Raw genomic sequence first — 50,779 nt, 5'->3', positions numbered from 1 at the left:
GCTCGCCGAGCGATGCGAGCGGCAGCAGGGTGATCGTGACGGCGAGCTGGTACGCATTGACGATCCAGATCGATGCGGCGTCGGACGCGTGCAGGTCGCGCGCGATCGTCGGCAGCGCAACGTTAGCGATCGCGCCGTCGAGTACGGCGAGCGTGATGCCCAGTGCGACGCAGACGATCGCCCAGTAGCGTTGCGGAAGCGGCAGGCCGATATCGGCGTTCATGACGGGAGCGAAAGTGGGGTTGTCCGCGCGCCCGGATGCCGGTTGCGTGCGCAACCATGCCCACGGGTGGAGGCGGCGGTGAATGGCCAGGCCGGCACGGTAACTGCGCCGAAGCGGGACCGATCGAGTGTATCACCGGCTCGCATCGGCCGCCGTCGACGCGCGCTCAGCCTTCGAAGTCGAGGCCGCCGAGCCGCACCAGCGGGTCGGCCTGCGTGCGCGATGCCAGATCGATGTCGCGTGCGCCTTCCCATGCGCTCAGCTTCCTCGGCAGCGCGCCCAGGTAGTGCTCGAAGCGTGCGGGCCCGTCGGGCTCCATCAGCCGTTCGATCTCGTCGCCGTCCCAGGTCAGCTCGAGGTTCAGCGGATGCACATAGCCGCTCACATGCTCGTGCGGTGCGCTGCGGATTCGTACGCGCGTCGGTTGCCCGTGTCCGCCGTACGGGATGACGTCGGCCTGGACGTGATCGGCGAAGAAAGCGGCGATTGCCTGCGCGATGCGCGGTGCGAATTCGGTATCGAAACGGCGGGCGGTTTCGGGCTGCATGAAGGCGTCTCCTGTATGCCGAAAATCGTAGCACGGCGGTGCCGCGTTTCGGCGTGCGTGATACCCGTAATGGCGCGTTACCACTTGCTGCATCTATTACGGCCGGGTGCCGCCACAATGCATCGCATCCAGTACCACTTCGCGTGGGAGTCCATCATGAAAAAAATTGCCGCAGTATGTGTCCTCGCCGGTTCGCTCGTCGCGGCGGGTCCGGCGTCCGCACACGGCCGCGATGGCGGCGCCGTCATCGGCGCGCTGATCGGCGGCGCGGTGCTCGGCGCGATCGTGACGTCCGCGATCAATCCGCCCGTCGCGTACCAGGCGCCCGTGTATCAGGCGCCGGCCTATCAGCCGCCGACCTACTACCAGGCACCGGCGTATCAGCAGCCGGACTATCCGACCTATCAGCAGGCGCAGTATCAGGGCGACGGCCCGAACTATTGCTACGACCGCTATCAGCGTGCGTACGTGTGCGGTGCGCCCGTATCGGGTGGCTATGCACAGCCGGCCGGCTGGTAAGCGGGAGGATGGCCGGATTCGGCGCGGCGTGGTACGCGCCGATCGAGCCGCCGGTACGCAGGACGACAAAAAGCAAGGCCCTCGCATGATGCGGGGGCCTTTGTCATTTCGCGAATACAGATTCTCGTGCGCTACACGGCACGCCGCGCGAGGCGGCGTGCGGATACAAACGGTTGCAATTGGACCGCCTGGCTCAGTGGCGATGACCGCCGCCGTCGCCATGACCGCGCCCGCCACCGCCTTCGTTCCAGTCGCTGCGACGTCCGCCGCCGTGACCCCAGCCGCCTCGATGGTAGTCGCGACGTCCGCGGTCCCAGTCGCGTCCGCCGCCGCCACCGCCCCAGATATTGACTGTGCCGTAGACCGGTGACGGGCCGTACGCATAGCCGGGATCGGAATAGTAGGGCTGTCCGTAGCCGTATCCGGCCTCCGGACCGACGACGCAGCCGGCCAGCAACGTGGCGACGCCGGCGGCAGCAATGAGCTTCAGCATGATGTTCTCCCTTGGTTCCCCTATAAGTACCGCGCGCGGAGATTGCCGGCTGTTTGCAATTGTGTCGTCAAATTACAGATTCGTAAGCCGTTGCGACGAAAGTGTTAGCATCCGGGGCCTATTTTGTTTATGAGGAGCATATCGATGAAATTCGCGATCCGGGCTGTCCTGGCCGCCATTTGCGTCACGACCGCCGCCGCGTGCGCGGCCGGGCCCGCATCGGCGCCCGCCGTGTCGGCCGAGTCGATCAAGATGTTCCCGCAGCCGGCGGCCGGGCAGCAGCGTGCAGTGATCGCGCTGCCCGCGCTCGAGAACGAGGGCGACGCTCGCGTCGAGCTGATGATCGGCAAGACGCTGCAGACCGACTGCAACCAGCAATGGTTCGGCGGCGAGCTGACCGCCGAGGACGTGAAGGGCTGGGGCTATACGTACTATCGGCTGACCGACGTGAAGGGGCCGGCATCGACGCTGATGGCGTGCCCGGGCCAGGCGCCGCAGCAGCGGTTCGTCCAGGTGCGCGGCGACGGCCAGCTGCTGCGCTACAACAGCCGTCTGCCGCTCGTCGTGTACGTGCCGGACGGTTTCGACGTGCGCTACCGCGTGTGGCATGCGTCGAAGGACGTGCAGCATGCAGTGACGCAGTAAAGCGGTATTGGCGCGGCCGCGCGGGGCGCCTGTCGCCGCGTGGCTGCGTGCGGTTTGCACGATATTTCCCGATCACGACGGCTTGCGCCGTCGCCTGCCTGAATCCATATCGCCAGTTCGACTGTCACGTAGACGCGCGAGCGCATGTCGCATGTCGTCGTGATGACGCTGCGATGAATGACAGAGGATACCGAACGGTTGATGCGAAGCACGCCAGATTATTTATTTACAAAGTAGCCTGGCGTACTTACGATGAGGCCACCTTGGGCTAGTGGAACATCGTATGCGTACAGTCGATCGGGCAACGCTTGCCGCGCTCTGTCTTGGTCTTGCCGCATGCGGTGGCGGCGACGACAACGCGGGGCCCGCACCGCAGACAGTTGCGAGCACATCGACATCGCCGGCCGAACCTGCCGGCGCGGCATCCGGCGCTTCGGCTTCATCGGCCACATCCACTTCATCGACGAATTCCGGCAGTGCTGTGCCGACGGCCGGTTCGTCCAGCACGGCCGGCGCGACACTTCAGCCCGTCAACGGCGCCAAGCCGGTTGTCATCGCGGACATGACGATCGCTCCGGCCACGGACGGCAGCGATCAGGCCGACGCACTGCAGAAGGCAATCGACAGCCTGCAGGCCGGCCAGCGCCTGATCATCGCACCGGGGCGTTACGTCGTCGGGCATTCGCTCGCGGTGACGGTGCCGCAGGCGGTGATTTCCGGATACGGCGCGACGCTGGCCGCCACGAATCCGGCCGACCAGACGATCGTGATGAGCGGCACCGGTTCGACGCTCGTCGGCGTGACGCTGGCCGGCACCGGCACGACGCGCCTCACGACGCCCGAGTCGACCAAGGTCGAGGTGACGGGCACGGACGTTCAGGTGCTCGGCGTGACGATCCAGGGCGGTGCAAGCGCCGGGATCTTCGTGTTCGGCGGCAGCGGCGTCGCGATCGTGGACAACACCGTGCGGGCGACGCTCGCCGACGGCATCCATACGACCTACGGTTCGACCAACGTGCTGGTGCAGAACAACACGGTGACCGGCACCGGCGACGATCTGATCGCCGTGGTCAGCTATATCGGCGACGGCCGTCTGAGCAGCAACGTGCTGATCGACCATAACGCGGTGTCGGGCAACGCTTGGGGGCGCGGCATTTCAGTCGTCGGCGGGCAGGGCGTGACGATCTCGAACAACACGGTCGACGGCGTTCAGAAGGCGGCGGGCATCCTCGTCGCGCAGGAAGACAGCTGGCAGACATACGGGGCGTCGAATGTCGTCATCAAGGGCAATACCGTCACCAACATCCAGAACTCGACCGTGAACAACGGGCTTCAGCCGACGCAGCAGGCTGCGATCGAACTGGATACGTGGTCGGGGACGGTGTCGGACGTCGCGGTGACCGATAACCGGGTGTCGGGAGTCGGGTATTCGGGGTTTCGGGCGTACGGGAACGTGTGCTCGTTCAGCGTGACGGGGAATACGTTCGCTTCGATCGTCGGCTCGCCGGTGCAGTTGCTGACGAACGGCTGCGCGGCGAGCCAGATCGTCGTCGATGCGAACCAGCTTGGCGATGGCACCGTGCTGGCGCTGCCGGCCGGGGCGTCGTTGGCGGGGGCGTTGACGGTGGCCGGGGCGAGCGCGAGCTTGATGCCGCAGGTCAGGACGGGGTTGATGCAGTGAGGAGCGCCGGACGGTGCCTTTGTACAAGCCCGTTTGCCGCACTGCCTTCATAAACCGAACGGATACAGCTCCACCGAGCGCCGGGTTGCGACTGTCGACAGCGGGTTGATCAGGGCCGCTACGTCTACCGCACCGGGGGCGACAACAGCCGTCGAAGACGCCGGGCATTCTGCGCTTACCGATCTGGCGGCAATCGTCGGGGCGAATGAGAAAAGCCCGCTTGCTGACGCAGAGCGGGCTTCGAAATTGGTTGCGGGGATAGGATTTGAACCTATGACCTTCGGGTTATGAGCCCGACGAGCTGCCAGACTGCTCCACCCCGCGGCGCGAAGTGTACGCGGAGTGCTACCTCCGTGTCAAACGAATGGGGCAATCTCTTTACGATGCGCGCCCGGTATTGCTGGCCGGCCCTGTCTCTGGCGCTGCGAAGGGGCTTGGCCATTGTCTCTCCAGCCTTCCCGGCGAAGCATCACGTACACGCGCGGCGCACCGTCATGCACTCGCACTTCCGTGATCTCCTTGATGCGCATTTCCAGTGCACTTTGATCCCGCGCGACCGACTCGTAACGGTAGACCGTGCGGGACAGTTGCAACAACGCGCAGGTGTGCCGCTGGCTTGCGCCGAAGTTAACCTGTTCTCGAGCAACGCCGAGCCGATCGAAACGAAGACAGGCCTGGCGCACTACGCGCTTAAGCCGTTTTCGCTCAAAACAGCGGTTACGACGGAAGTTTGGTCGGTTGACCAGGTGCGCGTAACGACCGCCGAAGGCACCGCGATTCTGCCGCCGTTCGAGTCGTTCCAGCACGCGCTTGGGGCCGCGCCTGAACTGTACTGGATGATTTGGCGCGACGAGTCCCGACGTGCGCCGAAGGCGGCCACCGAACCGCCCAAGCCAGGTCAGGAGGCGCCGCACGAACGGGCAGTCGCGGTGAACCGAGAGGTGCTCCGCGGCTTGGAGTTCGCCCTTGTGGGCGCCAACGGTCAACCCGTCGATCCCGCCGCGCGGCGCCAACTCGACGTTACCTTGTCTTGCACGAATGGCAATCTGGTTGGCATGCGCGAGCGGAAGCTGGCGCTACGGGATGGGGACTCCGCTGACGAGATTGTGCTGCTGGCTCCGCCGAGTGCAAGCCCCGCGCCGGTTTTTCGTCGGGGGGAGCTTTGGGAGCTGCTGTTTTGGCTGGTTCCACAGGCGATACGGCTGAATGCCGATGGCCTCGCTCAATTCAAGCGGCTGTGTACCCGTTTTGCGATGTTTGCGCCCGACGCCGGGCGCCGCTTCGATGCCCTGGTGTCTCTGTCAAACGCTCGCATACGTCGTTGGATGCCCGGCAAGCCCGCTTCTGCTTTTGTACAAGGGCTGGAGATTCGGCTCGTGATCGACGAGCAGCGCTTTCTGCGGTTCAGTCTTGATGGGCTGGGTCGCGCGATGGAGCGATTTTTTACGCCCTATGTGCCGGTTACCAGCTTCGTGCAAGTTGTGTTGTTTTCGGCCGATACGGGCGCGGTGCTGCGACGCGGTGAACCCTGCCCGGGAAGCCAGCCACTTGCCTGATAGACGACCTGGGCGAATGCGAGAGAAAGGAAATTGCAAAGGAGTATTTCAGACATCTTTCGTTCGCAAACGTTTTGTCCTACATTAGCGGGGCCTCGCGCTGGTAAGCCAGTTGGGGACAGAACCTGAGACGAAAATAAAGGGTATTCAAATGAGTTTCGCCCCGAATGGCGGTGTTCCGGTCGGTTCCGGCGGGAATCTGTTGGGCTCGCTGAGCGCGCTTGGCGGCCTTGCCGGGCCGGTTGCGTCCACGGTGGCAGGCCAGATTGGCCCGCTCGCCGGCGTCGCCGGTCATCTCGACACCGTGCAGCGTGCTGTCCAGCTTGCGCAGACCGGCTTCTCATTGATGAACAAGACGCCCGCCGCTATTGCGGACGCGCTTAACAATGCTACAGGTGGCGTCGCTCGCCTGACGCAGCTGAACCGATACGTGACGATCGACTCGCCGCTTGGTCCGGACGTGCTGCTGGTCAGCACCGCGGTTATCGATGAACACGTGAACCGGCTGCCGGAGATCCACCTCGATTTGCTGTCGCACCAGCATGATCTGACACCCGACCACCTGATCGGTCAACCGATCAAGATCCGACTCGACCAGAGCGCGCGGCAGTCGACGCTGCAACGCATCGTTTCGTCAGGTGCTGCCGATAGCATTCGCTACTTCGACGGCTACGTCACGTCGTTCGACCGGGCCGGCAACCCGGGCAAGGTGACGCAATATCAAATGACGGTGGCGCCGTGGTTCTGGTTTCTGACGCGTTCGACCGACTGCCGGATTTTCCAGAACAAGACCGCTCAGGACATCCTCACCGAGATTTTCCAGGATCACGGGTTCACCGATTTCGAGTTCGACATCCGGACCGCGCAGAAGCCGCTCGAATACATCGTGATGTACCAGGAGTCGTATTACAACTTCTGTGCGCGTCTGATGGAGCAGGAAGGCCTGATCTGGACGCACCGGTACGAGAAGGAAAAGCACTTCCTTGTCATCGGCGATACGAATTTCGTTTTCCGCCCAATCGCTGGGTTGGCCAATTTGCCGTATGCCGCCACCGCGGCGAGTGAAGACAACGGTATCGACCAGTTGCATGAAGGTCGACGTTTCGGCGTCGGCAAGATCGCCTTTCGCGACTTCAATCACCAGAATCCGTCGTCGCCGCTGATGCTGGCGCAGGCCGAGCCGGAGAATCTCCGGCATGCGGGGCTCGAGACAACGGAGCGTTTCGAACATCAGTCATTGTTCGACTACGGCGATGACGGCGACCGTTACGCACGCATTGCGATGCAAGCGGAAGAAGCAAGCGCGCATCGCTATACGGGCGGCGGCTATGCGTGGCGGATGACGTCTGCAGGCAGCGTGACGGTGACGAACCATCCCGTCATGGCGAACAATCAGGAATACGCCATTCTGCACGTGCGTCACGAGGCGGTGAACGACTACACGGAACACAACGCAAATCTGCCGTACCGCAATACATTTTCTCTGCTCCCAAAGAAGTTTCCATATCGTTCGCCCAGAAATACCCCGAAGCCCGTCATTCACGGCACGCAGTCGGCAATTGTGGTCGGCCCGAAGGGCGAAGAAATCCACACCAACGGGAGTGCCGTGAAGGTGCACTTCCTGTGGGATCGCCGCGGCAAGATGGATGGCTCGGATTCGATGTGGATCCGTGTGTCACAGCCGTGGGCGGGCGACGGGTGGGGCGCGGCCGCGATCCCACGGATCAACCAAGAGGTCTTGGTCGCGTTTAATCAGGGGGATCCCGACAATCCGGTCATCGTGGGGCGCGTGTACAACGGCGAGCAGGGCAATCCATACCACGGCGCCGCAGGGCAAACGATGGGGATCAAGAGCCAGACGCACAAAGGCGCGGGCTCTAACGAGCTGCGGTTTTCCGACGTGAACGGTGCGCAAGAAGTCTTTCTGCACGCGCAGAAGGATATGAACACGGTCATCAAGGATTCGGAAACGCACACGGTCGAGGCCGGCGCACGTACCATTTCTCTGCTCAAGGGCAGCGAGACGAAGCAGATCGCGCAAGGCGGGTTGAAGGAAACCATCGCGCTGACTCGCGACACCACGGCGAACGTCATCAACACGAAGGCCATCGCGAGCAAAGCCGGGCCCGGCATGCAGAGCCATCAGGCAAGCGACGGTATCGAGCATCGCGTCGGAGAAGGCGTCGTCACGATGACGCCGGACAGCATCAAGCTGACCTTCGGTCCCTCGACGATTGTCATCAACGCGAACGGCATCTATCTCGACGGACCGGTCATCCATCTGAATCGGGGCAGCGCGCAGTCAGCTGAACAAGCCCTCGCGCTTGAGTGGGCGGCCGAGCAAGCAACCATCGCGAAGGGGCTGGCGAGTCCCGACCCCGCGACTCGCGCGGCCGCAGCCAAGCTGGCGAGTTCGCTGAAAGCACAGCAATTGGCGAAACTCGCCGATCACGTCTATCACCCGAACGATCCGCCGCCGACCGGATGGAAGATGGCCAGCAACGATCCGGAAGCGCTCAAGGCATTCGGACTGAAGCCGAGCGATTTCGAGAAAACCGGCAGCAATTTCGGTTCGCAAATGTATATCCCCGATCCGAAAGTCTTCGGCGACAGCATGAAGCCGACGGTCGCGTTCAAGGGGACGCAGCAGCTCTTCGGCGAAGACATGTCCAACAACATGGCGCAAGGGCTCGGCGCGGATGCGCCGTACTACCGCAATGCTGTCACGATCGGCAAGGACCTCGAATCCGCCGGTGCGTCGTCCGGCGTCGATTTCACCGGGCACTCGCTGGGTGGGGGGCTGGCGTCCGCAGCAGCCCAGGCCAGCGGCGGTTCAGCCGTGACCTTCAATGCAGCGGGTCTCAATCCGGAGACGGTTGCGCAATACGGCGGGACTGCTCAGGCGGCCAACATCACGGCCTACCGGGTCGATGGCGACATCCTGACGGGGCTGCAGGAAGGTCGACTCGGTCCGATCAGCGACGGTACGGCGGCGCTGATGCCCAAAGCGGTCGGCAGCCCCGTCACACTCGACGGTGAGAGCGTGACCACGGTCGGACGTCACCTGATGGGTGACGTAACGAACGGGATCAACCAGCAGGTCGCGAAGGATCAACTCGACCTCGTCTCCCAACTGAATTCATCTCACTGATGCGATACAAGAAAGCAATAGCCGCCGGCGCGATTGCCGCACTCGTTGGAGTGACCTCGCCGCTCTGGTGGCCCACTCAAGCCCAAGGGACGAACATGACTGGCTTCAAACGTTACGCACCGGAAGATTTCTTTTCGGGGCAGCAACTCACGTTGGCTCAGGCCATTCATGACGGCGATCTCAGCCGCGTTCAGCAGCTCGCGCCGAAGACCGATCTGAATGCGCCGGGCGCGAAGAATACGACGCTGCTGTCGTATGCAGTGCAGGAAATCGTCCCGGTCAAGAACGATGCGTCGAATCCGCGCTACCAGATCATTTCGGTGCTCCTGAAGAACGGGGCGGATCCCAAGGCGCCGGTGGGCGCCAGCGGCGGCTCGGTGGCCGATGTCGCGTTGCGGGCCGATACGCCGAATCTCCTTCGCGTGCTGCTGAACGGCGGGCTCGATCCCAACTGGCTATACAACGGCGACACGCCAATGATTTTCGCGGTGGCCGAGAACAGGCTGTTGCCCCAACTGAAGCTGCTGATCGAGCACAAGGCGAACGTGAATGCCCGAGATTCGCTTGGTAAGACGGCGATCTTCGAGGCGACGATGATTCAACAGTGGGACGTCGTTGACTATCTGCTTGCGCACGGCGCGGATCCCAAGGTCGCCAGCCAGCTTGGCGTTTCGTACGGGTGGGTGCTGCAGAACGAGTTGAAGAACCACACAACTGCGGATTCTCCCGCGCGGACGCGCATCGAAGAGATCCGTCGCAAGATTGTCACGGCCGGCGCGCCCTGGCCGCCGCTGGATCCTAAGGCACAACGCGCAGCGATGCGCGCGCGCGGTGAGAAAGTCGTGACGCCGGCCGGCCAAACGGATTGAACGCGCACTCCGGAAATGATGAGCGCTTTTGATTCGGCGCCGCGTGTCAGGCGAGAGGCAGTCCTTGGAGTGTCCGGGGCGCTGTACATATTCTCCCTGATGCTGCCTGCGATGTATTTCGAGAAGGAAGCGCCGCTTAGCGGGATGTCGGTTCTCGTTCAGGGCTGGTGGGGCCTGCTCATGCTCAATCCCGCATGGCTCGCCAATCCGCTCTATCTAGTTGCGATCGTTCAGCTCGCCCGGAACCGATATGCCCGCGCCAGCCTGTTTTCGGCTGCGGCGCTCGCCTGCGCACTGTGTTCGCTGCTCACGTCGAAGTGGTATTTCAACGAAGCAGGCGCGACACCGATTTCCAGCTTCGGGATCGCGTTTTACGCGTGGTTCATCGCGCAACTCACATTGCTGTTGGGCAGCGTGCGCTTGCGTCGTGAAACCACCGCTGCGCTGCCGGGCGAATGAGTTTGGGCGGGTGCGGACGCTGATATCGACAACTTCCAATTTCCAAATATTTCGAGAGAACCAGCATGACGGATTCCGAAAACCGTATCCGGATTCACGAAGGCAGCATCGTTCTGCCGGACGGTTTCGAGGATCGCACGACCAATCTCTTCGTGCCGGCCGATACGGCCGCACAGCCGAACCTCAGTGTCGCACGCGACTGGCTCAAGGACGGAGAGACCCTTGCGCCGTATATCGATCGTCAGATCGCGCTGCTCAAATCGCGGTTGCAGGGACACCGGGTGCTTTCGCGTCAGTCTGAACGGCTTGGACCTGAAACGGATGGAGTGCCTGGGGAGCGCATTGACGCTGCCTATCGGAACGGTCCGAAGACCGTTTTTCAACGGCAAGGTGCGTTCATTGTTGCCCCGGGGCGCGTGCTGATCTTTACCGCATCGAGCGCGAAGAGCTTCGGCGAAACGCTCGACGCATTGTGGCGCAACTGGCTCGACGGCTACCGTCCGGCAGAACAAGAGTCGGTATAACAACAGCAAAGGACAATCATCGTGTACGAAGCCGCACGAGTCACTGATCCGATCGATCACACCAGCGCGCTTGCGGGCTTTCTGGTCGGAGCCGTGCTGGGCATCGCCCTGATCGCCGCAGTCGCTTTCGCCACATTCACATGCGGCTTCGGCGTGGCGTTGCTGGCGGGCATGATGGCCGGTATCGGAGCGCAGGCTCTCCTATCAATAGGGGAGTCGATCGGGAAGATGTTCAGTTCGCAATCCGGCAACATCATTGCTGGTTCACCGGACGTCTACGTCAACTCCTTGTCGGCGGCCTATGCGACGCTGAGCGGCGTGGCTTGCAGCAAGCACAATCCCATTCCGCTTGTCGCGCAAGGCTCGACGAACATTTTCATCAATGGGCGTCCCGCGGCGCGAAAGGACGACAAGATTACCTGCGGCGCGACGGTCGGCGACGGTTCGCACGACACGTTTTTTCACGGCGGCACCCAGACTTACCTGCCGGTTGATGACGAAGTGCCGCCTTGGCTACGTACCGCGACGGAATGGGCGTTCGTGCTGGCGGGTCTGGTCGGCGGGTTGGGCGGACTGTTGAAGCAGGCCGGTGGCTTGTCGCGCGCCGTAATGCCGTGTGCAACGAAGTTTATCGGCGGCTACGTGCTCGGCGAAGCTGTGGGTCGCTACGTCGCTGGGCCCGCGATCAATAAGGCGATCGGCGGGTTGTTCGGCAACCCGGTCGACGTGACGACCGGGCGGAAGATTCTGCTGGCCGACTCGGAAACCGACTACGTGATCCAGAGTCCAATGCCGGTCGCGATCAAGCGGTTCTATTCGAGCGGCATTGAGTACGCGGGAACGCTCGGCCGCGGTTGGGTGCTGCCGTGGGAGCTTCGTTTGCACGCCCGCGACGGGCGCCTCTGGTACACCGACGCGCAAGGGCGCGAGAGTGGATTTCCTTTGCTGCGTGCCGGACAAGCGGCGTTCAGCGAGGCCGAGCAACGGTACCTGACCTGTACGCCTGACGGGCGCTACATTCTGCACGACCTCGGCGAGCGGTATTACGATTTCGGTCGATATGATCCGGACTCGGGGCGCATCGCTTGGGTACGCCGTATTGAGGATCAGGCGGGGCAGTGGTACCAGTTCGAGCGCGACAGCCGTGGGCGCGTCAGTGAGATTCTGACGTGCGGCGGGCTGCAAGCTGTGCTCGATTATGAGCAGGAACACGGGCGCCTTAGCGCGATTACGCTCGTTCATGGCGATGAGCGCAGGCTGGCCGTCGCTTACGGATACGACGAGAACGGCCAGCTAGCGTTGGTGACGGACGCGAACGGGTCGGTTGTGCGGCAATTTGCGTATGTCAACGGCCTGATGGCGAGCCACACAAACGCGCTGGGCTTCACGTCGAGCTACGCATGGTCGACGATCGAAGGCCAGCCGCGCGTCGTCGCGACGCGCACCAGCGAGGGCGAGGACTGGGTGTTCGAATACGACGTCGAAGGTCGGCAGACCCATGTTCGGCACGCCGATGGTCGCACCGCACACTGGCGCTTCGACGCGCAATTCCAGATTGTCGAGTACACCGAACTCGACGGCGGCTTTTACAGGATCAAGTACAACGACGCAGGTATGCCTGTGATGCTGATGCTGCCGGGTGAACGCACCGCAGCATTCGAGTACGACGACGCGGGTCGGATCGTCGCCGAGACGGATCCACTTGGGCGCACGACTCGAACTCGCTATGACGGTAACAGCATGCGGCCCGTGGAGGTTGTCGGGGCTGACGGTGGCACCTGGCGTGCCGAATACGATCCACAAGGTCGACTGCTGTTGAGTCAGGATCCGCTTGGTCGCGAAAACCGCTACGAGTATCCGAAGGGACTGACCTCGCTGCCGATCGCGCACATTGATGCACTCGGGGGACGTAAGACTCTGGAGTGGAATCGGCTCGGCGAGCTCGTTGCGCGCACTGACTGCTCTGGTAAAACCACGCGAACCCGTTTTGATCTGTTTGGCCTGCCACTTCTGCGAGAGAACGCGCTTGGTCAACGCATCACGTACGATGTGCGTCCGACCGGCGAGCCGCGCCGCATTACCTATCCCGATGGAAGTTCGGAGACCTTTGAATATGATGCGGCTGGGTTTATGGTTCGGCACGTTGGCCTTGGTGGACGAGTCCAACAGTCGCTGCGCAATGCTCGCGGGCAACTCGTCGAGGCGATCAATCCCGCAGGGCGACGGACCCGTTATCGGTACGATGCCGAGGGCCGGCTTCGCGAGCTTCAGCAGGACCACGCGCGCTATACGTTCACGTACAGTGCCGGCGGCCGACTCTTGACCGAAACGCGACCTGACGGTGTGCAGCGGCGGTTCGAGTATGGGGACGCTGGCGAATTGCTTGCTCTTGACATCGTAGGGGCGCCGATCAGCGACGCAACGACGATTCGCCCGATTCGCACTATTCGCTTTGAGCGCGACCGGATGGGCAATCTGAAGGTCCAGCATACACCGACCGAGGTGACCCGCTTTGAGCGCGACAAGGGTGACCGGACGGTGAAGGTTGAGCGTACGCCAACTCCAGCAGGTATTGCACTTGGCATCACGCCGGACGTCGTGAGCTTCGAATACGACAAAGCGGGTCGTCTTGTTGCCGAGCACGGTGTGAATGGCACAGTCGAATATGCGCTCGATGCGCTTGACAACGTGACAACGCTCGCGCTGCCTCACGATCAGACCTTGCAGATGCTGCGTTACGGCTCCGGTCATGTGCACCAGATTCGTTGTGGCGATCAGGTGGTGAGCGACTTCGAGCGCGACGATCTGCATCGTGAGGTGATGCGCACACAGGGGCGGTTGACTCAGCGTTCCGCATACGATCCGCTCGGTCGGAAGGTTTGGCAGTCGGCTGGATTCCAACCCGAAGTGTTGGGCCGTGGGCGCGGTCAATTGTGGCGCAACTACGGGTACGACGCTGCTGGCGAGCTGATCGAGATGAGTGACGGCATGCGTGGCAGTACACAGTACAACTACGATCCCGCAGGACAGCTGACCCGTCGGGTGAACACGATGGACCGGCAGGTTGAAGAATTCACGTGGGACGCCGCCGGCAACCTGCTCGACGATGCGCAGCGCAGGAGCCGCGGGTACGTCGAAGGCAACCGCCTGCTCATGTGGCAAGACCTGCGCTTCGAGTACGATCCGTTCGGCAATCTGGTGACGAAGCTGCGCGGAGCGAACCAGACGCAGCGCTTCACTTACGACGGGCAGAATCGGCTGATCGCAGTCCGAACGCAGAACGTGCGCGGTGCAGTCGAAACCCGTTTCGAATACGACCCGATTGGGCGGCGTATTGCGAAGACGGATACCAGTTTCGATGTGCGTGGCGTGAAACTGCGCAGCGAGACGAAGCGGTTTGTGTGGGAGGGGTTACGGCTCGCGCAGGAAGTGCGCGAGACTGGGGTAAGCAGCTATGTGTACAGCCCAGATGCGTCCTACTCTCCAGCGGCACGCGTCGATGCAGTTATCGCAGAGGCACTGGCGGCGGCAGCGATCGACACGGCGAAGCGAGCGTCGCGGATATACCACTTCCATACGGATCTGGTTGGCGCACCGCTGGAAGTGACCGACGAGGCTGGAGATCTGGCGTGGGCAGGGCAATATACGGCGTGGGGCAAGGTCGAGCCGAGCAGTCGACAACTGACTGCGGCACGCACGGATCAGCCGCTCCGCTACGCGGGACAGTATGCCGATGAAAATACGGGCCTTCACTACAATACTTTCCGGTTCTATGATCCGGATGTAGGTCGGTTCATCAACCACGATCCGATCGGGTTGATGGGTGGTGATAATCTGTATGCATATGCGCCCAATCCGACCGGATGGGTCGATCCGTGGGGCTGGTTCGGGGAGAAGCCTCTGAATTCGCCAGATGTGACGAAATGGCTCGATAAAGGTGGGACCGTCCACGTCGAGGTAGAGTCGGGGACGTGGGTATATACCAACGCAAAGGGTACTGTTGTCCGATATCCAAATGGCTATCCTGATTTCAGCCCGTACGCGGTTAGATCTGTGGATGTCGAGGGGTTGCAAGGGAATCATAGTAAGGCGCCAACAGGGGATTTTGGAAAGGCCGATGCTAAGGCTGGAAGTGTGGCGGATTACAAAAACAATACTTGGCACCACCACGAGAACATGGTAACTATGCAGGAAGTCCCGAAAGATATTCACGGTGAGTTCACCCATCGAGGTGGCGTCTCTAATCTGAAGAGCCAACCGTCGTGTTGAGGAGGTAATGTGCCAGTTCTGTATGGAGTAAAGCCTGCGGAGCCGCTTTTCGCTAAATTGGAATCGCAGATTGGATTCGGTATTCCGGTGGAATATGCGAATTTATTGCGAAAGTGGAATGGTTTATTTATCGATGGCGCTGATTATCTAGATCTCGACTTTTCAGGTGTCGATAATGGGATTATTTCATTTTCATCGCTATTTGGACTCGGTGCAAGCAATGGTAATTTTGATTTGGTGGAGCAAAATGAACGAGTCAGAGATGAGGTTGGATTCCTGAATGAGTTCTTTGTGATCGGAGATGATCCGGGAGGTAATTACTACGCACTTGCGAAGTTCGGTGACGCTCGCAAAGTTCTTTATTGGGATAGAACGCATCTGCATGCGGACGACACTGCTAAGCCGGATATCGCAGAGGTGGCCGAATGTGGCAATCTCTACTATGTAGCAGATGGATTCTCAGAATTTCTGGATACGATCGTCGATGGAACAAAGCAGATGCAGTTCATCCCTCTCGATGACTGGCCCGGCTAAAAGACGAATGTCGCGGCTTCCTGGAGATCGTGGCTACGAGAGCGCCGCATAGGGCGGCGCCCGGTTCGGCGGGAGTCATGCGCGGCTACGGTTTTGAGCCAAGTGTTGATTGTGCCGTGTCGTACGGTCGATTCGAATTTTCACTGATTGATTTGGCAGTGCCATTTTTGCAGTTGGGTATGCGAGAGCAATCACGCGGAGCTGCAACGTTGTCGGTCGATCAGCTGAAACGAATGCGCCAGGCACTTCGCCCATATGGACTGAAGTTGCTGGAGCCAGAATAGAAAAGGTTGGCACGCGCAGTATCGATTTCGATGTCGTCAGGGACACGAATCGAGCCGATGCAGATCCTATCTGTTCGATACGATGGTCGAGTGCCCAGCGTGTCGCGATAACGAGGCTCTTCGTCAGATTCGTCAACTCGCGCGCCAAGCCGGCTTGACTGGTCTCCCCGACAGAATCCATGCTGGTCCGCCGGCTATGGGAATAGCCGGCAACCTTTGAAGAAATACCCCCAAAAATACCCCCAGGGGGTGATCTGTAGAGGGCTCGCGCAGGACGATGCTCGGCACATTCTGCCGCTGGCCCAAACCCGCCTCGTCGCGACGCAAGATGCCGCGGGCATATTGCGGCCCAAATCTGCTCATCTGTCGACATGCTATTCATTGCCGGTCCCGACCGAGACGCACAGGAGTGGGCTGCCGTGGGCGGGAGCGTCGGGTGGTTCAAGTCGCAGTAGAAAGTCGAAGTACCGTCCGGTGAGCTTCCCGAGTTGTTCCTGTACTGCGCCGAGTCGGATCAGGCATTGGGCGTCCCAGTTCATGCCCACGACGAGCTCGCTCGTTTCGCAGTTCCACTCGCTCAGTAGAATCGCAGCGGCGCGGGCGTTTTCTTCGGCGAACCGCTCGATGCGCTGCTCGATGTAGCGCATGTCGTCACGCATCAGCGTGCCGGAGATGCGCAGTGAGACGGCGTGTGCCACCTCGTCGTGCCTCAGGTACACCGAGGCAATGCCGCCTAGATGTCGGGACACCCGATCAAGCTGTTCGTCTTCCAAATCGTCATGGACGGGCAGCGCACCCGACAAGACGTAGCGTGCTGGTTCTTCCATCGTATCCTCAGCTGATTCGGTTATCCTAGGTCTGCAGTCGGTAATGGCGTATCAAGTCGCGCGTGTCAGGGCGCTGGCTGCCGGAACCTGTCCAGAATCTGCGCTTGGCGCCGCAGGAAGGCCTCCAGTTGCAGATGCTCGTAGGCGAGTTCCTCAAGCAGCTCGACGTGTTCGGCGAGGCCGACGGGAACGAACGACGGCTCTCCATACCGCACGCGTTTGAAGATGGCGCCGGTCCGCGCCCATTTTTGGGAGAATTCTTCCAGTGTGTCTTCGACTGACTCCGCTTCGTCGTCGGTGAGCGCACCGCGAATACGGGTCATGAAGGAGTGCGTGACGGCATCGGTCGCGAAATAGACATCGGCCGGGTTCGCGATACTCTCGGCGAACTGTTGGGCATGACTGTGCCGAAAATTGTCGAGAACGGACAAGGTGCCGCAGATTTCGTAGGTGAATGACATAGCATCTACTCCAGCAAAGGACTGCTGTTTTTCGGGGCGTATGCAGTCGAATTTTCCTGCACGCGATAACGTCGAAGCTCGATCGTGTACTTATCACGCTAGTCAACAAAAACGTATATGTCAACTGCGAATCCACGTTTGGATAACTTTGCGCTGCGTCTGAAGCAGGAGCGGCGGCGCCTGCGTATGACGCAGGACGAATTGGGCAACTCTGGTGGCGTTCGAAAACAGGCGCAGTCCAACTATGAGAAGGGTTTGCGGTACCCGGACGCCAACTACCTGGTTGGAATTGCAGAGGCCGGGGTTGATGTTCAGTATCTGCTGACTGGTCAAACGTCAAATCCTGCGACGCTCCGGCTTGCCGATGAGGAGGAGCGACTTCTCGCAGGCTTCAGAGAATTGAAGAGTCGGGAGAAGAGGGGCGTGCTAGCGCTGGTCGACGCGATTAACGGACCCGTGTCGGGGGAGTCGGACGGCACCGAGGACAATTGATCGCAACGTGATGATGTAACTGGCCGAGGCGGGCGAATATGGGGACACCTCCCTGACTGCAACTTGTCGGCGGTTGAACCGCACACACCGTTCGCTGCCGGTTCGGCGCGACTTCGTGCCGCAGCCACCGCTACACCGGCGCAATCAACATGGACGTGGGACCCAGACGCTCTCAGTTGCCGTCATGGTGAGTCGGCGGCGTACATGCTGCCCATACCGATAATTGAGCCTCACTGCTTCGACCTATCAATGGTGCGCGTAGAGTTCCATGTGCATGGCGCCCAAAACCGGCGCAAGCCTATCCTGCACTACTTCGCTTTTCATATTTTTCTTGGCGTTAACGTGATTTTTACGCGCGCGATGTGCAGATCGTGTGCAATGAAAACTCGCGTCCTCTGCAATCGCAATGTGTCGCAGTGTGAGGCTGGCAGCGCAAGAAAGTTAGCCCGGCATGCATAGGCGATCGATCCCAAGTGCGATAGCTGTAGATGAGTGGACGGTAGCGTGTTAGACCGCATCGTCGGTATGGTGTGCTCGACGAATCGCACCGTGTCGTCAGACTGCGAATCGCAACTGATCTAAGGTCGCTTGGCTGCGACCATCTACGCAAGGTAGCGGCAACTGTATCGCGAAGGCGTCGCAAATTGCAGGGAGCTAGTGGTGCATGTTGCGTCCGTGCGCTGGTACGATCGAATGCATTCTCGGTGTTCTTGGGGGTGACGTGCCAAGCGTATGATGGTCGCCGAGATTTACGTGCGTGTGCACGAATGAGAGGGCGGGTGTGCTTCCGCGCGTGTCGAATGGGACATGGACGACAAGATAAAAATATTTTGCATTCCGAGACATTCCTCTGGTTTCTGATGCGTTCTTTTCATCTGAAAACCGCATTCAACCAGTGTTGACGTTGAGTTGATGCCTGCGCAAGATGCTATCAACGGTATATGTCGGAGCGAGTCATGTCGGTATCCAGACGTTTCACGCGAGCGCAGTGGGAAGCGTTTGGTCGCAGACTTGACGCACTGCCGGAAAAACCCAAAGACGAGCAGTCGGTCAAGGTCGGGGATGGCGTCAAGTCGATTCGAAAGCAAATCAGCGCAGCGCGTGAAAAGGGTTACACGCTGCTGGAACTGGTTGAACAAGCAGCACAAGACGGCATCGGTGTGAGCCTCAATTCTCTGAGATATGCGATGCGTCGTGCGGATGGAAAGGGACGAGCTCGGCACGGCGGACGGGAAGCGGAACGGTGTCAACCGGTGCCAGGTCCGAACACGAAGTCGACGCAAAGCGGTATGGCCAGCATTGACTCGAAACGCCCCCGATCCCAAGCGAATAGCGTGAGAGAAGCGACTAAGCCGAGGCAAGGGGTTCAGGGCTTCCTCGGATTCCCGATCAGCCCGGATAGCGAAGACTTGTAGAGGCGCGACATGGCAGGCGAAGAGCTGACCATCGCTGCAACGATTTGTGACCGCCGGGGCGGTGTTTTCGTACTTGCTGGGTTGCCGTGCCAGCCTGCAGCCTGGGGATGATGTTGATGACGGATGGGGCCGAGCATCGATCTAGATCGGCGGGACGCGGACGGTTGGATGTGACGGGCAGCAACCACCAGTTGGATACGCATTGCTTCTTTGAGCGACGTGACCCTTCGAGAGACGGACAGCGGCTTGCAAGAAGCTATGTCTATGGAAGGGACGCGCTTTGGGTGCTCTTCTTCGCATAGATTTCAATTGGCACGATTAGCGAAGCAATTGACAATCTTTCTGCCATGAAAGGTTCGGTACATTTGCGTGCCAGCCTGTCAATTTTGGTTAAATGAGGCCTATGTACATGCAGGTGCTGCGCCAATCTCCTGCTCTCGTCTGTAGATTTGGTATCCTGTAATGTACGAAATGGTGATTCGCTCGTCCCGGTATGTGGGTTGATCGCCTAAATCAATACGAAATCGAAAAAAAAATCGAGAGGGCGGCTGTGTCACTATCCGAAACCATAAGTAGCTTTGCCGCGGGGGCGGTTGACTGGAATAGGCGTCCTGTAGCGCTGAACTTTGGTCGGTTGCAAAGTACCTTAGGGCATTTGCTTGCGCTTCAGCACGCAAACGTTCGCGAGGGGTTAATGGCCGGCATCCACGGACACCTCACCTGCGTATCAGCTCGCCATGATCTTTCACCGAAGCTGTTCATCGGCGTGCCTGTCTCGGTGCGGCTTGTCACTGACCGTGGTCAGCTTCATTTGATCAACGCGATCGTCCAGGACGTACAGATTGGCCAGAGCGACGGCGAACTCTGTGTGTACCAGCTCACAGTCTGCGACGCTCTATCCCTGATGGACAAGCGCACCAATTCTCGAGTGTTTCGCAAGCTGAGTGTTGTTGACATCCTGGGTACGCTGTTCAACGAATGGCGGCAGCGCAGTCCTGCTCTTGCTCGTGCGTTTGAGTTCGACCTGTCCGGTCTGAGCCGGGATCGCTATCCGGCTCGCGAATTAACTCGACAGGTAAACGAATCAGACGCGAAATTCGTACGTCGCCTGTTGCGTCGTGAAGGGATCACGGTTTTCGCCAAAGCCGGGACGGCTCAGAGCGAGCGCACTACCCATGACGACACACCGACTCATACACTGGTGTGTTGCGATGATCCCGGGTCGCTACCTCAAGCGCCAGCCGGTACGGTGCGCCTGCACCCTCGTGATGCCGGCACGGAGGAGCGCGATACGGTCACGTTGTTTGCGCTGCATGCGCGGCTGGTGCCGGGCATGATCAGCCGCCCATCGTGGGACTACAAGAAGGCTCGAATCGACGAATCGACTGTGGCGGGCAGCGTTGATCAGGGCGAGGCCGGCAATGATCTTGCGAAGCTCTTGACCGACGTGGCGATCGACGTCCCGCATGCGGGTGACTCGTGGGACGATCATGAACGGCTCACGCGCGCGCGGATGCTGGCGCATCAATTCGAGGCTGAGCAGTACGACGGAGCAAGCGGCGTACGCGATCTTGCCGTTGGCACATGGATCACCCTGGCCGGCGATCCAGACTTGGATATGCAGCCGATCGACAAGAGACAGTTCGTCCTTACATCGATCGATCACGAGGTCTGGAACAATCTTCCAAAGGGATTGACCGAACGCGTGCAGGCACTGTTCGCTGCAAGCCACAATCTTGCGTTCCAATCACGACCGCGGCCGTCTGCGTCGGCGGAGGAGGCGGACACGCGTTACGAAAATACATTCACCTGCGTGCGCCGTGGTGTGCCGCTCACACCGGCCTACGATCCGAAAATCGATTTACCGCCGGTGCACCTGATGACTGGTGTGATAGTGACGCGTGATGGCGAGGAAGTCGTCTGCGACGAACTCGGCCGAGTTTACGTGCGAATCCAAGGGCTCGATCCGGCGGATCACACCCACGCGCAAGGCGCTGGCACTAACGACAACGTTGGTGATAGTGCTCCGATACGCGTTGCATCGAGCCTAGCGGGCGCACAGTTCGGGGCTTCGTTCCTGCCTCGCGCCGGAATGGAGGTTTTGCTGGGCAGCATCGGAGGCGATCCCGACCGGTTGGTGATCATTTCGGTGCTGGGGAACGGCGTGAATCAGCCGGCTACATTTACCCATACCGGCTCATTGCCGGGAAACCGTTATGTGTCCGGGATCAAGACAAAGGAAATTAAGGGCAAGCGGTATAACCAGCTCAGGCTGGACGATACACCGGGGCAAATTTCCAGCCAGTTGGCGAGTGAGCATGCGCATACCCAATTGAACCTTGGCTACCTGACCCAACCACGTGACAACGGTGTGGGGCAGGATCGTGGCGAAGGCGCGGAACTGCGCACCGATGCAGCGGCCGCCTTACGGGCGGCGCAAGGCATTCTTCTGACGACCTATGCGCGGTCGCAGGCGAGCGGCGGGCAACTCGACCGCGACGAATTACTTCAACTGCTTGGTGAATGTACTGAGCTATTTAAGTCGCTCGGTGATTACGCCGGGCAGCACGGCGGCCAAGCTGCTGATACGGCAGGGCAGGCCGCTGTTTCGCAAGCTTTCAAGAGCTGGGCACCAAGCAGCGGTACGTCGGAGTCCGGATCTGGGCCGGCAGCAACTTCGCAGGCATTGATGGCGTTAGGCGCGCAGGCTGGGTCGGTCAATGTCACTCCAAAGACGCATGTTACCTACGCGGGTGAGAACATCGATCAGGTCGCGCAGCAGCATCTCCAACTGATGAGCGGCCAGCGTTTTAACGCAACTGCGGGTCAGGGCATGCAGTTGTTTGCGCGTGGCACGGGTGTGCAAGCCGTCGCAGGCGAAGGTCCGATGTTGCTGCAGGCTCAGGCTGATTCGCTAACGGCGAATGCGCAGAAGGGGGTTAAGATCGCGACCAACGAAAACGAGGTGTTGGTGACCGCACCAACGATTCGGCTAGTCGCTGAGGATGGCAGCTATATCAAGATCGGCGATGGTGTGACGCTCGGCACGAACGGCGATATCAAGCTGCTATCAGCTTCGCATCAATGGGGCGGGCCATCAACGCAACAAGCTTCGAAGACTTCATTCGCCAACCAACCAACCGATCAGCGTTTCCGATTGCATTTTCCGGGACAAGACGGCGACACGCCGGTTGCCGCGAACCGCGCATATCGAATGACGCTGGATGATGGGCGCGTCGTCGAAGGCAAGAGTGGCCCCGACGGATTGACAGATCTCGTATCGGACGATGCGATGCGGATCGTCAAGATCGATATCCTGAAAAATCCGCTCGCTTGAGCTAGCTACGACGATGACCAATACCTCGCAACCGACCGTTGTTTCGCAGGGCATGGCTGTGACGATGTCCAATCGTCCCGGCCCGCGAAACGTCCAGATTCCGGCCGATCGGCCAGGCGTTGTAATTTTCCTGCATGGCGTTAATGATCCGGGCGCCAACTATGATCACATCGAGCAGGGGTTATGCGAAGGGTTGAACGAACGCCTCAGTCGCAGCGATCTGAAGCCGGGTGTGTATGGTGCACTCTTTAACAAGGCCGTGAAGTATAAGAGTGAAAATCCCAACTTTGATCAGTGGAAGGACATCAAGTACGATCCGGACACCTATCTTTATCAGCGAACCGAAATCACTGAAGGTCAGGACAAGACTCATAGTATGTTTATCCCGTTTTATTGGGGATATCGAGCGTCGGACGGTGAGATCAAAGGCGGGGAAAAAAATCCGTCGACGTTTCGTGGTCAGTATCAGGACGGCAACGGAAACCGCTTGGGCAAGAAGTTCGCGAAAGGCGGTGGGATGTTCAACAATGCAACCACGAATATTCCGGCAATGTACGATGCTGGCTGGATGGACAACGCTGCCAACTGGGGTGCTGGTCTATTCATGAGCGACTACCAGTACAGTTCGTCAAGCCCGAAGCGGCACTACTACGTTCTGGCCGCGGTACGTCTCGCAATGTTGATTCGCGAGATCCGGAGAGTTGACCCGAACGAAACGGTGACGGTAATGGCCCATAGTCAAGGGACCGTTATTACGCTGCTTGCGCAGGCGATGCTTGCGGAGAGTAACGAGGACGGCTCGCGATGTGCTGACTGTGTGATCTTGGCCGACAGTCCGTATAGCCTGACCGAGCCTGCGATGGCCCAGATTGCTCAACCGAGTGCGACTCCTTATACGCTTCGCGGCAAGCTCAATACTCTCATCAACATTGTCCAGGCAATCACCGCACATCCACACGCGGAGCCGCCGCTATCGCAACTCGTCTGTAAGGACGATAACCCAGATCATCAGGGGCGTACCGGACGCGGATGGAGTCCCGTGCAGGCAAGCCGAAAAGACAAGGATGGAAAGGCCTATCCGTTCACGGAACGGGACAACCGAGGAAAAGTGTACTTGTACTTCTGTACTGAGGACACCACGGTGGATCTCGTCACGGTCAAAGGTATTGGCACACATGGCGTGCCTGACACTGTTGATGAAGTGTGGCAGGGAACACGCAAGGTGTTGGGGATGCCGATGAAATCTACAACGACGCTAAAAGCAATGGACGTGCTGAAGGCTCATCGGTTCTACCAGCGACTCTGGTCGAAGGTTCCTACCGATTTATACGGTCGGCCTCGTTTTGTCGGGAAAAAACCCGAATACTATGACGGGCAATACCTTGGGGATGACCACAAGTTCGAGAAGCGCTTGATCAACGCAGATGAGTTGTTTCCGCCGTATCAGCCAAATCTCTATGGTGATGAAGCAATTCGCGGCACGGAGCGCAAGGCGGGTAAGGATAAGCCGGACTACGTGGCGCGTGACACGCTTCTCGGTAATCCAAAAGCTAAGGTGAAGTTTATTCCATTGGCGGACTTGCCCGAAGATGTACGTAAGCAAGGTAGCCCGGCGATCATGAAGTGGTATAACAGCAAGATTGCGGACCCCGAGGATCAAACAAACGTCGTTCGTGCGGCCGACGGGTATGGAATAAATTGGGAGCGTGAGGAATCGCCCAACGAGACACGCGCGCGACTGGAGACGGATAGTGGTAAATGGGACGATAATTCATACCATTCCGCGATTTATCGAGATTCGAATAACATGCGACGTGTTGCGGCTATGGATGTTGCGATTGGTCAAGCACGCAGTCTCGATGATCCAGATATGAGGAAGCTGTTGGTGGCGATTGCTGACTGGAAATTGGATTCAACAAAGCTTAAAGAAGTTCAGAATAACAAGTGTTATGGAAGTTTGCTTGGTTCGTCTCAAGTGATAATTGAAAAAAGTTCTAAGTATTATTCTCGGGGGGAGTTTCCGTTCGACATTGTTCCTAAAACACCACCAAAGATGGTGGACGGGGAGACATTTGCTCAACGCGAGAAACGCCAATGAATGTAAGCTTGTCACCTTTGTCGCGCCCCCGGTTGCGCGGGTACGTGTTGATACTTTTCGCGCTGGCGTTGGCTTGGACGGCTGTTACGCTGGTGCGGTCATATCACTACTGGGAAAACACTGGCATCGAGGATCCGCATATGGGCAGTACGATACGCAACGGTTTTTTGGTAATTGTAGGCTTGGTTGCCGCTGCATATGCTGGGCAGTGGATCTGGCGAGCGTCGCATGGCGAAGGTCGGGCAGCAACGGTGCAGCCTGTTGCGGCGGCCGCTGAAGTGGCCACGCCGCAGACGAACTCCGAGAGCGCTAAAATTTTGGCAGGGACGGGGGCCAAATACGCATTGGAGATTCGTGCGGTTGGGCTGGCGGTAACAGGGCGACACCAAGACACGATCTGGAAGCAAATTGTCGCAAAATCGAATAATTACGAGACGGTTCTTTCCTCCGACCCGAAGGATTACGGGGAAAATCCGGATGAACGTAGGATCTTTGCAGAAGTGGCTGCTGGTGCCTCATTTAAATATGCCGCTGGCGAAGCTGTTGATCACTGGCCAGTTCCTGTGATTATTTATGGGCCGCCCAAAGGGGCTGACAGCCACTATCGAGCGGCATATGAAATTTCCGATGTGCGCCAAAAGGCCGGGCTTGGCGTTACTCAATTTCTTTGGTTGGATGACGCCAATGCCAGCAGCGCGGCACCTGCTATCGACAAGCTTTTTAAATTTTTCGATGAGCATCCTGATGTTCCGGCTGCACTAGTGATGAGTCAAGATGGTATGGTTAATCGTTGGGGGCTAAATACACCCGGAGCAGCTAAAGAGCCGCAGGGCGCGTTTATTCCACCTGTCGTCGATAGCATGAGCGCATTGCTTGTCGCAAGAACGGATCGGGTTAATAAACTTGTTCGCCCGTATCAGGTCGACATGCCAGGTGATATTGATAGCACAAAAACACAATACGACGTCGTCAAGCTGTGGAACTTCTACTGGAAGGAGGATAGTGCTTTTTCCGAGAAGGTAGAGGCCGAAGCCGGAGGGCACTTTTATGGTCCTCCGACAATGCGCTCCGACTGGTGGATATCGAAATTGCCCGAGTTGTGGAAAGAGGTGACCAACAAGGGACCAGGAGAATTCAAGTCTAGTCCGTACCTACCGGTCCGCTGGGCCAACTGGCAAGTCGAGGAGTTCGATGAGGCGCCTCTGTTGGGCTACCTTCATCGCCCTGTCGACATCAAGTTGACCGATGACAACGGGAAGCTGTTGAAGCGAGCGGAACAAGTGAAGCAGTTGCAGGAGGGCTGGAAGCAAGCAGTGGCGACGCTACCGGATGGTGCAAAGCCCACGCGAGTGTTTTATGACACAACTCAAGATCGCGAGTGGACGATCCCACTTACGCAAGCGTTGCACGGGAACACGGAAGGTATCGACCTCGGTAACGTCAAGGAGGGCTACGATGTCGGTCGGCGCATCGGTAATACTGGCGTTAGTTCGGCGCTCGTCCAATTGTCGCTCGCGACTATCGCGAACTATGAGGACGGCGGAAGTAGTGCGACGATCAATCTGATGGACGATGGTCGAGCGAGCATAGTGATGGTCAGTCCCCCGGACGAGGCAACCAAGGCCAAGAATTCGGAGCATCGTGGCCCGAATCCCTTCCGATATCGGATGCCGCATTAACCAGTTTGGGAGGCGCGTATGCGCGGGGTAATACGTGTCGGTGACTCGACTTCGCATGGTGGGCGTGTTCAAACTGGCCGCGAGAATTCAACGGTGATGGGGCGCTCCGTCGCATGTGTCGGGGACCGTTGCACTTGCCCCATGTCTGGTCACGACCATTGCGAAATCGTGGAAGGCGACGAAAACGTCCGTATTGATGGTCGCGCGGTTGCTTTTGACGGTCACAAGACATCGTGTGGCGCTGCGCTGATCTCGTCGATTCCGACATCGGGACGTGCGTAGCTTTTCGACGTTTGGCGGGGCCGTGATCGCTGCCGGAACTACTCGTCGCCGCTTCGTTCATCACGCCCGACACGGCCCAGGCCGCTCGTTCGCTCGCTGAAAACATGCTCCTATCGAACGTGTGCGTGCAGGCTCAGCCGCGACGCGGTGCGGCAGATGATGGAAGAGCGGCAGACCGAGCAAGCACGCCAGGGGGCGGCGAAGGTCGAGGCACAGCGCCAGGCCGAGGCCAAGCCGGTGCAGCAGGCCGAGGTCAAAATGCGGGAGCAGGAGAGGGCGGCAGCCAAACGCCCGGTCCCGCAGCGGGACACCGGGCGCGGCATCAGCATGTAAAGAAAAACGGGGCTGTGAGGCCCCGTTGTCTTACGTCGGCTGGAAGCCGTCAGGTGCGCCGGCACCGGACGGCGTCGTTGCTGGCGCTGCACTCTTGTTCCGCGCCTTGCTTTGCGCCTTGGTATAGACGGGGCGGCTGCGGTTGGCATCGAAGAATCGAGCAACCACGCGGGCATCATCCGCCGTGAACGTTGCTGGAGAATCCGGGTTGTTACGTCGCGAACTTTCGTTCATGTCCCTGGCGATTGCTTCGTAATCGCCGGTTTTCTTGCCATCCGCAGCAATGCGTTTGGCGGAATGCCCGGTACGGTCGATCTGGTCGCTGAACAAACGGTTAACGACTGATTCGGCTATTTCGGCAGCTTTCTTCGCGCCCATGGAGTGACTCCTTTATGTTCCGCTCATTGGTCGAGCAGGGGCAAACCCACCTGGCAAGGCGGCGGAACACCAGCGTTGCCGGGGCTTCATTTTGATTTTAACCGAACGCAGAAACCTGTGTGAGCGGATGCGATGGGGCGGGTCACTGCACCGAGTTGGCGGTTGTCCAGATCGCCGTCAACCGGGTATGGCCTTGGGTTCTGGCCTGGCCTGCTGCAGCCAAGGCATTGTGCAGCGTGGGGAGCACGGCGTTGTACGCAGACACGGCTCGCGTTAGCCCTTTGCATGAACCCATGTCGGGAATAACGTCGGCGGCTTTGACCGCAGCAGCACCGTCGAGGCATGTTCCGCGCCACTGGTCGATCCGGGCGTTGAGCCCGTTTTCCGCTGCCGCTGCTTCGTTGCGCACCCGGTCCAGTTCGTCGTCAACGATCGAAATCTGGGCCTTGTCCACCCCCATCTGACCGACGATGACCCCCGCCTGGCCCTGCGCGACCTCGTTGCCGATAGCTTGCAGACGTTGCGCGCGTTTGAGCTTCGCCTGCTCGAACGTCACGGCGTGATCATAGTAAGCCTTCGCGCGCGGCAGCCGGTCGATGTGGTGCTTTGCGTTGTCGACGAAGCGATTCAGACTGTCGGTGAGGGCGTTGACTTGGCGGTTCATCTGGTCGGCGCGCTGACCGTGCTGCCGCGCCGCGATGATCGCTTGGCCCATCTTGTCCAGTTTTGCGACCGCCTCGTCGAAGTCAGAGGGCTGGCCTTTCGTGAAGTGTTGTACGCCCGTTTGAGCACCGTCCGGCACCGTGAGGTCTATCCCACTCCTCGTTGCCATGCCGGCAAAGTTTTGCCCGATAGGGAGCGGCGTGGCGAGGACCGTGAGGGTGATGTTGGTCCCGTCGACCGATCCGCTCACGTTGCTAGTGCTGGACGATAGCGTGCCGTCGCTGGTCAGCGCCGCGTGGCGCAGTGTGCCCGTGAAGCGGTGATCGGGGGTTTCGGTGACTTGAAGCAGATCGGCCTGGTTGCCGTTGTGCGATACGTACGACCCGGACACGGAGCGATCGCCGCACCCGCTGAGAAGCAGCGCGCTCCCGACGATCGCCGCCAGGTAGCCCGCAAAACTCATGCGTCGTTGGTTCATCATCCCCGCCCCCGTTCTCGAGTGCTCTTTCATTGTTGGCACGGTATATCCAGGGAGCGGAGCGGTGAATCAGCGGTTTGTCGTCGGCTAAGTCGCGTCGACGCAGAGCGTCAGCGGGCGAAACCTGTAAAGAACAACCGGGCCGAACGGCCCCATTGTTCCTACGATCGACGATCGCGCTCGTCAATATTGCCCCAACAACTTCGCCCCCCAACGCCAAACCTGGATGATTTGCTCGTGGTAGTTCCACGTGCCGGCCCGCGTGATCGGTGCCCTGGAGTCTACGATTCAGGCCACCGTGTTCGCCACACCAAATGCCGCCGACCGTCTGGCCGGGCACGTCGAGACGAGTGCCCGCGAGGCCGAGCGCGCGGTGCAGAACGCGGCGAAAGTCGCCAAAAACGCAGCGGCCAGCCGCGACGCCGTGCGTCAGGTGATGGAAAAGCGGCAGGCCGACCAGGCACGCCAGGCGGCTGCGAAGGTTGAGGCACAGCTCCAGGCCGAGGCCAAGGCGGTGCAGCAGGCCGAGGTCAAAACGCGGGAGCAGGAGTGGGCGGCAGCCAAACGCCCGGTCCCGCAACGGGACACCGGGCGCGGCATCAGCCTGTAAAGAACAACGGGGCCGAAAGGCCCCGTTTCTCTCGCGACGCGTGGACAGTCATAGCCGATGACCGATCGTCGCCAGCAATGCGCCCAGCGAAAACCACCATACCCAGCCCAAGCGCTTGTTCAGCGCCTGGATGGCCGCACCGACCTGTTGAAGTCCAAGACCTGTGTTCGATTCGGTCAACGTTTCGAGCACCCGATGCACGTCGCCCCTGGTGGCAGGCAAATCCAGATCGTCAAGATCGCTGGGCGCCACGTCGCTGAACCACGACGGGTGTTCGCGCTCCATACGTTCCCACATCGCCGTGAACAGGTTGTGCGGCAGCAGATCGGAGTGCGGATCGGCGTTGACGACCGCCCACGATGCCTCGCGCAGTGCGTCGCGATGCTTGTACCCGCGCCACAACTGCGCGTTGCGCACCATCTCGCCAAACGCCATGACACCGTCACGCTCCACGGCCGCGGCGATTTGGTCCGTATTCAACGACCGCGATGCGTAGACCGCCGCGCGCAGCGCGGGATCGTCGCTTGCCAAGAAGTCGTCTGTCCGGTTGGCGCTCTTCGCCAAGGCAAGGCGCGCCAGCCCCTTGCGGACGTTTTGGAACGGTGAGAGCGCCCCATGTTTAATGCCCTCGTCATCGTCGGGCGTCCATCGGGCCGCAGAGGCTAGAGGGTCGTCGATACCATGACCGATGGGAAGCAAAACATCGAACAGCCAGCCGAGCGCGAAGGCCCACGCTTTGGTGTTCGGCACGGTCGCTGCCATGTTCCAAGCGGCTTCGAACACCTTGTTGTGCGAGAACTCGGCGTAGCCGTCAGCGAACGATCGATCGTACGGCGTGCTCATGCGCGGATTGCCTGTTACAGCACGCAGCGCGGTCAGACGCCGCGGCTCCGAGAGGCAGGCCCAGGCCGGCCCGCCGTTGAAAAATGCTTCAAAAAACTCGTTGCTCAGGGATGGATTCTTGAAGAAAGCAGTCAGCTCCTCATCCGTAGTAGACGCGAACCAGTCCATCGGACTGTCGCCGAAGAAGGCCGTTGGGCCATTGCTCATAAAGCTCGCACCGGCGGTAACGTTCGAGAGAAGGGACAGACGGATGGCAAGGGCGTGTGTGCTATCGCCAGGGTTGGCGGCAAGTAAGGCCTGCCCCGTCGGAACGTGACAGCACCATCGAGCAAGGGTGAGGTCAATCAGGGGATCATGCCGTTCTAGCAGCGCCCGTTCGAACTGCTCGTCAGCTGTATCGCTGAACGGCTGCTTTGCGACCTGCGCGCCGCGGTCTTCAAGGTATCTGACCACTGTCTCGGCCGGACTCACGACCAGCCGTGCTTCGTCCACCACGCTGTTGAAACTTCGCACGTTCATCCCCCGTTCTTTTGTCGGGGAATGTAGCACGCCGATCAGGACGAGGGATCATTCACATCCATGTGCCCGGTCGACGGTGGGCATTGCTTCGTGTCGCGTGGACGCCTACGGAGCAGCAGGAGCAGCAGGAGCAGCAGGGACTGCAGCCGCTGCAGTGCTTTTGGCCTTCCATTCGCCAATGATCTTGTCCATCACTTCGAAGCACAGACATTCGTCGTGTCCGACGCCCATGTAAGCGCCGCGTTGGGCCATCCCGGCGACGCGCAATCGGTCGTCCGTAAACGGTCCACCGCTGTTGCCTGGTCGGATGCTGCCTGCGTTTGCGATGGTGAAACTGATCATGTTGGCGTTCGGCAACGTACGGTTGAGCACTTTCTGCGGGTTGATGTCCGGCAAGTTCCAGTTTTGGTAGGCGGGAAAGCCGATGAGAACACCGTCCGCGTGAGGCTCAATCGGCGCGTCCATGGCTGAGAAAAACCGATGATGAGGTGGCGGCTCGTCGAACTGAAGGATCGCAAAATCGAACTGCTTGTTGCGATAGACGACACGAGCGGCCCACGATTCATGGGTTTCGGGACGCACGACCGTCAGCATTTTATTAACGACTTCGGGCGCGTCGAAATCTGCGGGAACCTCCATGCCTGCGAACTCGGCTTTTCCCACGAGGACGTGGTCGCACGTGACGAGCAAGTTGAGTTCTCGATACGCAAAGGCGGTCCCTTGCGCTTCGATCGGGCACTCATGATGACCAGGCGAGCTATGGTAGTCGGCCAGCCACTCAACGACGAACACGGCCTCACGCGCTGTCTTGTAGTCGCGCACGACCGGCTGTACTGGCAGTTCTCGCGCTGAGAACGGACCCGTGGCCATCTCCTTGAGAACGGCCGCGTTGTAGCGCTCTGCCAACCTGGTGTAGATCAGATCGTCGTCCCCTCGAACCATCTTCAAGTACAACAGCTTGCCCCACAGGACATTTTTGAGCGTTGGAGCGCCACCGCTGCGCGTCTGGCGCTTCCAGGGTTTTTTCTCATGCGGACCGGTGGCCGCTTTTTCAATGCGCTCTCGCCATCCCTTTTCGGCCGTGTCGTATCCGTTGCGCTCCCAGGCGTTCAACGCGCCGCGGATACGGTCGATGAAAATCCGAGGCACGTTGGGAAACTTGTTGATCGTGAGTCCGGTGACTTCCATGCGACGTCCGCGATCGCTCAACCGTGTTTTGGCAGCGTTGATGGCGAAATGGTGCTTGTTGGTGATCAGGTCATGCAGTTCGGCCCCAAGCGTGATTCCGCCGTCTTCGTCCACAACACACACGGCGGCCGGCAGGTTCGACGTTTTTTTCAAGGGGAATGAGAACGTCAGGTCGTCGGCGTAGCGCGTGTAACGTGCGAGATTGCGACGTGCGAGATCGGTCAAATCACGATCCATCGACCGGCACACCAGATTGGAAAGGAACGGTGATGTTGGTGCGCCTTGCGGCAACGTGCCATCCAGCGTGCAGATGTGTGCGATGACCGTTGCAACGTGATGGGACAGGTTAAACGGATGCTTGCGCAATACCCCACGTACCCGATAGAACGTGATGCTCGGGAAGAAATCCTGAAGATCGAGGTTCAGAATGTGGTGGTTCTTTGGCGAACAGTGCACTCGCGCGTTGGTGAGGATGCTTCGCTTGGGTACGAATCCGTGGACGGCGGGCTTCAACGGGCCCGAGCGGGGTTCAAGGAAGGCAAGGACCCGCTCCTGGATGATTTTCAGGCGCTTACGCGGTTCCGAAATGACCCGAGGGCTGCCGTTGCGCTTCATGATAGTGAAGTGCTTATACGGTGGCCGCGGGTAAATCATCCGCTTCAGTTTTTCGTAATCGACGCCCAGCGCATTGCGGGTGAACCATGTCACGTGGTTGCGCAGCATGGCTTCTGCCAGTTCGTCGGCACTCGGAATCGCGACCATGTTTCCCCGTGAGTGAGTGCCGCCCCTTATCCGTCTTTCTCCTGTAAACACATCGCGCAAATCGGACGAACGATCATGTACGGTACGCTCGGGGATACCTCGTGGAAAGTCTGCGTTAAACGCGGACCTGGTTAAGCTTCGTTCAGGGGCGGCGTCCCGATTGTAAGCTGTAGTTTTGGTTCACGGCAATGCGCTGGCGACAGCAAGGGGCCGACCATGCGGGCGGACACGCATGGCCAGGACGTCGGTCGAGTCGCTGGCATCCTGCCATTCGAGCATGAACGCAGGTTCCGGGTCCTCCGAGTATGGCGGCACAAACGGCTCTTCCTTGTTCTCGATCTTGATTCGACGATTGACGAAGGGCGCCGACGAACTGGCGTAAAGCTGCCGGATGAAATCCAGGCGGCGGTTCAGAAACCAGGCCACGTCCATGACGCCCCATTGGGTGTGTTCGAAACGTTCCGCCGGGCGCCTTGACGGCACCGGCCCCGTGTTCGCTTACTCGGTTGCGCGCGCCTTCTTTTTCTTGACGTATTTATCAACAAAAGCCTTGATGCCCTCGCTTCGTGGGAAAGCCTTCTTCGCCTCGGCGGGCGCGACGATGCCCGCTTCGAGGAGACTGGCCAGCCCATCCTTCCACCGTGTGAGGAGTTTGTCGTTCAGGAACTGTTCGATCTGCTCGAACGTGGCCACGTTGTCGATCGGTGCGCCGGTCGACACGTACAAATCGGCGACCACCTTGTTCCCATCATTGGACGGGAAGGATGTGGTGGCTGCAATGGCGATGATGCGGGCCAGCAGGTCCGCCTCCATGTCCGTCCCGCCACCCGCGCGCATCGTGCTCATGAACACGTTCATAACGTCCGCGCCATACGTGCCGCAAATCAGCAGCGAGTCCTCGCTGTACTTCAACAACAGTTCGGGCTCTGTGTAGCTGGAGTGGTAGATCAGGCGGCGATAACCCTGGGCATAGGCGCTTTCGATCGACGGCAAGAAGGGCAGTTGCTGGATCGCTTCCGGCACGTTCCAATCCTTCGATGGCGTCGAGCGGTGCCGCGCCATGATGCGGGCGGCCGGACCGGCGTGCTCGGTCAGCGTCAACGAGGCTGCCACGAGGTCCATCGCGGAATGTTCGGCGATGACGGCGGACCCGAACAGCAACAAGCCGTTCGTACGTTCAGCGAGCACATCACGCAGAGGTCCCATGAGCGGCGTCGGCAAAGCGTCGGCGGTTCCCGCCGGCGTGACCGGTTTTATCGTCGGCCATGCTCCGGAGAACGGCACGCGCGCTTGCAATTCGCCCTCGTCGGTGACGACGCCGATCAGCGCCGTTTCTTCGTCCACGTGCCCGTCCCTGGACTTGACCATGAGCCGGACGTCCTCGTGGAGCATCTCGGGCATCGGGGAGTCGAGCAGCACCGCGACACGGTGCCCTGAGTCCAGCGCATACCTGCAAGCCGTTTCCAGACGGCTCGCGGTTCCGTCCCAGGATTGCTGATCGAGTTCGAGAGGGCCTACCACCAGCAACGTGCCGCTGGGCACGCGATCCAGGCCGGACGACCAGAGGCCGTATTCACCCAGATCGATGGCGCTGGGACAACCATTGCCGGCGCGTTCGGCGTAGAGCAACGCGCCGTCGGTGGCGTCCTCATACACATCCAGCAGGGCGTCGATCGCCTTCTGGGTGGTCGCGATGTAGACGCCGGGAACGGGACCTGACGGCCAGGTCTGCGGGGCCCCGCGGGCGACGACCGCGCCGGGCGGAGACAGGGCAACGAGCAACTCCTGGGGCGACATGTCGACCGCGTAGCGCTTCTTCAGGCGGAACGCCAAGCGACCGGTCGAGGTGGTATCCAGCTCGGCGGCGGCGACGCGTTCGGGGAACGCCATCACCTCGGGCCAGTTACGAAGCCCGGGCAGCGCTGCGATCAGATCGAGCGCCTGGCCATGACCAAGGGAGGGGTGCGTGGGCTGCAAAAGGCCGCGGACGAGCCCGGCCTGCAGCTTCAACTGCTGCGTATCCATTGCTTTCTCCTGGGCGGCAAATCCGGTGCACGCTTTGCGGACCGCCCATCGAAAACAAGGACCATGGAATGGGGTAGGTGCGGTGACACATCGTCTTCGTCATGCCCCGAAGGGCGCGTGCGGCAGGCGACGACAGCCTGGGCACACTATAGCAGGAACCCTGGCCCCTTCGAAGTGCCATAATCGGAAGCCATAGGCCCAACCGATGGGCGGGGCGGCCTGCTGGAGAAACGGAGGCGCGGTGATCCGAGGCTATACTGAAGACGAGTTTGGAACGAAGCTAGGTGCTGTCTTATCGGCATCGCGACCGATCCACAGCATCGAGTATCTGAAGGGGCGCGACAAGGAGCTTGAAACGATCAAGCAGAGCTTGTATGCACCGGGTCGCCATGTCTTCATCTACGGCGACCGGGGCGTGGGCAAGAGTTCTGTCGGGCAAACGGCCGCGGTTCAATACCAGAGCGCCAGCGCCGCGCCCGTGTTTGTGTCGGGATCGCCGGACGACACGTTCAGTACCGTGATCGCCAACATCGTGACCCAGGCCCTTCGGCAACCTCGAACAGAGGCCGTCAAGACGACCCGCTCGGCCTCCATCGACATGGCCAGGGTGAGGATGTCCGCCGGCACGGAGACCAGTGCGGTGGACATTGCCGACCGGATCCGGTCCATTGGCGATGCCGTCGCGCTGCTGGAAGAGGTCGCCGAGAAACGCGGGGGCAACACGGCGGTCGTGATCGACGAGTTTGACGCGATCCTGGATGCTGGCGAACGTAACAAGTTTGCCGCCCTGCTTAAACAGATGGGCGATCGGTCCGTCAACATCAAGTTTATTTTCACTGGGATCGGAAAGTCCCTCGACGAGCTGCTCGGCGCGCATCAGTCTTCCTACCGCCAGTTGGAGCAGGTCGAGTTGCCGCGCCTGGGCTGGGATGCTCGCCGCGAGATCGTTCAGGCTGCCGCCGATGCATTCGAGATCGAACTCGACAACGACGTCAACTGGCGTATCGCCATGGTGAGCGACGGCTTCCCATACTACGTTCACCTGATCACTGAAAAGATCTTATGGAGCGCCTTTGCGTCCCACAATGACGTCTCACAGATCGACTCAGACCTCTTTCTCCATGGGCTCGGGGAAGCGATTCTCTCGACCGCTGGTGAGTTGAAACGCCCCTATGAAAAGGCTGTTGTTCACCATCCTGAGATGGAGGATCTCGTCTGGGCGACGGCCGACCACGAGGACTTGATCCGATCGCTGGACGGGATTTTCCAGTCTTACCAAGTCGTGATCGGAAAGCGTGCTGATGGACGCCAGGCGCTCGAGCGCAGCCGTTTTGCCTCGCAGCTTCGGAAGCTGAAGGGCACGGCGTACGGCGCGGTGTTGACCCAGCCGGAAGGGCGGCAAGGCCTCTACACCTATACCGAAAAGATGTTGCGTGGCTACGTCCGCATGCAGGCAGAAGCGAACGGCATCGCACTGAGCGGCGAGCGGCCCGCGCCCAGGCAGGCAATGCACGTTGGGAACGCGCGCAGCGGCTATCGCGGTCCGAGCATTCCGCGTGGCGTGCGCACGGACAAGGAGGTCGCCGAATGGGACGATTCGAAGCAGTGATGATGTCCGCCTGACTATGCGATTGTGGCCACCGCGCATGCGAGCCACCAGTGGGGTGTGTGGTGGGCGGATGGGCGCTCCTGCGGTACGCGCCTTTCGGTTACGATGATCGGTTCCCATTTCCAGCTCTGACCATGCTGAAACGCCTTCTTTTGGCCATCGCCATTTGCGCATCCTTCTTGGCGACGACCGCCCAGGCAAGCGATAGCGCGAACCTTCAACCTAACCATGCCGCGGCGTTCGCCGAGGGGCTCTATGCCAAGCCAGGATTGACAGCTTCCGGGGTGAGCGTTCCTCCGCTGTTGGCGGCCAGCGATTCTGCACCCAGGAGTGCGTCAACGGAAAGCAGTGCTGCAGCCGTGGAATCCAGGGCACCGGAACCGGTGACGATTGCTCCTCGCGCGGTTGAGAACGGTGAGCGTTCAACGAGCGGCGCAACCGTCGATCGGTTGGCCAAACCGGAGGAGGGCGTCAAGTGGAGCGACATCCTCCTGGCAGTTGCGACTTTGCTGCTCGCTGCGTTCACGGCGTTCCTCTGGCTGTCGACGCGCGGTCTCCTGATCGAAGCCAAGAGAGCAGGTGTGGTGGCGGAGAACTCGGCAAAAGCGGCACAGTCCAGTGCCGAAGCAGCGGCAAATGCCGTCAAAGCGATCGTTGCGCGGGAGCAGCCGCGGTGGCTAGTCGCGGAAATGGAGATGACGCTACAGCCGATCGTGCTGGAAAATCCGGCGTGGTATGGCGTCGCGACGGTTACGCTTTAGAATGTCGGGCGGACGATTGCCGAGGTGACCGAGGCGGTGATCGGCGTTGGGTTCGGCTACCCACCATCCATACCGGACTATACGGGGTGTCGCAAAACTCAATCGGGATTCGGTAGCACCGTTATGCCCGACGCCACGAAACAGATTGCACTGGCCATTCCGGCGAATGTCCGCTTGGACGCTGCAAAGGTTCAAGCTGTCAATGGCGGTGAGCCGATATGGCTTTACGGTTACGTCCTCTACCGCGATTACCTTGACAGAGAATGGATCAAGGGATTTATAGGCTTTCCATCATCGAACATGGTCTGGTATCCGTGGGCAGGAAGTCAGGACGCGGACCGAGGAGGCGGTACGTTCAATCCCCCGGGTTACGGTGTCGGTCTCGATGCATACACGTACACCCGACTTGTATCTACTCAAGGTTGATGAGATCGACGAAGAGATCAAATGTCCACTCTGACCTCACGCGATCGCCGCTGCCTCGAACCGTTCCTTAACATGGGCAGCGGTTACGTTTTGAACTTCTCCGATCGAACGATGGCCGAGTTTTTTCAAGAACAGCTTGGTCTCGACATCCACGATGAGAAATACCAGTTCAAAGGCCCGTCCAAGGCCAAGCGGATGCGCGCCTTCTGGGAGCTGGAGTCCGACCATACGGTCGCTCGAGCGCTCGACGCGCTGATCGAATGGGGTGAGGAGTTCCGATGCTTGCCGGACGACTCGCAGCAGCGCGGCGCAGTCGACGCGATCATTGCACGGCTGAAACTTAGCAGTCCGGTCCCCGAGGTCGACGCGTTTACGGCGAGTGTCAACGCGCTGGATTTCACCGCTGCGGCGAAGCACATTCGGGCCGCGATCGAGGCCAACGAGCCCGCGACGGCTTTGGACCGCGTGCACGTCTTCATGATGAAGTTCTTGCGCACGCTCTGCGAGCGGCGCGGCATTGCGGTCACGCGCGAGAAACCGTTGCACAGCCTGATGGGTGAGTATGTGAAGAACTTGCGTGGTGCTGGCCACATCGAAAGCGAGATGACCGAGCGAATCCTCAAGACCAGCATATCAAACCTTGAAGCGATGAACGCCGTGCGCAACGACCAAAGCCTGGCGCACGACAACCCCATGCTGAATCACGACGAGGCTGTGCTGATCGTCAGCCACATCGGTGGCCTGGTTCATTTCCTCAAAACCATCGAAGCGAAGGCCCAGGCCAGCCAGTCATGACCACCCAGAAGACATCCAAACGCGGCGAGTTCAACCCCAACTGGCCCGTGCCTGATGAATACCTGCTCGAACTGGGGCGCATGGTGAGCGTGTGGGGTTCCCTCGAATCGACGACTGCGGTCGCGATCTCGAAACTGGCCGGCTACGAGTCTCCGACCGACATCCGCGCGTTGGCGATGGTGGCGCACAGCAACTTCCAGCAGCGGGTGGACATCGTAAGCTCCCTGTGCGGACAGCTCGTGGATCAGGTGCCTCACTTAAAGGATTACGAGGTCGTCATCAAGAAGGTCAGGGCGGCCCAGGCGGGACGCAACAAGTACGCGCACAACGCGCTTTCTCTGGACGAGGATGGTCTGGTTCACATCGCATACATGTCGGCCCGCGGTGCATTCAAGACCAACGTTGAGATCGTGCGGGTCGCGGACATAAAAGAGGTCACCGCCAAGATCCATGAAGCGGCCGTGGCGCTCCATGGATTGATCACCAATACCGCAACCAAACCCATGTGGGAGCGCTGAGACTCAGCAACGTGTTCGCCGCTGTCCGCGAAGACGCTCCATTTCGACGTGGATCTGATTGTGCTTCGTTTCGATGCTGTGCAGTCGGATGTATTCCACGTCCTCCCAAAACCCAGTGATCGCGGTGGCGAACCGATCGAGCAGCTCGCGGGGCAACAGGGCCCGCTCGAACGACGGCGGGGGCGGCGGGCCCACGGGCGGGTTGTCGTCGGACCAGGGGAACGGGGCCGACGACCAGTTGGGCCACAGCTCCTGGTTGCTGCGGAACAGGGCAATGGCGGACCGCCCGTCTCCGTGGCGGCACGCGTTGCCGACCCGTTGCAACAGGTCGAGGTCCGCGTAGCTGGGGAATGCGGTGAGGGCGATGCCTCGGAGTTCGAGCAGAAGACCACTCAACTCGGACAGGCTTCCATCGCGCGCCGTTCGGCGTTGGCGCATGCTCTGGGGCGCGGGCACGATGCAGGAGTTCAGCCAGTTGCGGAGTTGGCGTTCCCATAGCGACTGAATGGAGAGGCAGAACGCCTGGACCGTCGCCTGCAACAGGGCTTGCCCGTCGGCGACGGCGTACATCCAGCCGCTCTCTTGGATGGTGGCTCAGCGCTCGATGTCAGCGTCAATCGCGGCGAGGGCCGGGTGCACCACGCCGTTTAGGAACGCGCGAACCCGCGGGCGGTGCAGGGCGAGCTGGACGTCCTCGAACTCGAAGCGAGTGTCCCAGCGGTGGGTATCGACCGTGATCATAGGCGTTTGCTCAAGCGGAGCGGTCGAAGGGAGCGCACCGATGAAACATCAGGGTGTGTTGGGATGGGGTCACCTTGTGGCTCGGTCAGTGAGGCAGGCGCGGGTCGTTGCGAACCAGTTTGAGTTTGTCGAGATGATCGGCCCAATGTTGCATCATCCCGCGCCGTTCGGGTAAGTACTCGGCATGAACGTACGCAGCAGTAACCTGGTTGCGTTCCGCGTGAGCCAACTGGCGGTCTACAACGTCTCGGCTGTATCCGAGTTCACGTAACATTGTGGCGGCGAGCCCGCGGAAGCCATGCCCTGTCATCCGGGACTTGTAGCCCATGCGATAAAGCGCGAATAGCATAGTGTTGTTCGAAATCGGTGCTCGACCATGTACGCTATAGAACACGTGTGGCCGGTCGCCATTGATTTGCCGGAGCTGCTTTAACACGGCCAGTGATTGCCGTGACAGCGGGACAATATGTGGGTCTCGCATCTTCATTCTCTCGGGCGGGATCCGCCACTCTGCCGCAGTCTCGTCGAACTCTGCCCATTGAGCGCGAATCATTTCCTTCGTCCGGACGAAGGTAAGGGCCATCAATTCTAGCGCCAGTCGGGTAACTGGCTCACCGGGATACGCGGCGATGTCGCGCATGAGCTGCGGGATCTCCAACGGCTTCACTCTGGCCATGTGCTGTACGCCCGGCCCCTTTTTTAAGATCGTTTCCGCATCGATGTCAGCGGACGGGTTACGGGTGCAACGGCCAGTCATGATGGCGTACTGGAATACGGCGCGCGAACGCTGCAACAGTCGCTTGGCGGTTTCCCGGACACCTCGTGCTTCGATTGCGCGGATGATCTCCAGCATTTCCGGCGCTTCGATGTTGGCGATGGGCCGTGAGCCGATCTTCGGGAATGCATCGATCTCCAGCGAGTGGATGACTTTCTCAGCGTAGGTCTCGGTCCATCCTGCGCGCTGATTGTCGAACCACTCGCGCGCAACCGCCTCGAACGAACTAGCGGCTGCGATGCGCGCCGTTCGTTTGACTTCTCTCTTTGCTTCATTGGGATCGATACCCGCCGCAAGCTTTTCCCGCGCCTCGTCACGCTTTTTGCGTGCGACTGCTAGTGAAACGTCAGGGTACACGCCGAGTGCCAGCAACTTTTCCTTGCCGTTGACGCGATATTTGAGTCGCCAGTAGCGCTGACCGGCCGGGGTAACGAGCAGGAACATTCCGCCGCCGTCGAATAACTTCACAGGCTTGTCGCCCGCTTTCGCGTTTTTGACGGCTTTGTCGGTCAAGGGCATGGGGGTATCCCTCCAAGGGGTATCTTGGATACCCCGAGAGATACCCCCAAATACCCCCGGCTGTCGCAGTACGTCCCGGGACGTATACGGAATTGAAAAAACCCGCGAAGCCTTATGTTATCACGGGTTGCCGGAATTCTGGGGATCGCACGAGATGGAAGATTGGTCCCCCCGACAGGAATCGAACCTGTATCTAGCGCTTAGGAGGCGCTTGTTCTATCCATTGAACTACGGGGAGAGCCATGTCCGCGGTATCGTGTGTTGAACACGCGATACGGGACGGCTGTGTGGACAGCGCGCAGAGTATAGCAAACGCGCGGCGCATCGGCGCACGGAATGCGTGCCGATGCGCGGCTGGCGCGTTAAAACGTGGTCGGGAATCGAGAATCGGGAATCAGAAATCGACGACGACGAAATCTTCCTTGCCCACGTCGCACAGCGGGCAGCGCCAGTCGGCGGGAATGTCGGCGAAACGGGTGCCGGCGGGGATGCCTTCATCGGGCAGACCTTCCGCTTCGTTGTAGACCCACCCGCAAATCAGGCAGACCCAGCTCTGGTATTCGGTTACTTCGCTCATGTGGCGCTCGGGATGATGAAAGTCGGTGATGCCGCTTGCGGCACGGCCGGCGGATGAAAGGCGCAATGGTACCGGAATTTCGCCGAACGCCTCGGCAACGTCGTTTTAAACGTACGCATCGCGAACAACCGCCGTCGTCGCGCGGGTCGGGCACGCAGTGTATGCTTCGTGAGCCTTTCAATCTGAAGGAGGAAACGATGCTCAACAAGAAATGGATCGCGGGCGCGGTTTGTGTCGCGGCATTGGCCATGTCGACGCTCGCGCGTGCCGAGGCGCGCGTGTTCTTCGTCGAGCCGAAGGACGGCGCGACGGTATCGAGCCCCGTGCACGTGAAATTCGGCCTCGAAGGGATGGAACTCAAGCCGGCCGGCGACATGACGCCGGACACGGGCCACCATCACCTGCTGATCGACGGCAAGCCGGTGCCGAAGGGCGACGTGATCCCGGCCACCGACCATTCGCTGCACTTCGGCAAGGGCCAGACCGAAACCGACTTGAAGCTGCCGCCTGGCCAGCACACGCTGACGCTGCAATTCGGCGACGGCGCACACCGTTCGTACGGTCCGGAAATGAGCTCGACGATCACGATCAACGTGCAGTAAAACGCGCCGCCCGCAGCGGACGCCCGGCCGGGAACTGCGGCCGGATGTCCGCCGCAGGCCTTGCGCAACGCCAAGGCATCGCATGCGGGCCCCTCCACCGGGCACACGCCGTCACGCACCCGCAGCGTAAAAAGAAGCGCACATCGGCCTAGTCCGTTCGGCCATCCCGGCGCGGACGTCCGCCACCGGTACAATGGGCGCTTCCGATTTCTCTCTTCGCCGTCTCCCCATGTCGCTCTATTCCATTACCGGCGCGCAACTCGCGTTCGGTCACGTCGCGTTGCTGGACCACGCGGACTTCTCGCTGGAGGCCGGCGAGCGCGTCGGCCTGATCGGTCGCAACGGCGCGGGCAAGTCGTCGCTGCTGAAGATCGTTGCAGGGCTGGCGAAGCCCGACGACGGGCTGATCACGCGCCAGCAGGAGCTCGTGACCGTCTACGTGCCGCAGGAGCCCGAATTCGAGCCCGGCGCGACGGTGTTCGACGCGGTGGCGTCGGGGCTTACGCATACGCGCGAAGTCCTCGAAGAATACGACTCGATCGCGCACCGTCTTGCGGAGACGCCGGAAGGTGCCGAGCACGACGCGCTGCTCGCGCGGATGAACGCGCTGCAGTCGTCGCTCGATACGCACGACGCGTGGAACTGGCGCACGCGTGTGTCGATGACGCTCGCACAGATCGGCCTGACGGACGGCGACGCACAGGTCGACGCGCTGTCGGGCGGGATGCAGAAGCGTGTCGCGCTGGCACGCGCGCTGGTGTTGCAGCCCGACGTGCTGCTGCTTGACGAACCGACCAACCACCTCGACTTCGACGGCATCCGCTGGCTGGAAGAGCTGCTGGTCACGCAGCGCGCGGGCCTGCTGTTCATTACGCACGATCGCGCGTTCCTCGACCGCGTCGCGACGCGCATCGTCGACCTCGATCGCGGCGGTCTGCTGTCGTATCCGGGCAATTTCTCGGCGTACCAGACGCGCAAGGCGCAGCAGCTGGAAGTCGAGCGCGTGGAAAACGAAAAGTTCGACAAGCTGCTCGCGCAGGAAGAAGTGTGGATCCGCAAGGGCGTCGAGGCGCGCCGCACGCGCAGCGTCGGGCGCATCGCGCGGCTCGTGCAGATGCGCAACGATCGCGCGGAGCGCCGCAACGCGCAAGGCAACGTGAAGCTCGACGTCGCGCAGGGCGAGAAGTCGGGCAAGATCGTCGCGGAGCTGACCGACGTGACGAAACGCTACGGCGATCGCACGGTGGTCGACACTTTCTCGACGACGGTCATGCGCGGCGACAAGATCGGTTTCGTGGGCCCGAACGGCGCGGGCAAGACGACGCTGCTCAAGCTGATCCTCGGTGAGCTGAAGCCCGACGCAGGCACGGTGCGCACCGGCACGAACCTGCAGGTTGCTTACTTCGACCAGATGCGCGCGCAGCTCGACCAGGAAAAGAGCCTGGCCGACACGATCAGCCCGGGCAGCGAATGGGTCGAGATCGGCGGCGTGCGCAAGCACGTGATGAGCTATCTCGGCGACTTCCTGTTCGCGCCGGAACGCGCGCGTTCGCCGGTGAAGTCGCTGTCGGGCGGCGAGCGCAACCGGCTGCTGCTCGCACGCCTGTTCGCGCGCCCGGCCAACGTGCTGGTGCTCGACGAACCGACCAACGACCTCGACATCCCGACACTCGAACTGCTCGAAGAGCTGCTGGCCGATTACGACGGCACGGTGCTGCTCGTCAGCCACGACCGCGCATTCCTCGACAACGTCGTGACGTCGGTGATCGCGGCCGAAGGCGACGGCAAGTGGCGCGAGTACGTCGGCGGCTTCACCGACTGGCAGATCCAGAGCGAGCGGTCGCAGCAGCTCGCGCAGCAGGAAGCGGCGAAGCGCGCCGTGAAAGACGCGGCGCCGGTCAAGGACGAGGCGGCGAAAAGCGCGGCCGGCCGCAACGCGCAGCGCACGGTGAAGCTGTCGTTCAACGAGCAGCGCGAACTCGATGCGCTGCCGGAGAAGATCGCCGCGCTCGAGGAAGAACAGAAGACGATCAACGCGCAGCTCGAGGACGGCTCGATCTTCGCGAAGGATCCGCAGGAAGGCACGCGCCTGACCGAGCGGTTCGCGGCGATCGACGACGAACTGCTCGCCGCGCTCGAGCGGTGGGAGACGCTCGAGGCGAAACGCAAACCGGTCTGACCCACGGCACGCGGGCCGCCGGGCCGGTGCCGCACGCGCGGTGGCCGGCCGGTGGCGCGGTGTGACGATCTTGCGGTGGCGCGCCACGCGGAACCAGTAAAATACCGCGCGTCCCGGGCCGCGCAGCGCATGCCGCGCGCCCGCTTTCGGAGCAGTCCAAGCACACCGTTGTTTCGATTCGCTTTTTTACGGAACTCAACGCTTTGTCCACGACGTTATCCACACGAGATGTGGAAAACGTCCCGATGAACGACGAAATTCAGCGCCTATGTCAACGAAGAAGCCCAGCGCGGCCTACAGCGAAGCATCGATCAAGGTGCTCAAGGGCCTCGAGCCGGTCAAGCAGCGGCCCGGCATGTACACCCGTACCGAAAATCCGCTGCACATCATTCAGGAAGTCATCGACAACGCGTCCGACGAGGCACTCGGCGGCTACGGCAAGCAGATCACGGTCACGCTGCACGCCGATCAGTCGGTGTCGGTCGAGGACGACGGCCGCGGCATCCCGTTCGGGCTGCATCCCGAGGAAGGCGTGCCGGTCGTCGAGATCGTGTTCACGCGCCTGCACGCAGGCGGCAAGTTCGACAAGGCCGCCGGCGGCGCATATACGTTCTCGGGCGGCCTGCACGGCGTCGGCGTGTCGGTGACGAACGCGCTCGCGACGCGCCTCGACGTGACGGTCTGGCGCGACGGCAAGATCGCCGAGCTCGGTTTCGCCGACGGCGATGTCGTCAAGCCGCTCGTGACGCAAGGCGCGGGCCGCGGCGAGAAGAAATCCGGCACGCGCGTGCAGGTGTGGCCGAATCCGAAGTACTTCGACTCGCCGAACCTGCCGCTCGGCGAACTGCAGCGCTTGCTGCGCTCGAAGGCCGTACTGCTGCCGGGCGTCGAGGTCGTGCTCGTCAACGAGAAGACCGGCGAGCGTCAGACATGGAAGTACGAGGACGGCCTGCGCGGCTACCTGCTCGACGAGATGAACGGCAGCGAGCTGCTGATCCCGCTGTTCGAAGGCGAGCGCTTCGCCGATGCGCGTTCGGCCGACGACACGTTCGCCGAGGGCGAGGGCGCATCGTGGGTCGTCGCATGGAGCGAGGAAGGCTCCCTCGTGCGCGAGTCGTACGTGAACCTGATTCCGACGCCGGCCGGCGGCACACACGAGTCGGGCTTGCGCGACGGTCTCTATCAGGCGGTGAAAAGCTTCGTCGAGCTGCACAACCTGCAGCCGAAGGGCGTGAAGCTGCTCGCGGAAGACGTGTTCGCGCGCGTGTCGTTCGTGCTGTCCGCGAAAGTGCTCGATCCGCAGTTCCAGGGGCAGATCAAGGAACGCCTGAACAGCCGCGACGCGGTGAAGCTCGTGTCGTCGTTCTCGCGTCCCGCGCTCGAACTGTGGCTGAACCAGCACGTCGAGCACGGCAAGAAGCTCGCGGAGCTCGTGATCAAGCAGGCGCAGGCGCGCACGCGCGCGGGCCAGAAGGTCGAGAAGCGCAAGAGCTCGGGCGTCGCGGTGCTGCCGGGCAAGCTGACCGACTGCGAGACGGAAGATATCGCGCGCAACGAACTGTTCCTCGTCGAGGGCGACTCGGCGGGCGGTTCCGCGAAGATGGGCCGCGACAAGGAATACCAGGCGATCCTGCCGCTGCGCGGCAAGGTGTTGAACACATGGGAAACCGAGCGCGATCGCCTGTTCGCGAACAACGAGGTGCACGACATCTCGGTTGCGATCGGCGTCGATCCGCACAGCCCCGACGACACCGTCGACCTGTCGAACCTGCGCTACGGCAAGATCTGCATCCTGTCGGACGCTGACGTCGACGGTTCGCACATCCAGGTGCTGCTGCTCACGCTGTTCTTCAAGCATTTCCCGCAGCTGATCGAGCGTGGGCACGTGCACGTCGCGCGGCCGCCGCTGTTCCGCATCGATGCGCCCGCGCGCGGCAAGAAGCCCGCGCAGAAGCTCTATGCCCTCGATGAAGGCGAACTCGAAGCGACGCTCGACAAGCTGCGCAAGGACGGCGTGCGCGACACGCAATGGAGCATCAGCCGCTTCAAGGGTCTCGGCGAAATGAGCGCCGAGCAGCTGTGGGACACGACGATGAACCCCGACACGCGCCGCCTGATGCCGGTGAAGCTCGGCGAGCTCGACTACGAGGCGACCGTCGCGCGGATGACGATGCTGATGGGCAAGGGCGAGGCAGCCGCGCGGCGCGGCTGGCTCGAGGAAAAGGGCAACGACGTCGAAGCGGATATTTAGTGCAGTGTTCGACGCCGATCGGCACTGATGCGCAGCGGGTTCGCGCCCGTGGCGGCGTCGCAAATCCTTGTGATGCCGTCTGGCATCGCTGCGGTTTGCTTCTTGCCGCGAACGCGAACCCGCTGGCGCATCGGCACCGTCTGGCATCGAACGCTACACCGCGCCTGCGCGGCCGGGCATGACGCCCGGCCCGGCCTCATGCCACTTACGAATACGGAATTCAGATGGACGACAATACTTCCGATCTCTTCGCCGGGTCCGACGCACCGGACGCCGATGCGCTGACGCTCGGCAACTACGCGGAGCAGGCGTATCTCAGCTATGCGGTCAGCGTCGTGAAGAGCCGCGCGCTGCCCGACGTGTGCGACGGCCAGAAGCCGGTGCAGCGCCGGATCCTGTTCGCGATGAACGAAATGGGCCTCGGCCCCGATGCGAAGCCGGTGAAATCGGCGCGCGTGGTTGGCGACGTGCTGGGTAAATACCACCCGCACGGCGACCAGTCGGCGTACGACGCGCTCGTGCGTCTCGCGCAGGACTTCTCGCTGCGTTACCCGCTGATCGACGGGCAGGGCAACTTCGGCTCGCGCGACGGCGATGGCGCGGCGGCGATGCGATACACCGAAGCGCGGCTCACGCCGATTTCGAAACTGCTGCTCGACGAGATCGACCAGGGCACGGTCGATTTCATGCCGAACTACGACGGCTCGTTCGAGGAACCGAAGACGCTGCCGAGCCGCATGCCGTTCAGCAACACGAACGGCGCGCCGGGCATCGCAGTCGGTCTCGCGACGGAAATTCCGTCGCACAACCTGCGCGAAGTCGCGGCGGCGGCAGTCGCGTTGATCCGCAATCCGAAGCTCACGCACGCGGAGCTGATGAACCTGATTCCCGGCCCGGATTTCCCGGGCGGCGGCCAGATCATCTCGAGCGACGCCGAAATCTCGGCGGCATACGAATCCGGCCGCGGCAGCCTGAAGGTGCGTGCGAAATGGAAGATCGAGGATCTCGCGCGCGGCCAGTGGCAGCTCGTCGTCACCGAATTGCCGCCGAACACGTCGGGCCAGAAGGTGCTCGAGGAAATCGAGGAACTCACCAACCCGAAGCTCAAGCTCGGCAAGAAGACGCTCACGCCCGAACAGCTGAACACGAAGAAGGCGATGCTTGACCTGCTCGATGCGGTGCGCGACGAGTCGGGCAAGGAGGCGGCGGTGCGGCTCGTGTTCGAGCCGAAGTCGCGCACGATCGACCAGACGGAATTCGTGAACACGTTGCTCGCGTATACGAGCCTCGAATCGAACGCGACGCTGAACCTCGTGATGATCGGCGCCGACGGCCGGCCGGGCCAGAAGGGCCTGCTGACGATCCTCGACGAGTGGGTGAAGTTTCGCCAGCTGACGATGACGCGCCGTTGCCGCCATCGTCTCGCGAAGGTCGACGACCGCATCCACATCCTCGAAGGGCGGATGATCGTCTTCCTGAACATCGATGAGGTGATCCGCATCATCCGCGAATCGGACGAGCCGAAGGCCGCGCTGATGAGCGCGTTCGGCCTCAGCGAGCGGCAGGCCGAGGATATCCTCGAAATCCGCCTGCGCCAGCTCGCGCGGCTCGAGAAGATCAAGATCGAGAAGGAACTCGACGCGCTACGCGACGAGAAGGCGAAGCTCGAGGAACTGCTCGCGAATGAAAGCGCGATGAAGCGGCTGATGATCAAGGAGATCGAGGCCGATGCGAAGCAGTACGGCGACGATCGCCGCACGCTGATCCAGCAGGAAAAGCGCGCGACGTTCGAGGCGAAGGTCGTCGACGAGCCGGTGACGGTCGTCGTGTCGCAAAAGGGCTGGGTGCGTGCGCTGAAAGGCCACGGGCTCGATCCGGCGAGCTTCTCGTTCAAGGCCGGCGACAGCCTGTACGCGGCGTTCCAGTGCCGCACGCCGGATCGTCTGATCGCGTGGGGCAGCAGCGGCCGCGTGTACTCGGTCGACGTATCGGTGCTGCCGGGCGGGCGCGGTGACGGCGTGCCGGTCACGTCGCTGATCGAGCTCGAATCGGGCTCGCACCTGATGCACTACTATGCGGCGCCGGTCGACCAGCAACTGCTGCTCGCGTCGAGCAACGGCTTCGGCTTCCTCGCGAAGGTCGGCGACATGGTGAGCCGCGTGAAGGCCGGCAAGTCGTTCATGACGATCGACACGGGCGCGGTGCCGCTCGCGCCGATGCCGGTGCTGCCGAACGCGACGCAGGTCGCGTGTCTGTCGAGCGGCGGTCGCCTGCTGGTGTTCGGGATGGACGAGATGAAGACGCTGTCCGGCGGCGGGCGCGGCGTGATCCTGATGGCGCTCGAGGACAAGGAAACGCTCGTGCAGGCGCTCGCGATCGATCCGGCCGGCGTCGTGCTGATCGGCACCGGCCGCGGCGGCAAGGCGCAGGACGACACGCTGTCGTATGCGGGGCTCGCGCCGCACATCGGCAAGCGCGCGCGCAAGGGCCGCGCGCCGGACACGAAGCTCAAGGTCGTCAACGAACTGCGTCCGATGCTCGGCTGACGCTCGATCCGCTCGCCGGCTCGACCGGCATCGAAGGCTGCACCTCCGCTTCGGCGTGCGTGCGGCCTTTCCTTTTGCGGCGACGCCGTATTCAGGTAGGCGAGAGTGGCGCCGTCGCGCGGAACTTGCAAAATATTGTGAAATGCTGCCAGGGGTCTGAACCGAGCGGCGGTCCGCCGGTCGAACGTCGCTTGATACCGCGCGTGACGCGGCTGTTCGTTGCACTCAACCCATCACAGGATTGCCGCCATGTCCCACGCTGTTTCCGTCGCGTTGTTTCTTCATCTGCTGGCCGTTGCCGTGTGGGTGGGCGGCATGGTTTTTGCGAACTTCTGCCTGCGCCCGGCACTGTCCGACCTGACGCCGCAACTGCGGCTGCCGTTGATCGAGGGCGTGTTCGGCCGTTTCTTCAACTGGGTGTCCGGCTCGGTGATCGTGATCCTGCTGTCCGGCGGCTTCCTGCTCATGGCGTTCGGCGGCGCGCACGCGACGTGGACCCTGCACGCGATGGCCGGGCTCGGCGTCGTGATGATGCTGATCTTCGGTCATATCCGCTTCGCGCTGTTCCCGCGCATCCGCCGTGCGGTACAGGCGCAGAACTGGCCGGACGGCGCGCGCGCGGTGAACACGGTGCGCCTGCTCGTCGTCGTCAATCTCGTGCTGGGCGTCGTGACGATCGGCGCGGCGGTGCTGTCGCGCGGCTTCTGAGCCTGCGGCGCCGCCCGGCGCCGATTGCCTGCGCGGTGCCGCGCCGCTACGTGGCCAGCATCGCGTCGAGCAGCCACGAGCCGGCCGGGCCGAGCGGCCGGTTGCGCGACCACACCGCATCCACCCGCACGCGGCGCGGCCAGCCGCGCGAGCGCAGCTCGCACAGGCGATCGCGCGCGAAGTGCTCCACCATCCAGCGCGGCAGCTCGGCCCAGCCGAACCCCAGCACGGCCATCTCAAGCAGCATCAGATAGCTCGGCGCGAGCCAGCGCTGCGTGCCGACGACGATCCGGTCGTCGGCGCTGCGATCCTCCGGTTTCACATAGGTATTGAGCCGCAGCTCGCGCGCGTCGCGCAGCGCCGCATGCGGCACGTCGGCGTCGCCGTATTGCGCAAGCGCATGCATACGCCCGACGAACAGGCCGATCTCGGATTCCTCCGCCACCGTCGCCGCACCGATATCGGGCGGATAGCCCGCGCGCGCGGCCATCAGCCCGAGTTGCGCGCGGCCCTGCTGGATCAGGTCGAGCACGTCCTCGTGCTCGGCGATCTGGCATTCGAGCTCGAGCGCCGGAAAGCGCTGTTCGAGTGCCATCAACGTTTCCTCGTAACGCTTCGACTGGTACGTGTCGGACACGACGAGCGTGAGCCGCGCTTCCTCGCCTTGCGCGAGCCGCGCCGCCATGCGGTCGATCGCCGCGCCAGCCTCCAGCGCACGCTGCACCTGCGGCAGCAGCGCGCGTCCGGCGTCGGTCAGCGTCGGGGTGCGTGTCGAGCGATCGAACAACTGCACGCCGAGGTCGATCTCGAGGTTCGCGATCGCCTCGGAAATCGTCGACTGGCGCTTGCCGAGCTTGCGTGCGGCGGCCGTGAACGAGCCGAGCAGCGCGGCTTCGGCAAACGCGAGCAGGGCTTCGGGAGCATGGCGCATGCAGCGATCCTCACGGCGTTATATCGGTAAAACCGATGATATCAAACTGGATTGGTATGGTTTCGCCGATCAAAATGGCCGCATGAACTGAATATACGAACCGGAGGGAATCATGAAACAGGTGAACAAAACGGTGACGGAACGCCTCGTGCATGCGCTGACGTTCGAACTCGTGGCGATCGCACTGTGCGCGCCGATCGGCGCATGGCTGCTCGACATGCCGGTATCGCACGTCGGCGTGCTGACGGTGATGGTGTCGCTGATCGCGATGGCGTGGAACATGACATTCAATACGCTGTTCGACCGCCTCGAACGGCGCGCGGGCTTGACGCGGACGCTCGGCATGCGGGTCGCGCATGCGGTCGCGTTCGAACTGGGTCTGGTCGCGATGGTGGTGCCGGTTGCTGCTTGGTGGCTGGACGTGAGCCTCGTCGAGGCGCTGTTGCTCGACCTCGGCATCGTGCTGTTCTTCCTGCCTTACACGTTCTGCTTCAACCTCGCGTACGACGCGCTGCGCGCACGCTGGGTCGCACGCCGCGTCGCGGTGCAGGCGGGCTGAGCGGGGCGGGGATGTCGAGCGGGCGGGCGCCGTCGCGATCTCGGCCGTCCGTCAGCGGGCGGCCGCCCACAGCCACACGCCGCACACGATCGCGACGGCGCCGGAGACGGCCTACCAGGGAACCTTGAAGCGGGTGAA

General features: G+C 61.3%; 44 protein-coding genes, 2 tRNA genes and 2 pseudogenes. 29 read left to right on the top strand and 19 right to left on the bottom strand.

What is annotated here, in order from left to right; all coding sequences use genetic code 11:
- Both J7024_RS25050 and J7024_RS25045 read right to left on the bottom strand, forming a co-directional pair.
- Positions 1–223, bottom strand: a pseudogene (locus J7024_RS25050) (MFS transporter); the annotation flags it as partial.
- A 166-nt stretch (positions 224–389) separates the two neighbouring features.
- A complete protein-coding gene (locus J7024_RS25045) occupies positions 390–770 on the bottom strand; it encodes a DUF5594 family protein (protein ID WP_124827719.1) in 381 nt (126 codons plus the stop codon).
- A gap of 117 nt (positions 771–887) precedes the next feature.
- On the opposite strand from J7024_RS25045, the gene J7024_RS25040 reads away from it, so the two are divergent.
- Positions 888–1,289 carry a hypothetical protein gene (locus J7024_RS25040; protein ID WP_175752564.1) on the top strand — a complete coding sequence of 134 codons (402 nt, stop codon included), beginning with the start codon at positions 888–890 and terminating at the stop codon, positions 1,287–1,289.
- A gap of 193 nt (positions 1,290–1,482) precedes the next feature.
- Here the strand turns inward: J7024_RS25040 and J7024_RS25035 are convergent, their stop codons facing one another.
- The gene (locus J7024_RS25035) at positions 1,483–1,782 is read right to left on the bottom strand and encodes a hypothetical protein (protein WP_175752565.1); all 300 of its coding nucleotides are present in this window, start codon (positions 1,780–1,782) and stop codon (positions 1,483–1,485) included.
- A gap of 144 nt (positions 1,783–1,926) precedes the next feature.
- Between J7024_RS25035 and eco the strand changes: the two genes are divergently transcribed.
- Together eco and J7024_RS25025 are read left to right on the top strand one after the other, a co-directional pair.
- Positions 1,927–2,427 (top strand): serine protease inhibitor ecotin, encoded by a 501-nt coding sequence (gene eco, locus J7024_RS25030; RefSeq protein ID WP_096502123.1) that lies wholly within the window; start codon positions 1,927–1,929, stop codon positions 2,425–2,427.
- Positions 2,428–2,908: 481 nt separating this feature from the next.
- The gene (locus J7024_RS25025; protein ID WP_390679621.1) at positions 2,909–4,108 is read left to right on the top strand and encodes a right-handed parallel beta-helix repeat-containing protein; all 1,200 of its coding nucleotides are present in this window, start codon (positions 2,909–2,911) and stop codon (positions 4,106–4,108) included.
- Positions 4,109–4,355: 247 nt separating this feature from the next.
- Here the strand turns inward: J7024_RS25025 and J7024_RS25020 are convergent.
- Both J7024_RS25020 and J7024_RS25015 read right to left on the bottom strand, forming a co-directional pair.
- Positions 4,356–4,432, bottom strand: a tRNA-Met gene (locus J7024_RS25020).
- A 116-nt stretch (positions 4,433–4,548) separates the two neighbouring features.
- Positions 4,549–4,734: pseudogene (locus J7024_RS25015) on the bottom strand (IS3 family transposase); the annotation flags it as partial.
- Here J7024_RS25015 and J7024_RS25010 point away from each other — a divergent pair.
- The 7 genes from J7024_RS25010 to J7024_RS24980 all read left to right on the top strand — a co-directional run bounded on the left by J7024_RS25010 (position 4,714) and on the right by J7024_RS24980 (position 15,470).
- Positions 4,714–5,664 (top strand): type VI secretion system baseplate subunit TssF, encoded by a 951-nt coding sequence (locus J7024_RS25010; protein WP_234745567.1) that lies wholly within the window; start codon positions 4,714–4,716, stop codon positions 5,662–5,664. The pseudogene J7024_RS25015 and the gene J7024_RS25010 sit on opposite strands and share 21 nt — an antisense overlap.
- 151 nt (positions 5,665–5,815) lie before the next feature.
- Positions 5,816–8,815, top strand: coding sequence for a type VI secretion system Vgr family protein (locus J7024_RS25005; RefSeq protein WP_124827714.1), 3,000 nt, complete (start codon positions 5,816–5,818; stop codon positions 8,813–8,815).
- On the top strand, positions 8,815–9,684 hold the full coding sequence (locus tag J7024_RS25000; protein ID WP_059599023.1) for an ankyrin repeat domain-containing protein: 870 nt from the start codon (positions 8,815–8,817) through the stop codon (positions 9,682–9,684). The genes J7024_RS25005 and J7024_RS25000 overlap by 1 nt, the downstream gene beginning before the upstream one ends.
- 15 nt (positions 9,685–9,699) lie before the next feature.
- Positions 9,700–10,143 (top strand): hypothetical protein, encoded by a 444-nt coding sequence (locus J7024_RS24995; protein ID WP_124827712.1) that lies wholly within the window; start codon positions 9,700–9,702, stop codon positions 10,141–10,143.
- A 65-nt stretch (positions 10,144–10,208) separates the two neighbouring features.
- Complete coding sequence (locus tag J7024_RS24990; protein WP_124827711.1) at positions 10,209–10,667, top strand: DUF1795 domain-containing protein; 459 nt, start codon at positions 10,209–10,211, stop codon at positions 10,665–10,667.
- Positions 10,668–10,688: 21 nt separating this feature from the next.
- Positions 10,689–14,936, top strand: coding sequence for an RHS repeat-associated core domain-containing protein (locus J7024_RS24985; protein WP_234745566.1), 4,248 nt, complete (start codon positions 10,689–10,691; stop codon positions 14,934–14,936).
- A 9-nt stretch (positions 14,937–14,945) separates the two neighbouring features.
- The gene (locus J7024_RS24980; RefSeq protein WP_124827709.1) at positions 14,946–15,470 is read left to right on the top strand and encodes an SMI1/KNR4 family protein; all 525 of its coding nucleotides are present in this window, start codon (positions 14,946–14,948) and stop codon (positions 15,468–15,470) included.
- A 658-nt stretch (positions 15,471–16,128) separates the two neighbouring features.
- On the opposite strand, the gene J7024_RS24975 is transcribed toward J7024_RS24980, so the two are convergent.
- Positions 16,129–16,581, bottom strand: a complete 453-nt coding sequence (locus J7024_RS24975; RefSeq protein ID WP_124827708.1) for a hypothetical protein — start codon at positions 16,579–16,581, stop codon at positions 16,129–16,131.
- A gap of 65 nt (positions 16,582–16,646) precedes the next feature.
- A complete protein-coding gene (locus J7024_RS24970) occupies positions 16,647–17,042 on the bottom strand; it encodes a hypothetical protein (RefSeq protein ID WP_124827707.1) in 396 nt (131 codons plus the stop codon).
- A 117-nt stretch (positions 17,043–17,159) separates the two neighbouring features.
- Between J7024_RS24970 and J7024_RS24965 the strand changes: the two genes are divergently transcribed.
- The 7 genes from J7024_RS24965 to J7024_RS24935 all read left to right on the top strand — a co-directional run bounded on the left by J7024_RS24965 (position 17,160) and on the right by J7024_RS24935 (position 26,678).
- A complete protein-coding gene (locus J7024_RS24965; protein ID WP_234745565.1) occupies positions 17,160–17,534 on the top strand; it encodes a helix-turn-helix domain-containing protein in 375 nt (124 codons plus the stop codon).
- A gap of 956 nt (positions 17,535–18,490) precedes the next feature.
- A complete protein-coding gene (locus J7024_RS24960; RefSeq protein ID WP_124827706.1) occupies positions 18,491–18,949 on the top strand; it encodes a hypothetical protein in 459 nt (152 codons plus the stop codon).
- Between the two features lie 550 nt (positions 18,950–19,499).
- Complete coding sequence (locus J7024_RS24955) at positions 19,500–22,286, top strand: type VI secretion system Vgr family protein (protein ID WP_409333473.1); 2,787 nt, start codon at positions 19,500–19,502, stop codon at positions 22,284–22,286.
- A 13-nt stretch (positions 22,287–22,299) separates the two neighbouring features.
- Positions 22,300–24,384 carry a T6SS effector phospholipase Tle3 domain-containing protein gene (locus J7024_RS24950; RefSeq protein WP_124827704.1) on the top strand — a complete coding sequence of 695 codons (2,085 nt, stop codon included), beginning with the start codon at positions 22,300–22,302 and terminating at the stop codon, positions 24,382–24,384.
- Complete coding sequence (locus tag J7024_RS24945; protein WP_124827703.1) at positions 24,381–26,063, top strand: type VI lipase adapter Tla3 domain-containing protein; 1,683 nt, start codon at positions 24,381–24,383, stop codon at positions 26,061–26,063. Before J7024_RS24950 ends, J7024_RS24945 begins: the two co-directional genes overlap by 4 nt.
- Before the next feature lie 18 nt (positions 26,064–26,081).
- Positions 26,082–26,345, top strand: coding sequence for a PAAR domain-containing protein (locus J7024_RS24940; protein WP_124715503.1), 264 nt, complete (start codon positions 26,082–26,084; stop codon positions 26,343–26,345).
- Positions 26,346–26,501: 156 nt separating this feature from the next.
- A complete protein-coding gene (locus J7024_RS24935; RefSeq protein ID WP_175762585.1) occupies positions 26,502–26,678 on the top strand; it encodes a hypothetical protein in 177 nt (58 codons plus the stop codon).
- A gap of 30 nt (positions 26,679–26,708) precedes the next feature.
- On the opposite strand, the gene J7024_RS24930 is transcribed toward J7024_RS24935, so the two are convergent.
- Entirely contained in the window at positions 26,709–27,056 is a 348-nt protein-coding gene (locus J7024_RS24930; protein WP_124827702.1) for a hypothetical protein, read from the bottom strand.
- A gap of 142 nt (positions 27,057–27,198) precedes the next feature.
- Entirely contained in the window at positions 27,199–28,200 is a 1,002-nt protein-coding gene (locus J7024_RS24925) for a hypothetical protein (protein WP_124827701.1), read from the bottom strand.
- 259 nt (positions 28,201–28,459) lie between these two features.
- Between J7024_RS24925 and J7024_RS24920 the strand changes: the two genes are divergently transcribed.
- The gene (locus J7024_RS24920) at positions 28,460–28,807 is read left to right on the top strand and encodes a hypothetical protein (protein WP_175796186.1); all 348 of its coding nucleotides are present in this window, start codon (positions 28,460–28,462) and stop codon (positions 28,805–28,807) included.
- A 48-nt stretch (positions 28,808–28,855) separates the two neighbouring features.
- Here J7024_RS24920 and J7024_RS24915 read toward each other — a convergent pair whose 3' ends face one another.
- The 4 genes from J7024_RS24915 to J7024_RS24900 form a co-directional block, all read right to left on the bottom strand.
- On the bottom strand, positions 28,856–30,169 hold the full coding sequence (locus J7024_RS24915; RefSeq protein ID WP_175796185.1) for a hypothetical protein: 1,314 nt from the start codon (positions 30,167–30,169) through the stop codon (positions 28,856–28,858).
- A gap of 105 nt (positions 30,170–30,274) precedes the next feature.
- A complete protein-coding gene (locus J7024_RS24910) occupies positions 30,275–32,119 on the bottom strand; it encodes a reverse transcriptase domain-containing protein (protein ID WP_175796184.1) in 1,845 nt (614 codons plus the stop codon).
- A gap of 180 nt (positions 32,120–32,299) precedes the next feature.
- On the bottom strand, positions 32,300–32,551 hold the full coding sequence (locus J7024_RS24905; protein WP_175796183.1) for a hypothetical protein: 252 nt from the start codon (positions 32,549–32,551) through the stop codon (positions 32,300–32,302).
- 66 nt (positions 32,552–32,617) lie between these two features.
- Positions 32,618–34,144: a hypothetical protein gene (locus J7024_RS24900; protein ID WP_234745564.1), complete on the bottom strand. Its 1,527-nt coding sequence runs from the start codon at positions 34,142–34,144 to the stop codon at positions 32,618–32,620.
- Between the two features lie 241 nt (positions 34,145–34,385).
- Here J7024_RS24900 and J7024_RS24895 point away from each other — a divergent pair, with 241 nt between their 5' ends.
- The 5 genes from J7024_RS24895 to J7024_RS24875 all read left to right on the top strand — a co-directional run bounded on the left by J7024_RS24895 (position 34,386) and on the right by J7024_RS24875 (position 38,253).
- Positions 34,386–35,753, top strand: coding sequence for an AAA family ATPase (locus tag J7024_RS24895; protein WP_175796181.1), 1,368 nt, complete (start codon positions 34,386–34,388; stop codon positions 35,751–35,753).
- Between the two features lie 134 nt (positions 35,754–35,887).
- On the top strand, positions 35,888–36,514 hold the full coding sequence (locus J7024_RS24890) for a hypothetical protein (protein ID WP_175796180.1): 627 nt from the start codon (positions 35,888–35,890) through the stop codon (positions 36,512–36,514).
- A 24-nt stretch (positions 36,515–36,538) separates the two neighbouring features.
- Positions 36,539–36,940 (top strand): hypothetical protein, encoded by a 402-nt coding sequence (locus J7024_RS24885; RefSeq protein ID WP_234745563.1) that lies wholly within the window; start codon positions 36,539–36,541, stop codon positions 36,938–36,940.
- Positions 36,941–36,961: 21 nt separating this feature from the next.
- Positions 36,962–37,735, top strand: a complete 774-nt coding sequence (locus J7024_RS24880; protein WP_175761487.1) for an abortive infection family protein — start codon at positions 36,962–36,964, stop codon at positions 37,733–37,735.
- Positions 37,732–38,253: a hypothetical protein gene (locus J7024_RS24875; protein WP_175761486.1), complete on the top strand. Its 522-nt coding sequence runs from the start codon at positions 37,732–37,734 to the stop codon at positions 38,251–38,253. Before J7024_RS24880 ends, J7024_RS24875 begins: the two co-directional genes overlap by 4 nt.
- A gap of 3 nt (positions 38,254–38,256) precedes the next feature.
- Here J7024_RS24875 and J7024_RS24870 read toward each other — a convergent pair whose 3' ends face one another.
- The 5 genes from J7024_RS24870 to J7024_RS24850 form a co-directional block, all read right to left on the bottom strand.
- Entirely contained in the window at positions 38,257–38,823 is a 567-nt protein-coding gene (locus tag J7024_RS24870) for a hypothetical protein (protein ID WP_234745562.1), read from the bottom strand.
- Between the two features lie 24 nt (positions 38,824–38,847).
- Positions 38,848–38,994 (bottom strand): hypothetical protein, encoded by a 147-nt coding sequence (locus tag J7024_RS24865; protein WP_175761482.1) that lies wholly within the window; start codon positions 38,992–38,994, stop codon positions 38,848–38,850.
- 85 nt (positions 38,995–39,079) lie between these two features.
- Complete coding sequence (locus J7024_RS24860) at positions 39,080–40,288, bottom strand: tyrosine-type recombinase/integrase (protein WP_124827700.1); 1,209 nt, start codon at positions 40,286–40,288, stop codon at positions 39,080–39,082.
- Between the two features lie 163 nt (positions 40,289–40,451).
- Positions 40,452–40,526: transfer RNA gene (locus J7024_RS24855), tRNA-Arg, on the bottom strand.
- Between the two features lie 156 nt (positions 40,527–40,682).
- Positions 40,683–40,865: a rubredoxin gene (locus J7024_RS24850; protein ID WP_006478164.1), complete on the bottom strand. Its 183-nt coding sequence runs from the start codon at positions 40,863–40,865 to the stop codon at positions 40,683–40,685.
- A gap of 197 nt (positions 40,866–41,062) precedes the next feature.
- Between J7024_RS24850 and J7024_RS24845 the strand changes: the two genes are divergently transcribed.
- The 5 genes from J7024_RS24845 (at position 41,063) to J7024_RS24825 (ending at position 49,151) form a co-directional block, all read left to right on the top strand.
- Positions 41,063–41,467 (top strand): DUF4399 domain-containing protein, encoded by a 405-nt coding sequence (locus tag J7024_RS24845; RefSeq protein WP_124827661.1) that lies wholly within the window; start codon positions 41,063–41,065, stop codon positions 41,465–41,467.
- A gap of 229 nt (positions 41,468–41,696) precedes the next feature.
- Entirely contained in the window at positions 41,697–43,646 is a 1,950-nt protein-coding gene (locus J7024_RS24840; protein WP_124827660.1) for an ATP-binding cassette domain-containing protein, read from the top strand.
- Positions 43,647–43,914: 268 nt separating this feature from the next.
- A complete protein-coding gene (locus J7024_RS24835; RefSeq protein WP_124827659.1) occupies positions 43,915–45,897 on the top strand; it encodes a DNA topoisomerase IV subunit B in 1,983 nt (660 codons plus the stop codon).
- A 224-nt stretch (positions 45,898–46,121) separates the two neighbouring features.
- The gene (parC, locus tag J7024_RS24830; RefSeq protein WP_234745561.1) at positions 46,122–48,443 is read left to right on the top strand and encodes a DNA topoisomerase IV subunit A; all 2,322 of its coding nucleotides are present in this window, start codon (positions 46,122–46,124) and stop codon (positions 48,441–48,443) included.
- 249 nt (positions 48,444–48,692) lie between these two features.
- Positions 48,693–49,151, top strand: a complete 459-nt coding sequence (locus J7024_RS24825) for a CopD family protein (protein WP_096502111.1) — start codon at positions 48,693–48,695, stop codon at positions 49,149–49,151.
- Between the two features lie 46 nt (positions 49,152–49,197).
- Here J7024_RS24825 and J7024_RS24820 read toward each other — a convergent pair whose 3' ends face one another.
- Positions 49,198–50,082: a LysR family transcriptional regulator gene (locus J7024_RS24820; protein WP_124827657.1), complete on the bottom strand. Its 885-nt coding sequence runs from the start codon at positions 50,080–50,082 to the stop codon at positions 49,198–49,200.
- A 112-nt stretch (positions 50,083–50,194) separates the two neighbouring features.
- On the opposite strand from J7024_RS24820, the gene J7024_RS24815 reads away from it, so the two are divergent.
- Entirely contained in the window at positions 50,195–50,641 is a 447-nt protein-coding gene (locus tag J7024_RS24815; RefSeq protein WP_124827656.1) for a multidrug/biocide efflux PACE transporter, read from the top strand.
- Positions 50,642–50,779: the final 138 nt, after the last annotated feature.

The sequence above is a fragment of the Burkholderia sp. WTPI3 genome (assembly GCF_021483755.1).
Taxonomy (GTDB): Bacteria; Pseudomonadota; Gammaproteobacteria; order Burkholderiales; family Burkholderiaceae; genus Burkholderia.
Note: the sequence above shows the minus strand (reverse complement) of the source record. Positions and strands in the feature narration are given on the sequence as shown.

Coding starts and splice junctions, on each gene's coding strand:
- J7024_RS24825 (WP_096502111.1), top strand. CDS start 48,693: ATGTCCCACGCTGTTTCCGTCGCGTTGTTTCTTCATCTGCTGGCCGTT.
- J7024_RS24875 (WP_175761486.1), top strand. CDS start 37,732: ATGACCACCCAGAAGACATCCAAACGCGGCGAGTTCAACCCCAACTGG.
- J7024_RS24880 (WP_175761487.1), top strand. CDS start 36,962: ATGTCCACTCTGACCTCACGCGATCGCCGCTGCCTCGAACCGTTCCTT.
- J7024_RS24935 (WP_175762585.1), top strand. CDS start 26,502: ATGATGGAAGAGCGGCAGACCGAGCAAGCACGCCAGGGGGCGGCGAAG.
- J7024_RS25000 (WP_059599023.1), top strand. CDS start 8,815: ATGCGATACAAGAAAGCAATAGCCGCCGGCGCGATTGCCGCACTCGTT.
- J7024_RS24945 (WP_124827703.1), top strand. CDS start 24,381: ATGAATGTAAGCTTGTCACCTTTGTCGCGCCCCCGGTTGCGCGGGTAC.
- eco (WP_096502123.1), top strand. CDS start 1,927: ATGAAATTCGCGATCCGGGCTGTCCTGGCCGCCATTTGCGTCACGACC.
- J7024_RS24930 (WP_124827702.1), bottom strand. CDS start 27,056: ATGGGCGCGAAGAAAGCTGCCGAAATAGCCGAATCAGTCGTTAACCGT.
- J7024_RS24820 (WP_124827657.1), bottom strand. CDS start 50,082: ATGCGCCATGCTCCCGAAGCCCTGCTCGCGTTTGCCGAAGCCGCGCTG.
- J7024_RS25045 (WP_124827719.1), bottom strand. CDS start 770: ATGCAGCCCGAAACCGCCCGCCGTTTCGATACCGAATTCGCACCGCGC.
- J7024_RS25035 (WP_175752565.1), bottom strand. CDS start 1,782: ATGCTGAAGCTCATTGCTGCCGCCGGCGTCGCCACGTTGCTGGCCGGC.
- J7024_RS24915 (WP_175796185.1), bottom strand. CDS start 30,169: ATGAACGTGCGAAGTTTCAACAGCGTGGTGGACGAAGCACGGCTGGTC.
- J7024_RS24815 (WP_124827656.1), top strand. CDS start 50,195: ATGAAACAGGTGAACAAAACGGTGACGGAACGCCTCGTGCATGCGCTG.
- J7024_RS24840 (WP_124827660.1), top strand. CDS start 41,697: ATGTCGCTCTATTCCATTACCGGCGCGCAACTCGCGTTCGGTCACGTC.
- J7024_RS24890 (WP_175796180.1), top strand. CDS start 35,888: ATGCTGAAACGCCTTCTTTTGGCCATCGCCATTTGCGCATCCTTCTTG.
- J7024_RS24850 (WP_006478164.1), bottom strand. CDS start 40,865: ATGAGCGAAGTAACCGAATACCAGAGCTGGGTCTGCCTGATTTGCGGG.
- J7024_RS25040 (WP_175752564.1), top strand. CDS start 888: ATGCATCGCATCCAGTACCACTTCGCGTGGGAGTCCATCATGAAAAAA.
- J7024_RS24970 (WP_124827707.1), bottom strand. CDS start 17,042: ATGTCATTCACCTACGAAATCTGCGGCACCTTGTCCGTTCTCGACAAT.
- J7024_RS24900 (WP_234745564.1), bottom strand. CDS start 34,144: ATGGATACGCAGCAGTTGAAGCTGCAGGCCGGGCTCGTCCGCGGCCTT.
- J7024_RS24960 (WP_124827706.1), top strand. CDS start 18,491: ATGTCGGTATCCAGACGTTTCACGCGAGCGCAGTGGGAAGCGTTTGGT.
- J7024_RS24860 (WP_124827700.1), bottom strand. CDS start 40,288: ATGCCCTTGACCGACAAAGCCGTCAAAAACGCGAAAGCGGGCGACAAG.
- J7024_RS24990 (WP_124827711.1), top strand. CDS start 10,209: ATGACGGATTCCGAAAACCGTATCCGGATTCACGAAGGCAGCATCGTT.
- J7024_RS24905 (WP_175796183.1), bottom strand. CDS start 32,551: ATGGACGTGGCCTGGTTTCTGAACCGCCGCCTGGATTTCATCCGGCAG.
- J7024_RS24965 (WP_234745565.1), top strand. CDS start 17,160: ATGTCAACTGCGAATCCACGTTTGGATAACTTTGCGCTGCGTCTGAAG.
- J7024_RS24870 (WP_234745562.1), bottom strand. CDS start 38,823: ATGTACGCCGTCGCCGACGGGCAAGCCCTGTTGCAGGCGACGGTCCAG.
- J7024_RS24995 (WP_124827712.1), top strand. CDS start 9,700: ATGATGAGCGCTTTTGATTCGGCGCCGCGTGTCAGGCGAGAGGCAGTC.
- J7024_RS24910 (WP_175796184.1), bottom strand. CDS start 32,119: ATGGTCGCGATTCCGAGTGCCGACGAACTGGCAGAAGCCATGCTGCGC.
- J7024_RS24845 (WP_124827661.1), top strand. CDS start 41,063: ATGCTCAACAAGAAATGGATCGCGGGCGCGGTTTGTGTCGCGGCATTG.
- J7024_RS25005 (WP_124827714.1), top strand. CDS start 5,816: ATGAGTTTCGCCCCGAATGGCGGTGTTCCGGTCGGTTCCGGCGGGAAT.
- J7024_RS24835 (WP_124827659.1), top strand. CDS start 43,915: ATGTCAACGAAGAAGCCCAGCGCGGCCTACAGCGAAGCATCGATCAAG.
- J7024_RS24950 (WP_124827704.1), top strand. CDS start 22,300: ATGACCAATACCTCGCAACCGACCGTTGTTTCGCAGGGCATGGCTGTG.
- parC (WP_234745561.1), top strand. CDS start 46,122: ATGGACGACAATACTTCCGATCTCTTCGCCGGGTCCGACGCACCGGAC.
- J7024_RS24925 (WP_124827701.1), bottom strand. CDS start 28,200: ATGATGAACCAACGACGCATGAGTTTTGCGGGCTACCTGGCGGCGATC.
- J7024_RS24865 (WP_175761482.1), bottom strand. CDS start 38,994: ATGATCACGGTCGATACCCACCGCTGGGACACTCGCTTCGAGTTCGAG.
- J7024_RS24940 (WP_124715503.1), top strand. CDS start 26,082: ATGCGCGGGGTAATACGTGTCGGTGACTCGACTTCGCATGGTGGGCGT.
- J7024_RS24975 (WP_124827708.1), bottom strand. CDS start 16,581: ATGGAAGAACCAGCACGCTACGTCTTGTCGGGTGCGCTGCCCGTCCAT.